Source organism: Xanthomonas arboricola pv. populi (assembly GCF_002939945.1).
Classification (GTDB): domain Bacteria; phylum Pseudomonadota; class Gammaproteobacteria; order Xanthomonadales; family Xanthomonadaceae; genus Xanthomonas; species Xanthomonas arboricola_A.
Genome location: NZ_MDEB01000011.1, coordinates 1 through 57671 on the forward strand (window position 1 = coordinate 1; position 57671 = coordinate 57671).

Annotated in this window: 45 protein-coding genes and 1 pseudogene (1 of these 46 running past the window's edge); 10 read left to right on the forward strand and 36 right to left on the reverse strand. The window is 65.9% G+C overall.

The window, feature by feature from the left end; genetic code table 11:
* The 4 genes from XaplCFBP3123_RS19895 to XaplCFBP3123_RS19910 form a co-directional block, all read right to left on the reverse strand.
* On the reverse strand, positions 1-10991 hold a 10991-nt coding region (locus XaplCFBP3123_RS19895), incomplete at its 3' end, for a LysM domain protein (RefSeq protein WP_104535597.1).
* 72 nt (positions 10992-11063) lie between these two features.
* Entirely contained in the window at positions 11064-11900 is an 837-nt protein-coding gene (locus XaplCFBP3123_RS19900; protein WP_253254260.1) for a glycosyltransferase family 9 protein, read from the reverse strand.
* Between the two features lie 6 nt (positions 11901-11906).
* Complete coding sequence (locus XaplCFBP3123_RS19905; protein ID WP_104535598.1) at positions 11907-12296, reverse strand: hypothetical protein; 390 nt, start codon at positions 12294-12296, stop codon at positions 11907-11909.
* A 3-nt stretch (positions 12297-12299) separates the two neighbouring features.
* Positions 12300-12857 carry a hypothetical protein gene (locus XaplCFBP3123_RS19910; protein WP_104535599.1) on the reverse strand — a complete coding sequence of 186 codons (558 nt, stop codon included), beginning with the start codon at positions 12855-12857 and terminating at the stop codon, positions 12300-12302.
* 291 nt (positions 12858-13148) lie between these two features.
* On the opposite strand from XaplCFBP3123_RS19910, the gene XaplCFBP3123_RS19915 reads away from it, so the two are divergent.
* Complete coding sequence (locus tag XaplCFBP3123_RS19915) at positions 13149-13745, forward strand: Ax21 family protein (protein ID WP_104535600.1); 597 nt, start codon at positions 13149-13151, stop codon at positions 13743-13745.
* A 279-nt stretch (positions 13746-14024) separates the two neighbouring features.
* Here XaplCFBP3123_RS19915 and XaplCFBP3123_RS19920 read toward each other — a convergent pair whose 3' ends face one another.
* From XaplCFBP3123_RS19920 to XaplCFBP3123_RS19945, 6 genes are all read right to left on the reverse strand, one after another.
* Positions 14025-15050, reverse strand: coding sequence for an NAD(P)H-dependent glycerol-3-phosphate dehydrogenase (locus tag XaplCFBP3123_RS19920; RefSeq protein ID WP_104535657.1), 1026 nt, complete (start codon positions 15048-15050; stop codon positions 14025-14027).
* Positions 15051-15065: 15 nt separating this feature from the next.
* Positions 15066-15581 carry a protein-export chaperone SecB gene (secB, locus tag XaplCFBP3123_RS19925; protein ID WP_006451124.1) on the reverse strand — a complete coding sequence of 172 codons (516 nt, stop codon included), beginning with the start codon at positions 15579-15581 and terminating at the stop codon, positions 15066-15068.
* 111 nt (positions 15582-15692) lie between these two features.
* Complete coding sequence (locus XaplCFBP3123_RS19930; protein WP_104535601.1) at positions 15693-16130, reverse strand: rhodanese-like domain-containing protein; 438 nt, start codon at positions 16128-16130, stop codon at positions 15693-15695.
* A gap of 76 nt (positions 16131-16206) precedes the next feature.
* Entirely contained in the window at positions 16207-16629 is a 423-nt protein-coding gene (locus XaplCFBP3123_RS19935; protein ID WP_104535602.1) for a hypothetical protein, read from the reverse strand.
* Positions 16630-16657: 28 nt separating this feature from the next.
* A complete protein-coding gene (locus XaplCFBP3123_RS19940; RefSeq protein WP_104535658.1) occupies positions 16658-17128 on the reverse strand; it encodes a YiiD C-terminal domain-containing protein in 471 nt (156 codons plus the stop codon).
* A 139-nt stretch (positions 17129-17267) separates the two neighbouring features.
* The gene (locus XaplCFBP3123_RS19945; protein ID WP_104535603.1) at positions 17268-18077 is read right to left on the reverse strand and encodes a glycosyltransferase family 25 protein; all 810 of its coding nucleotides are present in this window, start codon (positions 18075-18077) and stop codon (positions 17268-17270) included.
* 156 nt (positions 18078-18233) lie between these two features.
* Between XaplCFBP3123_RS19945 and XaplCFBP3123_RS19950 the strand changes: the two genes are divergently transcribed.
* From XaplCFBP3123_RS19950 to XaplCFBP3123_RS19960, 3 genes are all read left to right on the forward strand, one after another.
* Positions 18234-19064 carry a uroporphyrinogen-III synthase gene (locus XaplCFBP3123_RS19950; protein WP_301182413.1) on the forward strand — a complete coding sequence of 277 codons (831 nt, stop codon included), beginning with the start codon at positions 18234-18236 and terminating at the stop codon, positions 19062-19064.
* 103 nt (positions 19065-19167) lie between these two features.
* Entirely contained in the window at positions 19168-20148 is a 981-nt protein-coding gene (locus XaplCFBP3123_RS19955) for a uroporphyrinogen-III C-methyltransferase (protein WP_104535604.1), read from the forward strand.
* Entirely contained in the window at positions 20145-21410 is a 1266-nt protein-coding gene (locus XaplCFBP3123_RS19960; protein ID WP_104535605.1) for a heme biosynthesis protein HemY, read from the forward strand. The genes XaplCFBP3123_RS19955 and XaplCFBP3123_RS19960 overlap by 4 nt, the downstream gene beginning before the upstream one ends.
* A 79-nt stretch (positions 21411-21489) precedes the next feature.
* Here the strand turns inward: XaplCFBP3123_RS19960 and XaplCFBP3123_RS21765 are convergent.
* Positions 21490-21750, reverse strand: a pseudogene (locus tag XaplCFBP3123_RS21765) (hypothetical protein); the annotation flags it as partial.
* Between the two features lie 108 nt (positions 21751-21858).
* Complete coding sequence (locus XaplCFBP3123_RS19970) at positions 21859-23154, reverse strand: acetyl-CoA C-acetyltransferase (protein WP_104535606.1); 1296 nt, start codon at positions 23152-23154, stop codon at positions 21859-21861.
* A gap of 88 nt (positions 23155-23242) precedes the next feature.
* Here XaplCFBP3123_RS19970 and XaplCFBP3123_RS19975 point away from each other — a divergent pair, with 88 nt between their 5' ends.
* A complete protein-coding gene (locus XaplCFBP3123_RS19975) occupies positions 23243-24127 on the forward strand; it encodes a hypothetical protein (protein WP_172453401.1) in 885 nt (294 codons plus the stop codon).
* Complete coding sequence (locus XaplCFBP3123_RS19980; protein WP_104535608.1) at positions 24124-24561, forward strand: VOC family protein; 438 nt, start codon at positions 24124-24126, stop codon at positions 24559-24561. Before XaplCFBP3123_RS19975 ends, XaplCFBP3123_RS19980 begins: the two co-directional genes overlap by 4 nt.
* A gap of 246 nt (positions 24562-24807) precedes the next feature.
* Here the strand turns inward: XaplCFBP3123_RS19980 and XaplCFBP3123_RS19985 are convergent, their stop codons facing one another.
* The 7 genes from XaplCFBP3123_RS19985 to glnA all read right to left on the reverse strand — a co-directional run bounded on the left by XaplCFBP3123_RS19985 (position 24808) and on the right by glnA (position 32859).
* Positions 24808-25455 carry a superoxide dismutase family protein gene (locus tag XaplCFBP3123_RS19985; RefSeq protein WP_104535609.1) on the reverse strand — a complete coding sequence of 216 codons (648 nt, stop codon included), beginning with the start codon at positions 25453-25455 and terminating at the stop codon, positions 24808-24810.
* A gap of 49 nt (positions 25456-25504) precedes the next feature.
* Entirely contained in the window at positions 25505-26104 is a 600-nt protein-coding gene (locus tag XaplCFBP3123_RS19990; RefSeq protein ID WP_172453402.1) for a superoxide dismutase family protein, read from the reverse strand.
* A 522-nt stretch (positions 26105-26626) separates the two neighbouring features.
* Positions 26627-28057 carry a nitrogen regulation protein NR(I) gene (gene ntrC, locus XaplCFBP3123_RS19995; protein ID WP_104535610.1) on the reverse strand — a complete coding sequence of 477 codons (1431 nt, stop codon included), beginning with the start codon at positions 28055-28057 and terminating at the stop codon, positions 26627-26629.
* Positions 28050-29105, reverse strand: coding sequence for a two-component system sensor histidine kinase NtrB (locus XaplCFBP3123_RS20000; protein ID WP_172453403.1), 1056 nt, complete (start codon positions 29103-29105; stop codon positions 28050-28052). Before XaplCFBP3123_RS20000 ends, ntrC begins: the two co-directional genes overlap by 8 nt.
* A 265-nt stretch (positions 29106-29370) precedes the next feature.
* The gene (locus XaplCFBP3123_RS20005) at positions 29371-30813 is read right to left on the reverse strand and encodes an ammonium transporter (RefSeq protein ID WP_172453404.1); all 1443 of its coding nucleotides are present in this window, start codon (positions 30811-30813) and stop codon (positions 29371-29373) included.
* A gap of 22 nt (positions 30814-30835) precedes the next feature.
* Complete coding sequence (locus XaplCFBP3123_RS20010; protein WP_002808480.1) at positions 30836-31174, reverse strand: P-II family nitrogen regulator; 339 nt, start codon at positions 31172-31174, stop codon at positions 30836-30838.
* Between the two features lie 275 nt (positions 31175-31449).
* On the reverse strand, positions 31450-32859 hold the full coding sequence (glnA, locus tag XaplCFBP3123_RS20015) for a type I glutamate--ammonia ligase (RefSeq protein WP_104535612.1): 1410 nt from the start codon (positions 32857-32859) through the stop codon (positions 31450-31452).
* A gap of 221 nt (positions 32860-33080) precedes the next feature.
* Here glnA and XaplCFBP3123_RS20020 point away from each other — a divergent pair, with 221 nt between their 5' ends.
* Both XaplCFBP3123_RS20020 and XaplCFBP3123_RS20025 read left to right on the forward strand, forming a co-directional pair.
* On the forward strand, positions 33081-33875 hold the full coding sequence (locus XaplCFBP3123_RS20020; protein WP_104535613.1) for an undecaprenyl-diphosphate phosphatase: 795 nt from the start codon (positions 33081-33083) through the stop codon (positions 33873-33875).
* Between the two features lie 136 nt (positions 33876-34011).
* Positions 34012-34830 carry an META domain-containing protein gene (locus tag XaplCFBP3123_RS20025; RefSeq protein ID WP_104535614.1) on the forward strand — a complete coding sequence of 273 codons (819 nt, stop codon included), beginning with the start codon at positions 34012-34014 and terminating at the stop codon, positions 34828-34830.
* Positions 34831-35077: 247 nt separating this feature from the next.
* On the opposite strand, the gene XaplCFBP3123_RS20030 is transcribed toward XaplCFBP3123_RS20025, so the two are convergent.
* The 13 genes from XaplCFBP3123_RS20030 to XaplCFBP3123_RS20085 all read right to left on the reverse strand — a co-directional run bounded on the left by XaplCFBP3123_RS20030 (position 35078) and on the right by XaplCFBP3123_RS20085 (position 48184).
* Positions 35078-35689, reverse strand: coding sequence for a YbhB/YbcL family Raf kinase inhibitor-like protein (locus tag XaplCFBP3123_RS20030; protein WP_104535615.1), 612 nt, complete (start codon positions 35687-35689; stop codon positions 35078-35080).
* Between the two features lie 628 nt (positions 35690-36317).
* Positions 36318-38390, reverse strand: coding sequence for a tetratricopeptide repeat protein (locus XaplCFBP3123_RS20035; RefSeq protein WP_104535616.1), 2073 nt, complete (start codon positions 38388-38390; stop codon positions 36318-36320).
* A gap of 58 nt (positions 38391-38448) precedes the next feature.
* Positions 38449-39435 carry a YheT family hydrolase gene (locus XaplCFBP3123_RS20040; RefSeq protein ID WP_104535617.1) on the reverse strand — a complete coding sequence of 329 codons (987 nt, stop codon included), beginning with the start codon at positions 39433-39435 and terminating at the stop codon, positions 38449-38451.
* Between the two features lie 63 nt (positions 39436-39498).
* Positions 39499-40398: a lysophospholipid acyltransferase family protein gene (locus tag XaplCFBP3123_RS20045; RefSeq protein WP_172453405.1), complete on the reverse strand. Its 900-nt coding sequence runs from the start codon at positions 40396-40398 to the stop codon at positions 39499-39501.
* A gap of 21 nt (positions 40399-40419) precedes the next feature.
* Complete coding sequence (locus XaplCFBP3123_RS20050) at positions 40420-40848, reverse strand: hotdog fold thioesterase (protein WP_104535619.1); 429 nt, start codon at positions 40846-40848, stop codon at positions 40420-40422.
* Positions 40849-41120: 272 nt separating this feature from the next.
* A complete protein-coding gene (locus XaplCFBP3123_RS20055; RefSeq protein ID WP_104535620.1) occupies positions 41121-43136 on the reverse strand; it encodes a phospholipase D family protein in 2016 nt (671 codons plus the stop codon).
* On the reverse strand, positions 43133-43708 hold the full coding sequence (locus tag XaplCFBP3123_RS20060; protein ID WP_104535621.1) for a YceI family protein: 576 nt from the start codon (positions 43706-43708) through the stop codon (positions 43133-43135). The genes XaplCFBP3123_RS20055 and XaplCFBP3123_RS20060 overlap by 4 nt, the downstream gene beginning before the upstream one ends.
* Positions 43709-43711: 3 nt before the next feature.
* Entirely contained in the window at positions 43712-44188 is a 477-nt protein-coding gene (locus XaplCFBP3123_RS20065; RefSeq protein ID WP_104535622.1) for a SixA phosphatase family protein, read from the reverse strand.
* 14 nt (positions 44189-44202) lie between these two features.
* The gene (locus XaplCFBP3123_RS20070) at positions 44203-44835 is read right to left on the reverse strand and encodes a ParA family protein (RefSeq protein ID WP_104535623.1); all 633 of its coding nucleotides are present in this window, start codon (positions 44833-44835) and stop codon (positions 44203-44205) included.
* Between the two features lie 152 nt (positions 44836-44987).
* On the reverse strand, positions 44988-45299 hold the full coding sequence (locus XaplCFBP3123_RS21770) for a hypothetical protein (protein WP_253254262.1): 312 nt from the start codon (positions 45297-45299) through the stop codon (positions 44988-44990).
* Positions 45300-45349: 50 nt separating this feature from the next.
* Complete coding sequence (locus tag XaplCFBP3123_RS20075; protein ID WP_253254263.1) at positions 45350-46060, reverse strand: hypothetical protein; 711 nt, start codon at positions 46058-46060, stop codon at positions 45350-45352.
* 67 nt (positions 46061-46127) lie between these two features.
* Complete coding sequence (locus XaplCFBP3123_RS20080; RefSeq protein WP_104535624.1) at positions 46128-47045, reverse strand: AEC family transporter; 918 nt, start codon at positions 47043-47045, stop codon at positions 46128-46130.
* A 500-nt stretch (positions 47046-47545) separates the two neighbouring features.
* A complete protein-coding gene (locus XaplCFBP3123_RS20085; protein ID WP_104535625.1) occupies positions 47546-48184 on the reverse strand; it encodes a tetratricopeptide repeat protein in 639 nt (212 codons plus the stop codon).
* 194 nt (positions 48185-48378) lie between these two features.
* Between XaplCFBP3123_RS20085 and XaplCFBP3123_RS20090 the strand changes: the two genes are divergently transcribed.
* Positions 48379-52086: an indolepyruvate ferredoxin oxidoreductase family protein gene (locus XaplCFBP3123_RS20090; protein WP_104535626.1), complete on the forward strand. Its 3708-nt coding sequence runs from the start codon at positions 48379-48381 to the stop codon at positions 52084-52086.
* Between the two features lie 256 nt (positions 52087-52342).
* On the opposite strand, the gene XaplCFBP3123_RS20095 is transcribed toward XaplCFBP3123_RS20090, so the two are convergent.
* The 3 genes from XaplCFBP3123_RS20095 to egtB are packed head-to-tail and all read right to left on the reverse strand — an operon-like array spanning position 52343 to position 54900.
* Positions 52343-52612, reverse strand: coding sequence for a DUF3253 domain-containing protein (locus tag XaplCFBP3123_RS20095; protein ID WP_104535627.1), 270 nt, complete (start codon positions 52610-52612; stop codon positions 52343-52345).
* 15 nt (positions 52613-52627) lie between these two features.
* Positions 52628-53614: an L-histidine N(alpha)-methyltransferase gene (egtD, locus tag XaplCFBP3123_RS20100; protein ID WP_104535628.1), complete on the reverse strand. Its 987-nt coding sequence runs from the start codon at positions 53612-53614 to the stop codon at positions 52628-52630.
* Positions 53611-54900: an ergothioneine biosynthesis protein EgtB gene (egtB, locus tag XaplCFBP3123_RS20105; protein ID WP_172453406.1), complete on the reverse strand. Its 1290-nt coding sequence runs from the start codon at positions 54898-54900 to the stop codon at positions 53611-53613. The genes egtD and egtB overlap by 4 nt, the downstream gene beginning before the upstream one ends.
* A gap of 65 nt (positions 54901-54965) precedes the next feature.
* Here egtB and XaplCFBP3123_RS20110 point away from each other — a divergent pair, with 65 nt between their 5' ends.
* Entirely contained in the window at positions 54966-56147 is a 1182-nt protein-coding gene (locus XaplCFBP3123_RS20110; protein WP_104535629.1) for an aminotransferase class V-fold PLP-dependent enzyme, read from the forward strand.
* Positions 56148-56267: 120 nt separating this feature from the next.
* On the opposite strand, the gene XaplCFBP3123_RS20115 is transcribed toward XaplCFBP3123_RS20110, so the two are convergent.
* On the reverse strand, positions 56268-57671 hold the 3' portion of the coding sequence (locus XaplCFBP3123_RS20115; RefSeq protein WP_104535630.1) for a glycine betaine ABC transporter substrate-binding protein. The gene runs 69 nt beyond the window's last position; 1404 of the gene's 1473 nt are visible here — the last part of the coding sequence; the start codon falls outside the window, past its right edge; its stop codon occupies positions 56268-56270.

Sequence of the window (57671 nt, forward strand, 5' to 3'; positions counted from 1 at the left end):
ATGTTGCCCTCCGCATCCATCGTGAAATACCGCAGCCGGTCATCGACCTTGCCACCCGGCGTGTTCTCGCGCACCGACAGCAGCTTGCCCCAGGCATCGTAGGTGCTGGTGCTGTTGCTGGTCTTGAAGTCCTTGTGTGTGCTGGTACCGATGACCTGCTGGGTGAGGTAGGTCTCCGCGCCCTGGTAGGTGTAGCGGTAGGTGTGGGTATAACCTTCTGGCGTGGTCATGCCACTGCCTTGCTCGTTGCGCACCAGCGAGTAGCGGTAGCCGCGCAGGCGGCCGGCGGCGTCGTAGCCGGTGGCGGCGGTGCCGTCCTGGTAGTTGACCACGCTGAGCAGCTGCAGCCCTTCCAGGCCGTCGTCGGGCAGCGGCAGCGGGTTGCCGTCCTCGTCCACCGGCTGATACACCCCGCCCATCGGGATGCCGTAGGCGGTCTGGCTGATCAGCCGGCCATCGGCATCGTAGCTGCTGACATCGATACGCTTGGCCGAGCCGTCATCGGCGTACTGGCGACGCTCCAGCAGGCGCCCGGAGGCGTCGTAGCGGCTGGTTTCCAGCAGGCGGGTGACGTTGTCGGGCAAGGTCTGCACGATGCGCACCACCCGGCCCTGGTCGTCATAGAACAACTGCTGGCGCTTGAGCACCCCGTTGTCGTAGGACTGGCGCAAGGTGACCTTGCCATCCTTGTCGTAGCTCTGCAGCGAGCTGGTGTCGTCGTTGGCAATGACGATCCTGCCGGCCTGCAGTACGCCGTTGCTGACCGTGACGCGGTTTTCCTTGTCGTAGTCGAACCAGTACGCCTTGTCGACCGGCAGCTCCTTGATGCCGGGTTCGACCGGGGTATAGGTCCACTGGAAGTCGTCCACCCACAACGGGTTGCCGCCGGCGCCCTTGTTGGCGCTCGCACCGATGGTCATGAAGGCCGCACCCGGCGGCACCGTGGCGGTGACCGAGGACTTGTGCCAGGCACCACCGGAGCCGCTGTCCACCACATTGCCCGAGGACCACGACGAGCCCAAGCCACCGGGCAACATGTTGCCGTCGGCGTCGTACCAGACGATCAATACCTGCGCAGAGGCATCGCCTGCGCTGGAGGCGCCCTGCTGCACCATCACGCTGGCGGTGACGCTCTTGCCCGGCACCACGGGCACGCGCTCCTGGTTGGTGATGGTCTTGGGGCCGCTATTAGAGCCATTGAATTGCGCGCTGAAGGTGCCGGTATAGGCATCGCCGCTAGGGCCTTCCTGGCCAATCGTCCATCCTTCGCCCAGGTCCCAGTTGGTGCTGCCCTGCTCCATCCCGGCATTGATCGGGGCCGGGTTGGGGATGGGGCCGATAATCCATTGGAAATCGTCCATCCACAACGAGCTGGTATTGACGCGCTTGTTGGCGCTGCCGCCAATGGACATGGAGACTGCGCCCGGCGGGACGACGGCAGTTACCTCAGACTTGCCCCAATTGCCACCTGAGCCGCTTGTGATCAGGTTGCCCGCACTCCACGACTTGCCCTCGCCGCCTGGCAGCATGTTGCCAGCAGCGTCGTACCAGATCACCAGTACGCGCGCCGTGGCAGCGCCCGCGGCCGAAGCGCCCTGCTGGACCATGGCGCTGGCCGTAATCGTCTGACCCGCCGTTACTTCAACCCGCTTGTTATTGGTGATACTTTGCGGCCCCTTGTTGGAACCCTTGAACTCAGCACCCCACGTGCCGGTGGTTGAGGCACCGCCTGCGCCCCGCTGGCTGATGACCCAACCTTCGCCTGACGTCCAGCCGCGATTGCCGTCCTCGAAGCTCGCATTGGACGGCTGTTCACCCGCCGGGTTGAACGCGCTACCCATTTCGACCAGGCGGCGATTGCCCACGGCGTCATAGGAATAACGCACATCCAATAGACGGCGCTGCGCCAACAGGTCGTCCTGGATCACACGCTCGATGCGGTTGTGCGCGTCGTAACTGGTGCGTGTGGAGACGTGCAACAACTGGTTGTTGGCATCGTAGCTGGTGGTTTCTTCCAGCGTGCGGTTGCCGTTGGCGTCGTATTCGTAACGTGTTGTATTTATCCGGCGCTCCCCGGTGGCGGGATCGTACGAGGTGCTTGGTTCTTCGACGCGTGCAACAAGGCCGTCTGCGTTGTAGAAATAATTGCGCTGGCTTTCCACGTAATTGGGCGCCGGTGGTTCCGGCTCACCCGGCTCACCGGGGAACTCGGGTTCCTGTTCCATCTGCGCAGAGCTACTTGCTGCCTTAAAGAACTCTCTTGGCCTATCGCTGATCGACACCGACAGTAGCTGACCGGATTCCCGGTCGTAGGTGTAATCGTAGTCCAGACCACTCAGGTCATTGTGGTCAATGACGCGATTAAATGCGTCGTACTCCCAGGTCTTCTCATCGAAGTAGACCTGCTGGCCATCACGATCAATCTTCCAGTCCGAGCCCTCTTCCCCGGTGTCACGATTGGCCCGTGCCAGCGCGTTGCGCTCTAGGATCTTATTACCACGCAAGTCGTAGGCGTACTCCATCACCACGCCGGTAGCGCTCTCCGAACGGATCATTCGGCCCTGGCTGTCGTAGGAGGCCTTGGTCACCTTGCCGTTGCCGTCGATGCTGACCAGGCGATTGCCGTCCTGGTCCAGCACGTAGCGCTCCATCTCCTGCCAACTGCGTTGCCCATCGGCCTTGTTGCCGTTATCGGCCCACACCGAGACCACCCGACCTGCCGCATCCACCTGCTTGAGGGTCAGGGTGCCATCCGCGTCGGACGATAGCGTCTGGCGACCCAGCGCGTCGTAGCGATAACGCGTGATGCCACCGCCGGCATCTTCTTCGCTCGTCATCCGGCCACGGATGTCGTATGTATAACGACGGCCATTGCCGTTGGCGTCGCGTGTACCGACCAGTTGGCCCACTGCGTCGTAGAACCAGCGCATCACCGGACGCTCGTAAGTCGTCACGCCGGCAGCCGACACCACCTTGACCTCCGGCGCCGTCTGCGAGATCAGCTGGTTGGCATCATTGTAGGCAAACAAGGTTTCATTGCCCTTGGCATCGATTACCCACGTCTGGTTGCCCCAGCGGTCATAGGCGTGCTGCGTGACTACATTTGGAGATATCTCTCCGTTGCCCTCACCTAGCCGCGTGCGGGTGCGGACACGGCCAAGGCGGTCCAGCTCGAGCGAGGTTTCTACATAGCGGCCGCCCTGCGACTGCCAGCTGGAATCGCCAACATAATGTGACTCGGATATCTGACGATTGCCGGCATCGTAGCTAAAGCGTCGTTGCACACCATCTGCGTTCGAGTACGTAATATTGCCCCGATCGTCGTAACCGTATTCGATCGTGTAATCGAGTTCGGATGCAGCGAGGAAATCCTTGGCCACGATTTCGCCGAACGCGTTGTAGGCCGCCCGTTCGCTGGCCTCCACCACCGCGCCCATGCTTTCGCCACCAGCGAAGCTCTCGCGGAAAGACTGCTTGCTTAACTGGTGCCCGGTGTTGTCGTAGCTATAGCGCGTACTGAGCCAGGCCCAATCGCCAAGCTCGGCCGCCGCCTGCCAGGTGTAGTTAAACTTGCCGGTCTGGGACTGCGAGAAAGCCGCATAGCTGATCTTGCGCCGCTCTTCCAATACGCGATCCGCGGCATCGAAGGTGCGGCTCAGCTCGTTGCCCAGTACATCGCGCTGCCAGACATTGCGCCCCTGCCAGTCATAGCGGAACGTCTGGGTGACCCAGCCCGCACCGTCGGCACCGCTGGACTGTTCGACCAGATTGCCGAATGCGTCGTAGCGCATGTTCGTCGTGGGAGTGACGGTTTGGTAAAGCTTGGCGTCGTCTATCCCGGAAAAGTCACCGCTCTCCAGCAAGCCCGTCGCGGCCGCGCTTACCACGGTACGGTCGCCTTCACGCGTGGCTACCATGCGACCGAGCGCATCGTAAGCCATGTTGACGGTCTGGCTGTTGATGCGCGACTGGGTCAGCCGACCCTCCGCATCGTAACTGTAGTTATTGCTAAGCTGGCCTACACTTGCGGTGCCGAGTCTGTCTTGCGCACGACGGGTCACCGTCTCAGAGGTTTTGCGTCCCAAGGCATCGTATACATACGTGGTGCTGCGATCGCGTTCGGACGGATCAACGCCAGGCAAATCTTCAGGGTCGCCCTCGACGATCGGGTTGGCATATTCGATCTGCTTGGCAAGTTGACCAGTCGCCGTGTACTCGTAGGTCGTGACATAGCCCTCCGGATCCGTCCGCCTCACTTCACGGCCATTTTCGTCGTAGACGTGGTACGTCATCGCATACGTGCCGTACCCGAGGTCGCTGTAGTTGCCCCAGGTATTACGTTCGAGCAGAACGGCTTCTTTTCTTAGATTTCCAAAAGCATCGTAATAAAATGTTGTGCGTGAAGTCGCGTTCCAGTTCAGATCTTCCTCAACTGGCTCCTGGGCCCAGGACGTGGCCTGCATCTCATCGGACGCTCTTGCCAGTGCTGGGGGACTCAGAGGCGGCATCGTGCCGACACTCGATTTACGGCCCGCACGATCGTAGAACGTATATACGGTCCGATCTTCGCTGGAATCCACCCACTGCAAATACCTGCTGATGGTTTCCGGATTTTCGATAGGACGATCGGTCGATATGCCCGCAGCGTAGGCATGACGCGTCAGACGCGACTGCTCACCAAAAGCGTTGTAGGCGTAGCTGGTGACGTAACCTTCCGAATCCACTTCATAGGCCAGCTTCCCCTGGATGTCGTACGCCTTGTAGCTGTACCTGCCACGCACGTCCTTCTGCATGACCGCATTGCCGAACGCGTCGTACGTGACCTCGACGGTAGCGTTCTCGCCGGATGCCACCAACTGACCAGCTGCATCCAAGCGGCCGGCGTCGGGGAAAATGATACGGATTTGGTGACCGCGGTTGTCGTACTCGTAGCGCGTGACGCGCGGACGGCCGCCATCGGCATCCTCGATCATCGAAGTGACATTGCCCTGCCCGTCGTAGGTATAACGGGTGACGAGGCTGCGCTGCACGCTGGTCACGGTTCCGGATGTGTCAGCGGTTGCGACCGCGACGGATGGGCTGATTTGGGCCGTCTTATTGCCGGCAGCGTCGTAGGTGTAGTTCCAGACCGCACCATTGCGATCCTGGTGCCGAACCACGCGCCCTGCGCCGTCGTAACCGAAGAACTCGACCTTGCCCAAGCGATCTGCCTGAGAGATCACACGCCCGGCAGCATCGTAACGGAACGTTCCGCCTTGGTAATTGGTGGCATCGGCGACACTTGCCTCAACCTCGGCCAATGTTGCGGGGGCGGTAGCCAGCAACGTTGCGTAGCTACGCTTGTCAATCACGCGCCCCATCGCATCGTATTTCTGCTCGGTGACCGCGCCACCTGCATCGATCGCAAAACGCTGCCTGCCTGCAGCGTCGTAGTAATAGTCTCGACGGCGGATCAGGTTTTCCCTGGTTTCAGACGGACCAAGCTCTGCCAGCTCTCTTTCCAATCGCTGCCCGACATCGATCCAGGAATTTCCCAAGATCGGCTTACCGCCATCGCCCGGAGCCTGGATGCCCAGGCCATAAACAATTTCAGACGACAGCTCACCTGTCGCGGTATACGCATATGACTTTACCGAAAGCTTTCCATTGTCTCGATAACCAAAGCGATACTCGCTGATTGTCTGAAGCTCGTAAATGACCCGACCAGCCCCGTCGCGGATGTAGCCCACCTCGCGATAGCCATAATCTTGGTTGTTCGCTAGGTCGAGCTTCGACTCCGTGTAGTCTCCGCTTGTATCATCCGCCTCATATTCACCGAGATCGAGCCGCTCGCGCACGCTTTTACTTATGCCTTGGCTCGTGTATTGATCAAGGTCTATTCTCTGGGAATAGTCTCTACGTCCGGAGAGCAGCCCGGATTGATTATAGAAAAATTCCGTAACCGCGCCAGAACCGTCCACGGTCGCCGCGATGGCTCCGCTGGCGTAGTACGCTTTCCACTCGACGGCATCGCGCCCGTCCAGCTCCACCTCAAGGCTGTCTATGTTCGATTCACCGCTTTCGAGCGCCAGTCTCTTGGTGCTATCGATAGCGATTGGCCAAATATGCCGAGTCGTTTTGACCTGGCGCCCCTTGGCATCGTAGGTGTACGAAGTGGTCGCACCTGCGCCATCGACGTTGAACGCAACTTGGCCGTCTGCGTTGAACACCATGTATTGCTGCTGGTCCAGCGCATCGTTACGTACAACCAGCGCCTGTATCTGTGCGCTTGTCGCCTGCAGTGTCGTGCTGCTCAACGCGATCGGCGCAACATGCGTCCGGGTGGCTACAATGCGGCCCGCCACATCGTAGCGGCTCTCGGTGACAGCGCCGACGCCATCAATCTGGAATCGCAACCGATTGGCTTCGTCGTAGGTGTAGCGCGTCAGGCTGCTGCTGGCGTCCTGACGCGCAACGAGATTGCTGTTGGCATCGTAGGTATAGGTTGTCGTCAATGCGAGCTTGGTCGGGTCAACTACTTCCCTGACGCGCCTGCCGGCGGCGTCGTAGGTGTAGAGAGTAGTCCGCGCCGCGGTCGTGCCTGCGGCCTCGACGACGGAGATCTGCCGGCCGAGTTCGTCCCACGCGTAGGTGGTCTTGATCGCAAGCCCGCCCGGATCGACTATCGACTCCAGCAATTGACCTGAGAGGTCGTAGCGGAAATCGGTAACCGTTCCCCTGGCATCCACCACGCGCAGCTGGCGCCCGAGCGCATCGTATGTATAACGGGTGGAAGGACTGCTTGCCAACACCTCGAAAGAGCCGGTTTCCGGATTGAAACCCCAATTCGGCCGGATGCTTGCGATCTGCCTACCGGCATCGTCGTAGACATAGTTGAAAACTTGCCCGGTTTCATCGCTGGAGATGAGTCGCCCGGCATCGTCATACTGGCGGTTCTTGTTGACCACGCCGTCTCTCCACGACACCAGCCTGCCGTTTGCGTCGTATCCGTAATTGGCAGGCTTGGCTCCTTCCACTTGCAGCAGCTCACCGAACTTGGTGTAACGCGATCGAGTCACCACACCCAATGCAGAGGTGGTCTGCACTTCCAGCTCCGTATCGTCGTAGCTGAAACGTGTGGTGTTTCCGGTTGCGTCGGTGATTTCCAGCGCGCGCGCGAATGCGTCATAACGGGTGGTCGTGGTCTCGTCGCGCCCTTCCACACGGCGCGAAGTTTGAATGAGCCGTCCATTGTTGTCGTAGGCAAACGTGCTGACGCCCCCGCGTGCATCGGTCTGGCTGACCGCGCGCCCGAAAGCATCGTAGCGAACGCTTTGCGTCAGATTGAGCCGTCGCGTCCCTGCGTCCTGCACGGTCTGCAACTGCAGGCCACGACGATCGTAGCTATAGGTCGTGACCATGCCACGCGACGTGCCGGCGGCACGCTCCACTCGTTCGAGCTGGCCAAATATGTTATAGGCCTGCAGCGTACGAACGCCGAGCGTGTCGGTGGCAGTAATGACCTGACCGTTTGCGTTGTAGGTAAATTGCTGGCGTGCGTCGTTTGCGGCAGTGAAAGACAAGGTACCGAGCGCGTCTTGCAGGCTCTGGCGGCTGTTGGGCACTGCCAGCTGCAGCCGGCCGACGTAACGAATCTGCTCGGTCTGGTCACCAAACGCGTTGTAACGCCATTCGGTGACTTCGGCCTGCGCATTCTTGACGCCTTCTGCGCTGGACATACCCTGCGCGCTGTAGCGCAAGCGCCCTTCGGCATCATGGATGAACCAGGTCGCCACCCCATTGGGGTTGGTGCTGCGAATCATGCGCCCCAACGCGTCGTACTCGTAATGCGTTGCGTAACGGGCAATCAATTCCTGGCGTTCCTGATCGGACTGCGCCTGAAGTAATTTTTCCGAGCCGACGCCGTCGAGTTCGGCGGTCAGCTCTCCGAATGCATTGTAGAAACGGTTGTTTTCCCGCGTATTGACTGTTTCCCAGCCCCATTCGTCTGTACGCCGGTCTTCACTGACAGTGTGTGCCAGACGACCCGCCGCGTCGTACGTGTAACGCGTCACCAGGCCACTCGTGGAGATCTCTGTTTCCAGCTGACCCAGTCCATTGAACTGCCGGCGCTGCTGCCGGTAGGCGGATTCGTCTGCCACCGCAGCAACCTGCTGGCGAATGCTCGCCCAGTCGCCTTCGCGCGCCGATGCAGCAACTTGCTTGTAGTACGACAAGGTGGCACGGCTGTTGCCGGCCTCATCGAACACGTATTCGGTGACGTAGCCTTCCGGATCAAGCTGGCCGATCAGATTGCCGCGCCGGTCGTAGAACAGACGGGTGGTCTGGTCCGTGTCTGCCGCAGCTGGACGCAACTGCTGCAGCGTACCGGCCGTCCGCAGGGTTGACGTGGTCGCGGTTGCGTAGGCGGTGGTGCGGATCAGTCGCCCGGCCTTGTCGTAGCCTCGCTCGACCAGAAAGCCTTCTGCATCCAACGTCGCCGTCAGCAGGCCCGAAGCATCGTAGAAATTGCGCGTGACCCGCGCGGTGGCCCCCGTCCCGATACTGGCGGTAACCAGGCGTCCCGCGCCATCGTAGGTGTAGCGGGTTACCAAACCCACTGCACTGGTTTCGGTGAGCACGCGGCCAGCGTCGTCGTAGCTGCGACGGGTAACGCGGTCGTTGGCGCTGTCGAGCTGCAGCCCGATCTGCGACACCAGCGTCGGGACCACCTGGCCGTCGACCAGCCAACTGGAGGTTGTGACGCGATTGGCATACGCCGTGGTGGCGACCACCCGGTCCGCGCCATCGTAGCTGTAGCCGATGACGGTGCCGGTGGCATCGACCTGCGCCGCCAGCCGGCCCTTTTCGTCGTAGAACTGATAGACGCGTCCACCTAGTGCATCCTCGGATGCGCGCAGCAGGCCGGCGGCGTCATAGATGTAGCGTTGCGTGCGCGCGGCGCCGATGGCATACGGATCTTCCAACGCTGTCGTCGTCGTTCGCCCTGCGCTGTCGCGCACCTGGATCTGCGTCGCCCCGGCAGTCTGTGCGATTGCGATGCGTCCCACGCTGTCCAGGTACTGATACGTGGTCGTGCGCGTTGGCGGCGGAGTAACCGGCTCGACGGGCGGATCTGTCGGATCTGCTGGATCCGTTGGATCAACAAGCACTACCGGGGCAGTAGATCCAATGCCAGTCCCGGGACTCTGCACGGTACCCAGCAGGCGGCCCATGCCGTCGTAGGAGTAATCCGCGATCTCGCTCAACACCGGTGCTTCGACGGTGCCGCGTACCGTTGCCTTACGTAACAGCAGTCCCTGGCCGTCGTAGGTCGACAATGTCGTGAGCGTGGCTTGATCGCGGACACCTGCACCGTTGGCGTCCACTTGCGCGAAGGCAACCGTCAGTGCCAGACGCCCATTCGGGTCGTAGCTGTATTCGACCAGCGAGGTGTCTGCCAACAATGGTGCAGCCCATGCCTGCAACGCCGCCTCGGTGTAGGTCGTGCCGGCGTAGCTTGCATTGGCAAAGCTGCGCGTGCTTGCCAGCTGGCCGATCCCTGTGCCGCTGCTCGCATACTCCAATGCGCTCACGCGGCCTTCGGCATCGACGACATAGCGAAGTCGATCCTGGCTGTCGTAGACGTAACGCGTGCGTAGCGCACCCTCTACGGGAGGCTCAGCGGTGCTGAAATTAGTGGTCCCGTCGAGATAGCGGGTTTCGGAAAGCAGCTGGTTCTGCGCCGAATAGGCGCGAATGGTGACTTCGCCGGCCTTGTTGGTCTCGCGCAGCAAGTTGCCGCTGGCGTCGTAGATGTAAGTGACCTGGGTGAGCACGGCACTGCCGCGTGCCTGCCTGGTCGAGAGCAGGTTGCCTGCCGCGTCATAGGTGTAGCTGGTGACGTCGCGCTGGCCGCTCACGGGCGGGGCGAGGACCTCCAGGAGCTGTCCTGATGCATCGAAGCGATAGCTCCAGGTACGCCCCGCAGCATCGGTGATATCGGTCTGACGCTGATCGCTGGCATACGCCAGGGTGTACGCCTGCGCTTGCGCGCCTTCGCCATGCGCAACACTGGCCAGACGTCCATCGCTTTGATAGCTGTAACGGGTGACCACGCCATCGCTCTGGCGCACCGAGGCGATCCTCAGGCTGGTCGCATCGACATAGCTGTACTCGGTACGGAACAGGAGGCCATCGTTGGCCGCACGGTCCGCCGTGTTCCAAATGTTATCTGTGTCGTCCCAGGGGGTGAGGTCGGTGACCACAGCGGTCAACCGCCCCTGGGCATCGTACTCGTAGGCGATCTGGTGCTCGATCACGCCTGCCTGGCGCGTGCCCACCGATGCAAGGCGGCCCTGTGCATCGTAGGAGAAGACGAGTGCATCGCTGCCGCTGGTGCCGTCGGCTTGCACAACCGCACTGATGCGGCCATCCACGTCGTACACCACATCGAAGGCTGCGGAGGTGCCTCCATCGGTGGTTCCGGCAATGATGCGCAGCAGCCGCCCCTGCGCGAGCGCATCGGCATGATCGGCGAAGATTTCCTGGCGGCGTGTACTGCCCTCGGTCAGGGTCCAGGTCTTGGAGTCGGCATCCCAGGAAAGCGTGTCGTGCGCACCGGCGCCTGCGGTGGACACGTACTTGCGTGTGGTCGTGTCGTACTGGAACTCGGTGCTGCTGCCGTCGCCTTGTTGCAGGCGTGTGCGCGAACCGGAGGTATTGAGCGTGCCGATCAGGCTGACCTTGCGCTCGAATCCGGTCAGCCAGCCATCGGCACCAACGTCGGAGAGCTGCCCTAGACTGTTATAGGTGCGGTTCAACCCGACCGACAGACCACGGAAGTTCAGATGCTCGTCGGCAGCCTGGAGAACCAGATTGCCCTGAGCCACGTTGACGTATTGTCGGTCGCGTCCTTGACCCAGCGCGGCGGTACCACCGGTTGTCGCCCCGAGGGCAGCCAGAGAACTGTCGAACAGCCCCAGTCCATTGCCCGTAAACACTGCCACCATGCTCCTGCTCCTAATGGATTGTCGGTCGGCGCTCTTTCGCCGTTACCTCCATACAATCCCGGGTCGCAGAAATTAGTTTAGGGCTGGCGTTACGGGCTCCCGATGACGCGTGAGGTTGCGCCAAACCCTTAGCCCAGCGCTCGAAAGACGCCACGACCGCGTCCAACGAAACCGCCGCCACCCCCCGTTGGCTTCCACGCACAAGCTGTTGTCCCAATAGGGGCCAGCCTCGCTGAGTCGGGTCCGTCCATGCAGCCCGATGACGGGGATGTTCATTGCATCGCAGAAGTACAACGGGCCGCTGTCCACCCTCACCACCAGACTGGCGCGTCGCAATAACGCCGGCCAATTTTCCGGCGTATCCATGCCGACCAGATTGACGTGCGTATCGCCGGCGACGTACTCGGCCAGCGCCTGCGACTGTGGCGGGCCGAATACCGCAACCGGAAATCCTCGATCAGCCGCATGCTGTGCAAACGCACGCCAGCGACCGGTCTCCCACCGCTTTGGAGCAAAATCGACCCAGGGGCTCGATACGATCCATGGCCCTCCCGGCAACAGGTGCGATACCCATGGTCCGTCGTCGGTCGGGATGTCCATTCTGACCGCCCGTACATCTTGCGACAGGCTTTGCAGCCAGACATCGGTGGAATGCATGTTCGTGCGCCAGTGCGGCCTAAGCACACGCCCACCATCGATGTGGAAGCGGAAATGGATTGGCAATCGTCGTAGCGGGCGGTAATGGTTCGGCCGCAGGCCTACCACCGCCACCGGGCCGTGCTGGAGCGCGGCGCCAATCGCTGGAAGCGCCATCACGAGATCGCCGGTATGCGCGCCCTCCATCGGGAACACGATGCCATCACGCGACCATGCGCCAGGAGTCGAGTTCGAAGCTGCGTTGTTGCTCACGTTCCGCTACGCCTCGCGCTGCAATGAGCGCACCAAACCGGCGAAGGCGTGCCCCTCAGGATCGTTTGCATCGAGCTGCGCTTCGATCCGCCGCATGATCGAGGCCCACTCGGAATGCTCACGGAATGTCTGGCCGAACTCCCAAAGCAGCACTTGTCGAATCAATAGCGGCCGCGCCCGGCGCACTGCAGGCAGATCGTCACTGGACAGGTCGCGAACGATCTCCACTAACTGACGCTCCAGCTGCACAGTCGACTTTGCCTGTTTAACCGCAGACGCGGCTTCGGCCCGACGTGTGGTTGATGGCGCTTGAGCGATACCACCGCGCCCTCGCACCGTCTCACCACGGATCGCTGCAATCAAGACAGCAGTCGGAGAAAGCCGGCCCAGTTCCATCGGTCAGTTATAGCGGCTGTAGTTCGACAGCAGCATCGATGCGCCAGGCAACGCGTCGGCGGTGTCGGCCTGCATCGTCTCTGCTGTCTGTTGACCTTCGGACAGCATGCGTACGAGTCGCTGCATATCTACCTGCAGCGCTGCGAGAGGCTGCGGCTGAGCCAACCCCATCTGCAGCTGCGAAATGGCGAGTTCGATATGATCGTTCGCGATGGAGATCAGGGCGCTGGCGTAAGCGCCGATCGCGCCGTCCATCGACTCGGACAACGGCATCAACATCTGGACCGCTTCACTGTTGTGTGCGGTGACCAGTAAAAGTTGGCCCAGCTGGAAGCGCGCCATGACCAACCCCGGCTCCAACTGCAACGCCTTCGTGAATTCCTGCTCAGCCACACCCAGCTCTCCAAGCTGCGCTTGCTGCGCCCCCAGCAAGTAGTGAGCCTGTGCACACGCCGGGTCTTGCTCAAGGACCGCGCCAAGCAGCGCAAGCGACTCTGCATCCTGCGCATCCAGCATGGCCTGCGTTGCCCGTGCAAGAAGTTGGTCTGTGCTCTGTGTCATGTGTTCTTGGACTCGCAATGAGGGCATTTCATTTGTCTATCCCCTTCCAGCGTAGATAGTTTAGGAGCCAAAGGTGCGCTCGCAATGGATAAGAACGGTCACACTTCAAGTTTGACCCAACTCGCATCCGGTGCGTCATACGAAAAGCGGAGCTGAACCGGGCGCGATGATTCATGGACCAGTCAGTTCGAAATTCATGTCGCGTTACATCGAATAACGGAGAATTTACATCTCGGCAGCGAACGGCATCCGCCTCAGCGCCGGCCCAAACCATAAGTACAGGTATCTATCATGAAGAATTCACTGCTGGCCCTCGGCCTTCTCGCAGCCCTGCCGTTTGCGGCCTCCGCTGCTGAAAACCTCTCCTACAACTTCGTCGAAGGCGATTACGTGCGCACTCCGACCGAAGGTCGCGACGCCGATGGTTGGGGCGTGAAGGGCTCCTACGCCATCACCCCGAACTTCCACGTGTTCGGTGACTACAGCAAGCAGAACGCTGACGACAACAACAACGTGTTCGAAAGCTCCAACACCGACTTCCAGCAATGGGGCGTGGGCGTGGGCTACAACTACGAAGTGGCCACCAGCACCGACCTGCTGGCGCGCGTGTCGTACCGCAAGCTGGACCTGGATACCCCGAACATCAATTTCGATGGTTTCAGCGTCGAAGCTGGCCTGCGTAATTCGTTCGGCGAGCATTTCGAAGTCTATGCCCTGGCTGGCTACGAAGATTTTTCGAAGAAGCGTGGTGTCGATCTGGATGACACCTTCTACGGCCGCCTCGGCGCCCAGGTCAAGTTGAACCAGAACTGGGGCATCAACGGCGACATCCGCATGGATGGCGACGGCAACAAGGAATGGTCGGTCGGCCCGCGCTTCAGCTGGTAAGCCGCACGTTTGACTGCAACGCGACTCTCTCTCCCGCGTTGCATTGGAAGCCCGGTCCCCCGACCGGGCTTCTTTCTTTTGGGCGATCGGTTGGCGCTGCGTACATCGCGCCATGACAGCATGTACGCAATGCGGGTTCTGTAGAAGCACGTGGGCATCGCGCTCAAGCTGCTACGTCTTGAAGCCAACCGTTGCGATCCGATCCGCACCAGCAAAAAGCCCGGCATTGCCGGGCTTTTTGCTGGTTCCTACGCAGCGCGCCAACGCGCTACGCCGCGGTCAGGTGAACAAGGTCTGCGGATACTCGGGCTTGCGCTCGCGTGCCAGCAATTCCTTCAAGCCTGCTTCCGGGGTGATCTCGCCATGCAACACCGCACGCACGGCGTTGGAGATCGGCAGCTCGATGCCGTGATGCTCGGCCTGGCGCATGACTTCGTCGGCGGTCTGTACCGATTCGACCACCTGGCCGATCTCGCGGATCGCATCGTTCAGGCTCTGTCCGCGTCCCAGGGCCAGTCCCAGCCGTCGGTTACGCGACAGATCGCCGGTACAGGTCAGCACCAGATCGCCCAGGCCAGCCAGACCCATCAAGGTCTCCGGCCGCGCACCGATCACCGCCGCCAGGCGCAGCATCTCGTTCAAGCCGCGGGTGATCAGGCCGGCTCGTGCGTTGAGACCGAGCTGCATGCCATCGGCCACGCCGGTGGCCACCGCCAGCACGTTCTTCATCGCGCCACCGAGCTCGGCGCCCACCATGTCATCGCCGGTGTAGGCGCGGAAGGTCGGGCCATGCATGGCATCGGCCACGACCTGCGCAAACGCCGCATCGTCACCGTGCACGGTGATGGCGGTCGGCAGGCCGAGCGTGACTTCCTTGGCGAAGGACGGCCCGGTCACCACGGCCAGCGGAACGCTGGAGCCGAGAATGGCGCGCGCCACTTCGTGCAGGAACCGCCCGGAGCCGGGCTCGAAGCCCTTGGTCGCCCACGCAACGCCGGCATCGGCCGGACGCACTGGTGCGATCAACCGGATCGTCTCGGTGAATGCATGCGAGGGCACCACGACCAGGATCCAGCCGGCATCGGCAATGGCCAGTTGCAGGTCGGTGGTCGCGCGCAGGCTCTGGGGCAAGGGAATCCCGGGCAGATAGCGCGCGTTTTCGTGGGTGCGGTCGATGGCGTCCACCATCGCCGCATCGCGCCCCCAGAGCACGGTCGGGTGACCGTGCCTGGCAAGCAGCGCGGCCAGGGCCGTGCCCCAGGAGCCGGCGCCGAGGACGGCGATTTTCTGCGTCGAATCGCTCATCGGCGCAGTCAACGCTTAGGCGTTGCCAGCCGGCTCGGAATCGGCCAGCGAGGTGCCTTCGCCCTGCGAGCGCTGGCGCAGGGTTTCTGCATACAGGGCTTCGAAGTTGATCGGCTGCAGGTAGAACGGCGGGAAGCCGCCGGCCTGGATCAGATCGCTGACCAGGGTGCGCACATACGGGAACAGGATGTTCGGGCACTGGGTGCCGAGCAGCACGTCGATCGCCTGCGGCTCCAGGCCGACCAGGCCGAACACGCCGGCCTGCTGCACTTCGGCCACATAGGCGGTCTTGCCACCGGCGGTGCAGGTCAGGGTCACGGCCAGCACGACTTCGAAGGCGTTGTCGTTGAGGCGCTGCACCTTCTGATTGAGGTTCAGCTGCAGCTCGGGCTGGTTGGCGTCGTTGAAGACGGCAGGCGCATTCGGCGATTCGAAGGAAACGTCCTTGACGTAGATCTTCTCGATGGTGAAAGCGGGGCCAGCAGCGGCGTCGGCCGGCGCAACCGCGCCGTTGATGATTTCGTCGGACATTCCTAACTCCAAAAAACGGTTCGGTGGATGCAGCGTTGAATGATGCAGACGTGAAAGTGCGAGTTTCTCACGCCAGCAATGGGGACTTGCCCGGCACCTCACAAGGTGCGATCAGGCGCGGCCCTTGACCAGCGGCAGCTCGGCCATCTGCCAGGCGGCGACGCCGCCATCGAGCCAGTAGACCTGCTCGAAACCGGATTTCTTCAGCGTCTTGGCAGCGCCTGCGGAGGCATTGCCGTTGCGGCACACCACCACCACGGGCGATGCCTTGGCGTTGGCGAGCAGCTTGCCGGCCGGGTCGAACTTGGCCAGCGCCACGTTGCGGCTGCCGGCGATGTGGCCTTTTTCGAAATCGGCGGTCGGCGACAGGTCGATCACCAGCGCGTTCTCGCTGTTGATCAGACGGGTCAGCTCGGCCGGCTTGAGTGCGCGGTAGCCACGGAACAGGCGCGCGACCTCGGTGACGATCAGGGCGATGGTCAGGCCCACCAGGGCCAGCGACAACATGGGGTTGCGGCCGACAAAGGCCTGCAGCTCTTCGAAATTCACGGGGTCAGGGTCAGTCAAGCGGGCGGGAATTGTCGCACAGCTGGCGCGCGCGACGGCCAGGCACCCTTGGCACGGGCTACTGGCCCTGCCAAAGATCGGGCAGGCCGCTGGCCAGCCACCAGCGTTTGCGCTCGACGTCCCAGCGCCACAGCTCGATGCTGCGCACCAGCCGCTCGGCCTGGGTATTGCGGTTGATCACCCGCAGCTCGACCTCGCGGCGCAGGTCGCCGTTGACGTCTTCGCCCACACGCAGCTCGCGGTAGCCGGAGATCTGAACCTGTTCGTAGCGCGAGCGTTCCAGATCGCTGAGCGGATGCGCCTGGGCGTAGGTCGGTTCGACAAAGCCCTGCGCAGCATCGAAATCGCTCCAGCGCACGGCGGCCGTGTAGGCGGCCTGGGTGGTTTCCAGCGCGCGCGCCTGGGCACGGCTGCCGGCAGACGCCACCCCGCTGACCATCGTCAGCCCGAGCAACAGCATTGCCCCCATCACTGCACGCATGCGCCTTCCCCCAAGTCCAGCACGCATCCTACCGTTTTGGAAACGCCACGAAGCGCCCGCTCAAGGTGGCCGCCGCTGCGCCGGAGCCCAGCGCAATCTGCGCACGCATGCCGATGCGCGCCTTGCCGCGCTGCCGGAAGGTCGCCAGGAACGCGTCCCAGCTACCGAGTTCGGACGGCTCGGCATTGGCCACCAGGTCTTCGTAGACCGGGGCGACGTAGCGCAGCTGGCTGTCGGCCACGTAGACATCGGCGCTGTGCCCGGCCAGTTGCAGCTGTAGCGTCAGCCAGCCCCAGCTGGCCAGCGTCATCAACGAGGCAAGGCTGCCGCCGAACGCATTGGCCTTGTCGTTGACATTGGCCTGCAGCGGCGCACGCAAACGCAACGCGCCGTCATGCAAGCCATCGACGGCAATGCCCATCGACAGAACCGGCGGCATGGCGATGAACTGTTGCTGCAGCGACTGCAGGGCGGATGCGAGCGTGCACGAAGGAGTCATCGGCGAAAGCTGGAAGACGGCGAAGGGCGGCATCATGCCGCAATGTTCCGCGAGCGTCTTGTGCACTGAAATACATGCGGTACCGCATGGTAAAACACGTTCAGCGCCGTCTCGTTGTACGCCTTCGCTATCGCGCCGCTCAGGGCGCGAACACGACCTTGCGATAGCCCTGCGCCACCCGCAGCAACGCGGTGGCCTTGGCCTTCCAATGCGCGCTGCGCTGCCTCTGCGCGTGCGTCAACGGCGCATCGATGGTGCTGGCGAACACGATCTGCTCCGGAGCGGCGTGGAAGAACTTGTCCTGAATGCAGGCGGCCGGCGACAGCTGATAGGTGGACAGTTGCTGTGCGACCGGCGATTCGTTCCAGCCGAACAGAAAAATGTCGGCCATGGTGTGCCAGCGCGCGTCGGCCGCCAGCAGCAGGCGCGCCGCATCGCGGCTGAGGATCAACGCCCCGGCGCACACCGGCCAGCAGTGTTGATAGGTCGAGGGACGCACCAGGCGCAGCTGCCGCCCACCGACCTCGGCGACCTTGGCATCGAGCTTGATGCGGTTGTAGGACGGCTCCAGCCGCACGATGCTGTTGCCGCCCGGCAGCCAATCGCTGCTGCGCAGCAGCGCCGGCAGCGCGTCGGACAGATGCATGTCGTCTTCGAAGATCGCGGTGTAGGCATCGTCGGATTCCGCTGCAATGCGCCACGCAGCCTGATGACTCAGAAAGCAACCGATGTTGGAGGCGGTCCACTTGCGCGGGCCGGTGCTGAACGCGTCACCGGAGCCCTCCAGTGGCCGCTCGCGTGCGAAGTCGGCAATCTGCGCAGGCGTCAGGGTGGCGCCATCGACCGCGGGAATTCGCTCGAACGGCAGGCCCAGCGCCTGGAACCGCGTCGACATCGCCTGCAGGCGGTCGCCGCTGCGCTGCATGTTGATGAGGTAGGACTTGATCACGGCGCCACTCCAGCTCGATTGTCGTGGCGGAGCGTGGGCGGAAGCGATCAGTGGCACAGACCCGGGCACGAGGTTCTGGCCGCAGAAACGCAGGCATCGCGTCGAGCAGGCACGCAAGGCCAGACAGCACGCGGGGATCAATGCGTCGTCAGCGCCATTGCGGCGCGCGACACCCGCCCCGATACGCCACGGCTCTCGCATAATCACTGGATGACATCTCCCGCCCCAGCTACCGACGCCTGGACCCTGATCTCGCTGCGGCCCAGCGGTGAGCACGCGCCATTGCGGCGTGCGACCGCGCGGCAGGGCGGACGGCTGCTGGCGCTGTCGCCGTGGCGGCTGCAGACCAACGACACCCCGCAGGCACTGGCCGCATTGCGGCAGGCCTTGCAAGCGCCGATCGCGGTGTTCACCAGCCCGGCCGCGGTGCACGCGGCGCATCGCCTGGCGCCGCTGCAGCGGCCGGCGCAGGCGCAGTGGGTGAGCGTGGGAGACGGCACCGCACGCGCATTGCAGGCGTGCGGCATCGATACGGTGCTACGCCCGGCGCGCATGGACAGCGAGGGCCTGCTCGCGTTGCCGCTGTTCCGGCAACCGTTGCAGGCCGTCGGGCTGATCACCGCCCCGGGTGGACGCGGCATGCTGGCGCCGGCGCTGGAGCAGCGTGGCGCGCGCATCCTGCGCGCCGATGTCTATCAGCGCGTGGGCCTGCGCCTACGCGCATCGGCAGTGCGCACCCTGGCGGACGTGCTGCCGGCTAGCGTGTTGGCACTGAGCAGCGCCGAAGCGCTGACGCTGGTGCTGCAGCAATTGCCCGCATCGCTGATCGACGCATTACGGCAACGCCCGGTGGTGGCTTCCAGCGAGCGCATGCTGGAATCGGCCCGCCTCGCCTGCTTCAATCATAGGGTGCGCGCCGCAGGTCCCTTGCCCGAGCAATTGGCCGCTGCTGCCGCCGCGATCGTGACACCATCGCGACCTTGCTGAACTTCGAACTCAAGCACGGCTTGCGGGTGTCTGCCGCTGCACGCCATGCTGTGCCAGATGACTGCGGCACCCGCACCCGTCATGACCGCGCGAGGATGGACGAATGACCGAAATGCCCGCTTCCACGCGACGCTTTCCCCTGGCATGGCTGCTGCTCGTCGTCGCGCTGGCCGCCGTGGGCGTGGCGCTGTTCTTCGGTTGGCGCGCATGGCAGGGCTATCAAAGCGCGCAGTTGCAGGCCGCCGAGGCGCAGCAGCAGCGCTGGGATGGCACGCAGCAGATGCTGGAGACGCTGCGCCGCGACCAACGCCTGGCCAACGAACGCCTGGCGGATGCAGCGGCCACCAATCGCGTGCTGCGCGACGAAATGCTTGGTCTGAGCCAGCGCAGCGCCTTGCTCGAAGAAACCGTACAAAAGCTTGCCGATCCCAACCGCCATAGTGCGCAGGCGCTGCGGCTGGATGAAGTGGAACTGCTGCTGCGGCTTGGCCAGCAGCGGCTGAGCATCGCTGGCGACGCCGACGGTGCCCGCCGCGCCTACGCGCTGGCCAATGCCGCGCTCAATGGCATCGACGATCCCGGCTATCTCAATCTGCGACAGGCGCTGGTGCAGGAACGCGACGCACTGGATCGCCTCGGCGCCGGTCCGCAGGCGCAGGCCGGTCAAACCCTGGATCGGTTGGCGGGCGACCTGCTGCGCCTGCCCGAACAGACCGCCAAGGACAGCGAAGCAGCGCAGCCCTGGTGGCAGAAAGCCCTCGCACCGCTGGTGGACATCCGTCCCAGCCGTGGCGATGCGCTGCTGACCACCGGCGCCGACCGCCACGCCGCACGCGACGCCTTGCAGATCGAAGTCAGCCTGGCCCGCGCTGCGGCCGAGCGCGGCGATGCCGCCGGCTTTGCGCAATCGCTGCGGCGCGTGGACACCTGGACCACCCGGCTGTGGCCGGATTCGCCACAACGTCGCCAGGCCCGTACGCGCCTGCGCGCGCTGCAACAAGCGCCACTGCGTCCGCGCCTGCCGGAACTGGGCACCACCCTGCTGCAACTGCAGGCCATGCGTGAAGGGAGATCCACCCAATGAAAGTGTTGCGTACCGTCTTGATCCTGTTGGTTGCCGTGGCGCTGGGCGTGCTCGGTGCGCAATGGCTCTCGCATCAGACCAGTTACGACCTGGGCAATGTGGTGGTCAGCGTCGGCGGCAACGACTATCGCGCCGCCATGCCGCAGGCGCTGCTGATTCTGGTCATCGCGCTGCTGGTGCTGTGGCTGGTGTGGACGCTGGTCAGCCTGCCGTTCCGGGTCTGGGGCAAGTATCGCCGCAAGAAGGGCCGCGCCCGCCTGATCGAGGGCCTGCGCGCAGCCGATCATGGCCAGTGGCAGCGTGCCGAGCGCCTGTTGGTCAACGCCAGCGAGGATGCCGACGTCAGCGGCATCGCCCTGGCCAGTGCAGTGCGGGTCGCCGATGCACGCGGCGACGAGGTGGCGGCTAACGGGCTGGCCCAGCAATTGGCCGAGCGCGATCCCACCGCGCATGCGTTGCTGCAAGGCGAGCGGCATCTGGCGCGGCAACGCCCGGTCGAAGCGATCAATGCGCTCGATCATGCCAACGCGCAACCGCTGCCGGCGCGCGGCCTGCTGCTGCGCACGCATGCCCTGGCGCAGATCGGTCGCGCCGACGAGGCCTACGGTCAGCTGGGCGCATTGCGTCAGCAGGCGGTGCTGGCACCGGAGGCCTACAGCGCACTGGAAGCCACGCTGGCCGAGCAGACGCTATTGCAGGCCGGCGATGCCAATGCCCTGGCCGAACGCTGGGAAGCGCTGCCCAAACCGCTGCGTACCTATCCCGCGGTGGTGGCTGCCTACGCACAGCGCGCGGCAGTGCTGCACTGGGACGATGCGGCGGTGCATAGCCTGGAGCAGGCGCTGGACACGCAATGGGACGAATCGCTGGCGCGTCTGTACGGCGTGCTGCCATTGGAAAAATACGATTCGCGCCGCGCCAGTGCGCAGCGTTGGCTGACCCAGTACCCGGACAGCCCCGGCCTGTTGCTGACCCTGGCGCGCCTGGCACGCCACCAGCAGCAGTGGTCGCAGGCCGAAGAGTTTCTGCATCGCGCCGTGGCCAATGGCGCGGGCAGCGAGGCCTGGGAAGAACTCGGCCACGGCTTTGCTGCAGCGGGCGATCTGCTGTCCGCGCAGCATTGCTACGCCAACGCCCTGCGCGCCGCACGGGGCGAGCCGGTGCACGAGGGCTTGCCGCAGCAGTCGCTGCGCGGGCCGATCGTGTCGGCGTATGCGACGCCGCCAGTCGATCCGCTCGCACCGGACGATCGCGTGCTTTGACCTGACGTCTGATCGCCGCTGCGGCGATGCGCGGATTCACCAAGAGCCCCGGCAAGTCCGGGGCTCTTGGTTTTCCAGAATGCGAGCTGCGCTTGCGCAGCACGATGGCCAGGATCAGATACGGCAATACGCCCATCAGCAGCGCCAGATAGATCGCCGGGTGATGCCAGTGGAAGATGTAGCGGCGCGGCGAAGTGTCGGCCGGCGCATTGCACCTGACGCAACGCGGCGGCAGATCGGCGCCTGGCGTGCACACCAGCACATCGCCCTCGCGCCACACGGCGCCGTGCGCCGGAGGCAGATAGAGCGTAGGGGGTTGGCGTGAATCAACGTTCGACATCCATGCGTCCTTGCAGGTTGGGGATTGGGGATTGGGGATTCGTAAAATCAGGAGTCCGCTTCTGCGTTTGCGAATCCCCAATGCCCAATCCCACGCTGCGTAGCAGCGTCAGCGCTCGACGATGGCCACCACGCCCATGCCGCCGGCGGTGCAGATCGAAATCAACGCACGCCCGCCGCCGCGTTCTTCCAGCTGCTTGGCAGCCGTGGCCACCACGCGCGCACCGGTGGCTGCGAAAGGATGACCGGTGGCCAGCGACGAACCCAGCGGGTTGATCTTGTCCGGGTCGATCCGGCCGAGCGGCCCCTCCAGCCCCAGGCGATTGCGGCAGTAATCCTCGCTTTCCCAGGCGCGCAGCGTGCACAGCACCTGGGCGGCGAAGGCCTCGTGGATTTCATAGATGTCGAAGTCCTGCAGGGTCAGGCCCTGGCGCGCCAGCATCTGCGGCACCGCAATGGTCGGCGCCATCAACAGGCCTTCGCCATGCACGAAATCCACCGCAGACACCTGCGCATCGCGTAGATAGGCCATCGGGGTGTGGCCATGCGCCAGCGCCCAGGCTTCGCTGGACAGCAGCACCGCGGCCGCGCCATCGGTGAGCGGGGTGGAATTGGCCGCGGTCAGCGTGCCGCGGCCGGAGGTCTTGTCGAAGGCCGGGCGCAGCGTGGCCAGCTTTTCCAGTGAGGTGTCGGCGCGCAGGATGTTGTCGCGCGCCACGCCGCGGAACGGCGCGATCAGCGTGTCGAAGAAGCCGCGCTCATAGGCTGCGGCCAGCTTGTGATGCGAGGACACCGCCCATTCGTCCTGCGAGTCGCGCGAGATGCTCCATTCCTTGGCCATGTCCTCGCAATGGTCGCCCATGCTCTTGCCGGTGCGCGGCTCGGCCACGCCGGGGAATTCGGGCTTGAGCTCGCCGAACTTGAAACCGCGCAGCAAGGCCTTGAGCTTGGCGCCGGTGGCCTTGGCGCGGTTGGCGGCCATCAGCCGCGCGCGCAGCTTCTTGCCGTAGACGATCGGCACTTCCGAGGTGGTATCCGAGCCGCCGCCGATGCCCGAGTCGATCTGGCCCAGCGCGATCTTGTTGGCGATGGTGATCACCGAATCCAGGCTGGTGCCGCAGGCGCGCTGCAGGGTGATGCCCGGCGTCAGCGGCGACAGCCCGGACGACAGCGCCGCCTCGCGGGCCAGGTTCCAGTCCGAGGAGTGCTTGATCACCGCCCCCATCGCCACTTCGCCCAGTTGCTGCCCGTGCAGCCCGAAGCGCTCGACCAGCGCGCCAAGCGTGCGCACCGACATGCCCAGGTTGCCCACGTCCGCGTAAGCGGTGTTCTGACGACAGAACGGGATACGAACGCCGCCCAGAATGGCGACGGGACGGGCTGCGGGCATCGGTTGACCTGGCATGGAGGACTCGGGGACATGGCCTGCACAGGGCCGGCAGGCATAATGGCCGCAGTGTAGCTTCGACCCCGTGATGGGCCAACCGCGAATCATGAGCAAGACCGAACACGGCGTGACCGCCATGGGTGTGATGGCGCTGGAATTGACGGGCGGCACCGCCCCCGAGCGCGGCGCCCTGGCGCCGGAACAGGCCGGCATGCTGGCCGAACGCATCGGCCGCGACCTGGCGCAATGGATCCCCGAAGTCCGCGAGCTCGAGCTCAGTGTGGCGATGGCGCACTTCGACCCGGCCGAAGTGCTGCGGCCGGGCTGGCCGCTGCATCGCCGGCTGGAGGAACTACATGCGCGTGCGCCCGGGCGCAACCAGGGCCCGCGCGTGCTGGCGTTCGGCGCCGATGCGCAGGGCGAGATTCCCCTGCCCTTCCAGGCCGACGCACAGCTGACCGGCGGCGGCCTGCGCGTGCTGCCGTTCCTGCTGTCCGGCGATCCGCAGATCGTGGCGACGGTGGCCGATGCGATGGAGGAAGTGCTGCTGGCCCAGGGCATGGCCCAGGCCGATACCGCGCTGCTGGCGCAGGAAAGCTTCGGCGCACGCATCGAGCATGCGCGGTATCTCACCGCGCACGATCTGGCGGCGATGATGTCGATGCAGTACGACAACCAGGGCCTGGCGCCGTTGTGGCCGCTGATCGAAGCCGCCCTGCTGGCGCCGCATACCGAAGAGTGGCTGGAACAGCCGCCCGAGCCGGTGCTGCGCTATGTCGATGGCGAAGTGCGCATCGCGCTGTTCGACCCGGCCGGCTGGTGCGATTTCTACGCGCACGACCGCGAGAATTGCGAGCGCCTGCGCGGGGTGTACGAGCAGTATCTCTCGCGTCAGCGGCAGATGGCCGCAGTGCTGGAAGCCCACGGGCTGCCGGTACTGTACGTGCATGTGGAACCGGGCCAGGATCCGCATCAGGCACTGGCCGCGTGAGCCAGCCGCCGGCTTCCACGGCGCCTGCGTTGCAGGGCGTACTGGAAACCGGCGTCTATGTGGCGGATCTGCAGCGCGCCTGCGCGTTCTACGCACGCGTGCTGGGATTGGAAGCCATGTACCGCGACGCGCGCATGGCCGCGTACGCAATCGCCCCCGGGCAGGTGCTGTTGCTGTTCCTGCAAGGCAGCACCGCTACGACAGTCACGCTGCCGGGCGGCACGATTCCGCCGCACGATGGCAGCGGGCGCACGCATTACGCATTGGCCATCGCTACCGATGCACTCGCCGCATGGGAAGCACATCTGCAGGCCTGCGCCGTGCCCATCGAAGGCCGCACACAGTGGCCGGGGGGCGGGCAGAGCCTCTACTTCCGCGACCCGGATGGGCATCTGCTGGAACTGGCAACGCCGGGGCTGTGGCCGAATTACTGAGCCAGCGATGCCGCAGATCTCGTGCCGGCGATCGACGTCGGCCGCCTGCTCAGTGCGCCCGGATTGATGCTTGGGGCAGTTCGATGCGTACCGACAAGCGACATGCAGCGCTAGATGCGCGGAATGCCGGATGCGCCACACGCCCACACCACGCATGAACGGATCGCTCCCCACTGCGGCACAAAAACAGCAACGCCGCAGTGATCGATCACCGCGGCGTTTTGCCGGGCTGCTGGCGTGTCCTGCTTACTTGGTTGCCGCTGGCGCGTTGTTGGTGGTGATCACACCGCAGGCCAGACGGCCGCCGGCGTTGCCGGTGGGCTGGGTCTTGTAGTCGTCCGCGTCGGCATGCACGATCACCGCGTGGCCGGCGATATCGAACTGGTCGGCCTTGCCGAGATTGACGTTGCTCGACACCGGGCCGTCGATGCTGGCATTGCCCTGCGCATCGGCCTTGATGTTGGGCATGTCGCCGCCGTGGTGCGGGTCGGCACTGACGGCGCCGTGATTGGATTGGGCCGGGTTGAAGTGACCACCGGCACTGCTGCCGTCCGGTGCGCTGCAGTCGCCCTTCTCGTGGATATGGAAGCCGTGTTCGCTGTCGGGCTTGAGGCCACTGAGCTGGCCGGTGACACGCAGCGCGCCGTCGACGATCTTGAAGCTCACCGTGCCTTTGACCTCGCTGCCCTTGGTCGGCTTGAGCTCGGCGGTTGCGGTGGTGGTGGCCGCCGCTTCGGTGACCATGGACGCGGCATGCTCGCCACCATGCGCCGCTTCGGCCGGTGCGCCGGCCTGCGGTGCGGGTGCAGGATCGGCCGGTACGGGTTCGTCGCGCTTGCACGCGGTCAGCACCAGCGCGGTGGCCAGGAACAACGTCGTTGGAAGGATGCGCATGAGACAACTCCTGTAGAAAGGCCGCAGTTGCGGCCATTGGTGCCCCGACTCAGGGCTGCGAAGGGGGTGTGCGCCACTGGGTGACGCGGATGACGCCGCAGGCCAGCCGTGCGCCGGCATTGCCGCTGGGTTGACTGCGATAGTCGTCGGCATCGGCATGCACGACCAGCGACTTGCCGACCACATCGGTGGGCGCGGCGTCGCCCAGGGTGATGCCGGCAACGATCATGTCCAGATGCGCGACACCTTCGGCATCGGCACGCAGGTTGTCCATGTCGCCCGCGTGGTGAGGACTGCTGCCGGCACGTCCGTGCGCTGCACCGGTCGGATTGAAATGCGCACCGGCGCTGCTGGCGTCTGCGGCGCTGCAATCGCCGCGTTCGTGCACGTGGAAACCGGCCACGCCGCCGGGGCGCAAGCCACCGACCGTACCGGTGATGCGAATACCCTGCAACGCGGGGACCAGCACCACGCGACCGCTGACCAGACTGCCCGATGCCGATGTCAGCGCCGCCTCGGCCTGCTGGACCGGACGCACCGGCACCACGCGCGCCGCCGGGGGTGGAGGCGGCGGCGGCGGGGGCGTGCTGCTGCAGGCGGCAAGCGCCAGCGCGGTGAGGGCAACGATCGTGGGCGACCGGTAACGCATCGAGCTGTTCTCCTGATCAGGCTGGAAACCTATGCGGGCGCATGTTCACGTGTCATGAAAAGCGCCTGGGGCAGCCCAGGAGTTTACGGGGTTGGTGTCGCGAGCCGGGATATGTGCAAAAAGCGCCCTCACCCCAACCCCTCTCCCGCAGGCGGGAGAGGGGCTCGATTGCGAGGATTCATGCCTGCCTTGCCTGCCTCGTCTTTTCCTGCCTGCCTTGCCTTTTGTCACCTGCCTTGCTTTTCCCGCGTGTCTTACCTTGCCCACGTGTGGCTTGCCTTCTCCCGCCTGCGGGGGAAGGTGCCCGAAGGGCGGATGGGGGCTCGTGCGCCGCCAGATAATCGGAACCGTGGCGCGTGCGAGCAAAAAAACGGCGAGCTTCTACACGCTTGCCGCAGTGATGCGCGTCAATCCCGCCTGGTTCGCTGCTTGGCTCGACCACCTGCGCGCGCAGTACGGCTTTTCGCAGGCGCCCCCCTTTCCCGCCTGCGGGAGAGGGGCTCGACTCCGGGTGTGGGCTAATCAGCGCCGCTTGCGCCCCGGGCCGAGCTTGCGGGTGACGGTGTTGCGGCCCAGCCCCAGTCGCGCGGCCGCTTCGGCGCGGCGGCCTTGGGTGAGTTGCAGGGCGGCTTCGAGCAGGGTCTTGTCCAGGCGTTCGCGGGCTTCGGCATGCAGGCCCTGGGCGCCTTCGCTCAGGCGTTGCGCGGCCCAGCTGGAGAGCATCTCGTCCCATTGCCCGTCGCTGCGGCCGGCGCGTTGGCGACGGCCGCCACGCGCCAACGCGGCTTCCACGTCGACCACGTCGACGATATCGGCGGTGGACAACGCGGCCAGGCGCCAGCAGACGTTTTCCAGTTCGCGCACGTTGCCGGGCCAATCGTAGTGGCGGAGTTGTTCCAGCGCGGCCGAGGACAGCCGCTTGGGCAGCATGTCGAGCTTGCGCCCGGCCATGGCCAGGAAATTCTCGGCCAGTTGCGCGATGTCGCCGCGGCGCTCGCGCAGCGGCGGCAATTGCAGGCGCACCACGTCCAGGCGATGCAACAGGTCGGCACGGAAGCGGCCTTGTTCGACCAGCGCCTCCAGGTCCTGGTGGGTAGCGGCAATCACGCGCACATCGACGCGGATCAACTCGCGCCCGCCGACACGGAAGAATTCGTTCTCGGCCAGCACGCGCAGCAGGCGCGTTTGCAGCGGCAGCGGCATGTCGCCGATTTCGTCCAGAAACAGCGTGCCGCCGTCGGCCTGTTCGAAGCGGCCGATGTGGCGTTTGGTGGCGCCGGTGAAGGCGCCGGTTTCGTGGCCGAACAACTCGCTTTCCAGCAGTTCCGCCGGAATGGCGGCGGTGTTGAGCGCGACGAAGGGTTTGCGCGCGCGCGGCGATTCGTTATGCAGCGCGCGTGCGACCAGTTCCTTGCCGGTGCCGGTTTCGCCGTTGATCAACACCGACAGCGGCGCCTGGGCCAGCCGGCCGATCGCGCGGAACAGCGCCTGCATCGCCGGGGTGTCGCCGATCAGCGCCGCCGAGCCTTCCGCCAACGGTGTCCCGATGATCTCCTCGACACCGGCATCGGCATCGGGCAGCGCCCGTGCGGCCAAGGCCACCGCATCGTCCAGATCGAAGGGCTTGGACAGGAACTCGTGCGCCCCGCCACGGAAGGCGCCGGCGGTACTGGCGACATCGGTGTAGGCCGACATCACGATGACCGGCAGTTGCGGGTGCCTGGACTTGAGCTTGTCAAGCAGGCTCAGCCCGTCTTCGCCCGGCATGCGCACGTCGGTGAACAACAGATCCGGGGTGGGCCGCATGGCCAGTGCCTGCAGTGCGGCGGCGGCACTCTCGAAGCCATCCACGGCATAGCCGGCATCGCGCAAGGCGGTGGACAGCACGAAGCGGACCGAACGGTCGTCGTCGACCACCCAGATGTGGTGGGATGCGGCGGCGGCCTCAGCCATGCAGATGCTCCTTGTCGTGATCGCCGGCCAGCTCGGGCAACAGCAGGGTGAAAACGGTATGCCCCGGCCGCGAGCGGTAGGTCAGCGTGCCGTGGTGTTCGCGCGAGACCTGCTGGGCCAGCGCCAGGCCCAGGCCGCTGCCTTCGGCGCGGCCGCTGACCAGCGGCAGGAACAGGTGCTCGGCCAGTTCCTCCGGCACGCCGCCGCCGTCGTCGATGATCTCCAGCCGCAGCGACATCGCATGCACGCGGTCGCGGATGCGCTGGCCGTGCTCGACGCGGGTGCGCAGGGTCACGCGGGTGGCGCCGGCCTGGAACGCGTTGCGCACCAGATTCCACACCGCCTGGGTCAGGCGGTCGCCGTCGCCGAGGATGTCGGGAATGCTGGGGTCGTAATCGCGCTGCACCTGCACCGACCAGCCGCCCTCGGCCTCGGCCAGGCGCAGCACGCGTTCGAGCACGACGTGGATGTTGAGGCGGTCGTGCGGGCGCGCCGGTGTGGGCGAGAGCAGGCGTTCGAGCAAGGTGTTGAGGCGTTCGATCTCGGTGCCGATCAACTCGATCAGCTCGCGCTCGTCCTCGTCGCGCCCGGCCGAGCGCCGCGCCAGCAACTGCGCCGCGCCCTTGAGCCCGGCCAGCGGATTGCGCAGTTCGTGCGCCAGGCCCTTGAGCGCGGCGCTCAAGGCATTGGGCAGCGCATAGGTGGGATCCAGCGCAGGGAATTCGTCGACCGGATGGGTTTCCAATAGCCAGCCGCCATCGTCCAGCCGCGACAGCCAGCCTTCGGCAAAGCGCGGTGCGTCATTGGGCAGGCCCAATGCCAGCCGATGCAGGCGCAGCACGTCGCGCTCGTCGTTGAGCAGGAAGCGGGCGAGCGCATCGCCCTGCACCTCCAGCGCGGCCAGCGGTTGATCGACCAGGCGCCGGGCACTGACTCCAAGCCAGCGCGCGAAGGCGGGATTGACGCCCAGTACGCGGCCCTCGCGATCGGCCCAGGCCACCGGTGTGCCCAGGCTGTCCAGCGACGGGAGTAAGGACGACATCAGCATTGCACCAATTTAGTGCAATCACTGTCGGCCTGCGCATGTGTCGCGCAAAACGAAGCATGCATGGAAGGACTCGGGGCCGGACGGCAGCAGGTCGCACCGATCCAGCGGGCATCCGCGCCGACAGTCACGGGCGTGGGGCTGGTCATGCAGGCACCTCGGCAGTTGGTCCGCGCCACAGCGGGGCAGCGGGAAAAACGGACCCGGCAAGGCTCTCCCGGCCGGGTCGTTGCGCCACCCGCGGCAGCGTGGCCGCGGGCGTGCATGCTCAGGACTCGTATGCCGCTTCGCCGTGCGAGGTGATATCCAGGCCCTCGCGTTCGGCTTCTTCGGTGACGCGCAGGCCGAACACCAGCTTGGCGACCAGGAAACCCACCACCGACACCACGCCAATCCACACCAGGGTGATGCCCACGCCCAGTGCCTGGATGCCGACCTGATGCACGATGTCGTAATCGCCGCCCTTCTGGCCGCCCAGCGAGGCCGCCGAGAACACGCCGGTCAGGATGGCGCCGATGATGCCGCCCAGGCCATGCACGCCGAACACGTCCAGACTGTCGTCGGCGCCCAGCAGGCGCTTGAGACCGGTGACGCCCCACACGCACAGCACGCCGGCAGCCAGGCCGATGACGATCGCACCGAACGGCCCCACCGTACCGCAGGCCGGGGTGATGCCGACCAGGCCGGCGACCATGCCCGAAGCCACGCCCAGCGCGGACGACTTGCCCTTGATGATCTTCTCGGTCAGCGACCAGCCCAGGATGGCAGCGGCCGTGGCCAGCAAGGTGTTGAGGAAGGCCAGTGCCGCACCGGCATTGGCTTCCAGGTTGGAGCCGGCGTTGAAGCCGAACCAGCCCACCCACAGCAGCGAGGCACCGACGAAGGTCAGGGTCACGTTGTGCGGCTTGATCGCCTCGCGGCCCAGGCCGGCACGCTTGCCGACGAAGTAGGCGCCGACCAGGCCGGCGATACCGGCGTTGATGTGCACCACGGTGCCGCCGGCAAAATCCAGCGCGCCCAAGCCGAACAGGTACCCGCCGGTGGCCCAGACCATGTGCGCCAGCGGCAGGTAGCCGAAGGTGAACCAGATCACCGAGAACAGCAGCACCGCAGCGAACTTGGCGCGTTCGGCAAAGGCGCCGACGATCAGCGCGCCGGTGATGCCGGCGAAGGTCGCCTGGAACGCCACGAACACGTATTCCGGCAGGCTGACGCCCTTGGTGAAGGTGGCCGCCAGCGTTTCGATGGTCACGCCCTTGAGCAGCGCCTTGTCCAGATTGCCGATCCACGGGCCTTCGCCGGAGAACGCCAGGCTGTAGCCGTACACCACCCACAGGATGGTCAGCAGCGAGAACACCACGGCGACCTGGATCAGCACCGACAGCACGTTCTTGGCGCGCACCATGCCGCCGTAGAACAGCGCCAGGCCCGGCACCACCATCAGCAGCACCAGCAGCGTGGAGGTCAGCATCCAGGCGACGTCGCCCTTCTCCACCACCGGCGCGGCCTCGGCGGCGGCCACCGGTGCGGCGGGCGGCTGCGCCGAGGGCAGCGGTTCGGTGGTGACCGGCTCGGTCGGTAGCGGGGTGACCTGCGGGGTGGACTGCGCGTGCGCGCTGCCCATGCCGCCCACCACCAGCACGCTGAACAGCATCAGCATGCAGACACTGTAGAACCGGGCCTTCCACCCGGCAAAAAAAGCTGTCTTCATAAGAACTCCGGGGGTGGGGGACTCAGAGCGCATCGGCGCCGATCTCGCCGGTGCGGATGCGCACGACTTGCTCGATCGCGGTCACGAAGATCTTGCCGTCGCCGATCTTGCCGGTGCCGGCGGCGTTCTGGATCGCCTCGACCACTGCGTCCAGCCGGTCGTCGGTCACCACCGTCTCGATCTTGATCTTAGGCAGAAAATCGACGACGTACTCGGCGCCGCGGTACAGCTCGGTGTGGCCCTTCTGGCGCCCGAAACCCTTGACCTCGGTCACGGTGATGCCCGACACGCCTGCTGCGGACAGGGCCTCGCGGACCTCGTCGAGCTTGAACGGCCGGATGATGGCGGTGATCAATTTCATGCGCATACCCCGAATGGTGGAAAAGACCGGCCGGCATTGCGCCGCCCGGCGGTGTCATTCACCTGGATGCCAACCCCGGCATCCGCTCGTTCGCGATTACGCAGACCTCGGCCGATGCCGATGCATCCGCCTCGTGGGAGAGGTCAGGCCCGCGCGTCGCGAACTGTGTGCTCTCTCAATACCCCTTCGATCCACGGCCGATGCCGTGGACCGATCGAACGTGTGCGGCGATGGCGGAGGTGGGAGGGGGGCCTCCGCCATCACCGCGGTGGAACTCAGTTGCCGTAGTACAGCTGGTACTCCAACGGGTGGGTCGCAGCACGGAACTTGGTGACTTCCTGCATCTTCAGCGCGATGTAGCCGTCGATGAAGTCGTCGCTCATCACCCCGCCGGCCTTGAGGAACTCGCGGTCCTTGTCCAGCGCTTCCAGCGCCTGGTCCAGGCTGGAGCAGACCTGCGGGATCAGCTTCTCTTCTTCCGGCGGCAGGTCGTACAGGTCCTTGTCGCTCGGCGCGCCCGGGTCGATCTGGTTCTTGATGCCGTCCAGGCCGGCCATCATCAGCGCGGTGAAGGTCAGGTAGCCGGACTGTAACGGATCGGGGAAGCGCATTTCGATGCGGCGCGCCTTCGGGTTGGTGACCCACGGAATGCGGCACGAGGCCGAGCGGTTGCGGGCCGAATAGGCCAGCATCACCGGCGCCTCGAAGCCCGGGACCAGACGCTTGTAGCTGTTGGTGCCGGAGTTGGAGAAGGCGTTGATCGCACGCGCATGCTTGAAGATGCCGCCGATGTACCACAGCGCCATCTGCGACAGGCCGCCATAGCCGTCGCCGGAGAACAGGTTGACGCCGCCCTTGGCCAGCGACTGGTGCACATGCATGCCCGAGCCGTTGTCGCCCACGATGGGCTTGGGCATGAAGGTCGCGGTCTTGCCGTTGCGGTAGGCGACGTTCTTGATGATGTACTTCATCGTCAGCAGTTCGTCGGCCTTCTGCACCAGCGAGCTGAACTTGGTGCCGATCTCGCACTGGCCGGCGGTGGCCACTTCGTGGTGGTGCACCTCGGTCTCGATGCCGACCTGTTCCAGCGTCTTGATCATTTCCGCGCGCAGGTCGTGCAGCGTGTCGGTCGGCGGGACCGGGAAGTAGCCGCCCTTCACGCCCGGACGGTAGCCGCTGTTGCCGCCGTCGTATTTGGCGCCGGTGTTCCAGGCAGCCTCTTCCGAGCCGACCTGGAAGAAGGTGTGGCCCATGTCGTTGGCAAAGCGCACCGAATCGAAGATGAAGAATTCCGGCTCCGGGCCGAAGAACGCCTGGTCGGCGGTGCCGGAGGACTTCAGGTAGGCCTCGGCGCGCTTGGCGATGCCGCGCGGGTCGCGCTCGTAGCTCTGCATGGTGGCCGGATCGAGGATGTCGCAGGTCAGCACGATGGTCGGATCGGCGAAGAACGGATCCAGATACGCAGTGCCGGCGTCCGGGAGCAGGACCATGTCCGACTCGTTGATGCCCTTCCAACCCGCGATTGAGCTGCCGTCGAACATCTTGCCTTCTTCGAACAGCGCCGGCTCGATGATGTTGGCCGGAAAGGTGATGTGCTGCTGTACACCACGCATATCGACGAAGCGCAGGTCGACAAACTCGACCTTGTTGTCCTTGATCAGCTTTTCAACATTTTCCACGGACATCGGAAGAAACCTCTGCAGGAGTTAAGTGGCTCGTGGGCAGGACTACAGCAGGGATCATGCCAAGCGACCGACCTTCACAAGTCGTTGATTTTACTTGCATCGCTTGAGACCGCTCACGCCAGATAGCACCCTAAAGGTGCTAACCGTTCGCATTCTGCACCGATATGGTGCATTCCGCAATGCACTATCCTGACCCCTCCCCCATCCCCCTCTCCAGTCCGATGTCCGATCTGATTTCCGCCCTGCTGTTGGGCATTCTCGAAGGCCTCACCGAATTCCTGCCGATCTCCAGCACCGGCCACCTGCTGATCGCCGAACAATGGCTCGGACGCCGTTCTGACTTCTTCAACATCGTCATCCAGGCCGGCGCGATCCTGGCGATCTGCCTGGCGCTGCGGCAGAAGCTGTGGACCCTGGCCACCGGCCTGGGCCAACGCGACAATCGCGACTATGTGCTCAAGATCGGCGTGGCCTTCCTGGTCACGGCGGTGGTCGGGCTGATCGTGCGCAAGGCCGGCTGGCAGCTGCCGGAAACCGTGCATCCGGTGGCCTGGGCGCTGTTGATCGGCGGGCTGTGGATGCTGGTGGCCGAGCACTTTGCCGGCAAACTGCCCGAGCGCGATGTGGTGACCTGGAAGGTCGCCATCGCGGTGGGTCTGGCGCAGGTGGTGGCCGGCGTGTTCCCCGGCACCTCGCGCTCGGCCTCGGCGATCTTTCTGGCCATGCTGCTGGGCCTGAGCAAGCGCTCGGCGGCGGCGGATTTCGTGTTCATGGTGGGCATCCCGACCATGTTCGCGGCGAGCGCTTACGCCCTGCTGGAGATGTACAAGGAAGGCGGCTTCGGCAGCGAGAACTGGGCCGATGTGGCGGTGGCCTTCGTGGCGGCGACCATCACCGGCTTTGTGGTGGTGAAGTGGCTGCTGGGCTACATCAAGAAGCACCGCTTCACGGTGTTTGCGGTCTACCGCATCGTGCTGGGCGCCGCCCTGCTGTTGTGGCTGCCGGCGGTGGCCTGAGACCGCCGGCAGCCGCGTGTCGTGCCGGTTGAGCCGGACGCGACGTGCAAGCCAGATGGCAGGGCAGTGACTTCCGTCATTGCCCTGGCCGCGCGGTGGCGGTATCACTGACGCATCGATCACCGGGAGCCGCCGCATGCGTGCCGTGTTGTTTGCCCCCGCCCTGCTGGCAGCGGGCGTGACGGCCTGCGGGTCGGGCGCGGCGCCGGAGGTGCCCGGATCCAGCGCCGATGCCGCTGCCGCCGAGCCGGCCGCGATCAGTTCAATAGCCGCCGACAATGCGCCCCTGCAGGCCGCGTTGCAGGCGCAACACTGGCAGCTGCAGCAGGCCAGCGATGCGCACGGCACCGCCTTGCGTAGCCTGTTTGTCGCCGGCACACCCCCGTTGCAGCTGGATTTCAGCGATCAACGCATCCAGGTCAGCCAGACCTGCAACGCGTTGGGCGCCGATTACCGCTTGGCGCAGGAGCACCTGCAGATCGGCCGGGTGGTGTCGAGCAAACGCCTGTGCGCGCAACCGCGGCGGATGGCCCAGGAACGCGCCGCCAGCGAGTTGCTGTCCGGTCGCTTCGCGGTGGCGCTGAACGCCGCGCAGACCACGCCGCAGCTGACCCTGACCCTGACCCGCAGCGACGGTACCCGGCTGGTGTTCGGCGGTGTCGCCACGGCCGACACCCGCTACGGGGGTCCCGGCCAGACGCTGCTGATCGAAGTGGCGGCCGACACCGCGCCATGTGGGTCCGACCCGGCGCGCCAATGCCTGCAACTGCGCGAACAAACCGCCGATGGACAGCCCGCGACCGGCAACTGGCAGACCTTCGACGGCAGGATCGAGGGCTTCGAGCACGAGACGGGCATCCGCACCCTGCTGCGCGTCACCCGCTACCCGGCCGCCGCAGGCACGGACGGCGCGCCGGTGTACGTGCTCGAGCAGATGATCGAGGCGAGTGGGTAGTTTGGGAATTGGGAATTGGGAATTGGGAATTGGGAGCGGGAAGCGGGAAGCGGGAAGCGGGAAGCGGCGAAGTGTTGCGTGACCGTTATGCAATTGGCGCTTCGGAAGCGACAGCCTGCTCTGCTTGAGGCGGCCCGAGTGACGCACGTGCTGATCGCCCTGACAGATATCACGGTTGCGGCGCTTGCAGCTTCCCTATCACCACCACCGCACAGCCTGGCAGCCGTGCGGTGGTGGTGATCTGCGCTTAGCGCAGCGCCGGATTCAGCGTATAGGTGCCGTGCAAGGCTGCCTCGGCCAGCACGTGGCCCTGGATCGCCGACAGCACATCGGCCGCGGTGAAGGTCTCGGGCAGGCTGAGCTGCGCCACGTCCAGCGCGAACACGCGGAAGAAATAGCGGTGCACCCGCAGGTCGTTGAACGGCGGGTACGGGCCGTCGTAGCCCAGGTAATTGCCGGCCATGTCGGCATTGCCGGCAAACCACTCGGTATACGAATTCAGGCCCTGGCGCGCACCGGCCGGGCCGGCCGGTTGCCGCTTGCCCTTGGGCACGAAGCCGTCGCTGCAGCTGCCTGCAGCGATCGCATGCACGTCGGCGGGGATATCGGCCATCGCCCAATGCACAAAATCGGTGCGTGGCTGGTCGACCGGAATCTGCACATCGTCGCGGCCCACGGTTTCCGGCACGGTCGGCACATCCGGGTCCAGGCACAGCAGCGCAAACGAGCGCGTGCCGGCCGGCACCTCGCTCCAGGCCAGATGCGGGTTGCGGTTGGGCGCAAAGCCATCGGGCGTTCCGGCGGCAAATTCCACCGCGATGGGCTTGCCGTTTTCGATGCTGTTGCTGGTCAGGCGCATGCAGAAGTCTCCGCGGGAATGAGGCCGACCAGGGTGCCTGGGTCCGCGCCGCAGAGGAAGCCATCGCCATGGAACCCTCTGGTGCGCGCGGTCGGGTTTCCCGCTGCCGGTTCATCACACCGGCGAGCACTGCGGCCGCGTGATCGTGCGCCGGCGACGTGGACGCTGCGACGTACGCGTGCCGCGTCGCGCGCCTGGCAGGGAGCGCGATATCCAGCCGGTGGCCAATCTGCACCGATCCGTAGGAGCGGACCTGGCCGCGATGGGGTTTTATCGATAACGCCTAATCATCGGTGGCGCCGCATCATCGGTAACGCCTCGTCGCGGCCGGGTCCGCTCCTACAGGGCTGTGTGAGCTGCGCCGCCGATGGCATGCCGCACCGGGCGCCGGCCGCGCCTAACGGGCAGTGAGCGTCGCATTCGGTCGGTGACCAATCTGCACCGATCCGTAGGAGCGGACCTGGCCGCGATGGGGTTTTATCGATAACGCCTAATCATCGGTGGCGCTGCATCATCGGTAACACCTCGTCGCGGCCGGGTCCGCTCCTACGCGGCGGTGCGAGCTGCGCCGCCGATGGCATGCCGCACCGGGCAGCTGCCGCGCCCGCCCGGCCGTGCTGAGCGCCGCTCAGTCCTGCGGGTAGCCGAAGCGCACTGCGATCAGCGTCAGCAGTTCGAATTGCGCGCCCAGTACGTTGCGGTAGTTGCGCCAGCGACCCGCGGCCAGGCGGGCCGGGCCGCGCGGTTCGACCAGCGGGAAGCGCAGGCCGAACGCCTGTTCCAGCGCGGTGGAGATGCCTTGCGGGTCGCTCTCGATGCCGTCAAGGCGGATGATCCGATGCGGATACAGATCGCGCTCGTGCAGCACGGCGAGCTGTTCCAGCGCAGCCAGCAACCAGTCGGCGGCCTGCTGGGGCGATTGCACGGCCAGCGGTGCCGGCGCGCCGGCCGACAGCCAGTCCAGCAGCATGTCGCGCGGGTCGCGCAGTGCGATCGCCAGCCGGCCTTCGGGCAGATGCGGGCGCAGCGCGGTCAGCAAGGTGTTGTCCCACCACAACAACCAGTCGATGACGTTGCCATCGTCGATGCCGCGCCGCGGCAGCTGCGCCTTCCAGCCTTCCACCAGCGCCATCGGCGCCAGCTCGCCGGACGCCAGCTGCTCGACAGTGCGGTAGCTCTGCAGCGCATCGGACGGCGGCGTGGTGCCATAACGGTCGTCGCGCACCAGCGGGGTGGCTGCGCCCATCACCGCGACCAGGCGTTCGACATGCGAGCCGGGCGTGCCCCAGACGAACAGCGGTCGCGCCGTCACGGTCTCGGGAGTGGTCCCCAGGTCCGGCCACTGCATCGGCTGCTTGGCGGCCTGCGGCGGCAATGGCAGGCGGTGCTGGGCCTGCTCGCGCTGGAACTGCATCCAGGTCGCCACGGCGGCGTCGGGCTGACCGGCGCGATCCTGCACATTGCCCAGCCACGGCCGCAGCACGGTCTGCTGGGGCGCGGGCAGCGAGTCGATCAGCGATTGCACGCAGGCGATCGCCGCCGGCGGATCGCGCTCCAGCAAGGCTTCGACGATGCGCTGCTCGCCGCTGATGCGGCCGGGCTCCACCGCCACGATCTGGCGCGCCACCATTTCCGCCTGGTCGGCATGGCCCTGCATGTCGTGCACGCGCATCAGCGCTTCCAGCGCCGGCAGATGCTCGGGCATGCCCAGCAGCCAGCGCTCGATCACCGCCTGCGCCTGCGGCCCGCCGACCGGCTCCACCGCCAGCCGCGCCAGCCACAGGTCGTGCGCATTGGCCGAGGTGGCCAGCGCCGCGTCCAGGGTGTCGCGTGCATCGTCCACCGCGCCCAGCCGCTCCCAGGCGGTCAGCAAGGCGTGCAAGGTGCGGCGGTCGGCCGGCCAGTGGGCCAGCGCCAGACGCAAGTGCGCGGCGGCCTGGTCGGGGCGGCCGGCCTGCAATTCCATTTCGCCGGCGAGCCGGCGCATGGCCGGGAGATCGCCGCCAGGCTGGGCGAACACGCCCTGCATCGCGGCCAGCGCATCGTCCAGGCGGCCCTGGCGCTGGGCCAGCTGGGCGATGAAGGCGCGCAGCGCGGTACCCGGCGGATTGAGCTCGACCACGCGCTCGAAGGCGCGCTCGGCAAACGCGAAGTGTTCTTTTTGCAGATACGCAAAGCCCAGCGCGAACATCACCCGCGGGTCGTCCGGCAGTTGTTCGGCGGCACGGGTCAGCAGCGACAGCGCGCGGTCGCCCTGGCCGCGACGCAACTCCACCACGCCATCGACGGCCAGCAGCTGCGGGTGCTCGGGCGCCAGTCGCGCGGCGGTGCGGCTCAGCCGCTGCGCCTCATCCAGATCGCCGCGCGCCACCGCCAGATGCGCCTGCATCACGTAGGCATTGAACTGGTTCGGGTCGAGCGCGGTGGTGCGCGACAGCGCGTCGTCCGCTGCCGACAGCTCGCGCATCGCCAGCAGCAAGCCGGCGCGCAGCAGATGCAGGTCGGCATCTTCCGGCGTCAGCGTCAGCGCGGTTTCGATACTGGCCAGCGCCAGCGCCGGTTGGCCCTGCTGCTGCAGGGCCAGGCCCAGCCAGCGATGCGTGGCGGCGGTCTCGGGCGCGCTGAGCACCCACTCGCGGGCCAGCGCCACCGCGTCGTCGGCCGCATTGCGGCGCAGGGCTTGGAGAATGGCGTCTTGCATGGCGGAGGACGTGTCCAGGACAAACGCCTATTGTAACGATGCGCGGGATGGCGCCGACCTACGCCTGCGCCGCCAGCCGCTCGGCCACCCAGCGTTCGGCGAATCCATCGCCACGGGCGTTCTCCAGAAAACCGCAGTGGCCGCCCCAGCGCGCGATTTCCAGCTGTGCGTGCGCCGGTAACTGCCAGGCGGCGAAATCCTCGAACGGAATGACCGGGTCGTCCTCGGCCATCAGGATGTCCACCGGCACCTGCAGACCGGCCAGGCGCTCGCCGGCGATCGAATAACTGTCGAAATAGGCTTCCAGCGAGCCATGCCCGGTGTGCTGTTCGGCCAGCCAGGCCATCAGCCCGCGCATGTCCAGCGCCAGGGTGGCGTCGTCGTAGCCATGCTGGTCGGGGAAGAGCTTGCGCTTGCGCAGCAGCGACTCGCGCCACTTGCGGCGGAAATACCAGTCGTAGAACTGCGGGCCTTTTTCCAGCTGCAGCATCGTCGCCGCCGGGTCCAGCAGCGGGCATACCGCCGCCACGCGCGCCAGCGGCAGACCGGCCGCCGGTGCACGCAACGCCAGCCGCAAGGCGAAATTGCCACCCAGCGAATAGCCCGCCGCCAGCAACTGCGGCGCGGGAAACCGCCGCCACAGATCGCCGGCGGCGTTGACCACTTCCTCGATGCGATCGGAGTGGAACAGGTCCACGTTGAGGTGGTGCGTGCCGCCGTGGTCGCGGAAATTCAGCCGGAACACCTGATAGCCGAGGCCGAGCAGACGCGCGGCGGTCAGCCGCATGTAATTGGACTCGGCGCTGCCTTCCCAGCCGTGCAGTAGCAGCACCGTGCCGCGCACCGGGGCATCGCCGGGCGGGATGCTCATCCAGCCCTGCAGGCGCACGCCATCGCCGCCGTCGAGAATGTGTTCGCTGGTCACCGCCCCGCTGGCGGCCAATAACTGGCGGCTGCGGATCCGGCGCAATGCACTGCTGCCCAGCACCGATTGCACGTGCGGATTGCGCAGCCAGCGCGGCGGCAGATAGTCGGAGGCGTTCATGCGCTCATCGGGCCAGACAAGGGGGTGCTGGCCGCAGGAAGGATGAGCGGTTGCATCGTCGGCTCAGGACTCCATCGCCGCGATGATGCGTTGCCGCGAGGTATCGGCCAGGCGGCGACGTCCTTCGATATCCAGCGCGCGGATCGGCTCGAGAAAATGCACCTCGGCCAGCCGCGACGGCTCGCCGAGCAGACGCACGATATTGGCGAAGAAACTCTCGCGCTCGCCGAACGCCACCACCGCCTGCGCATTGCCGCGCTGGCCGTAGCGCAGCGCCACCGGCTGCACCGGCACGCCGGCCTCGACCGCCGCCTGGAAGATGCGCGCATGGAACGGGCCGACTTCGCTGCCGCCACGGGTGCGGCCTTCGGGGAACACGCCCACCGGCTTGCCGCTGCGCAGACGCAGCAGCATTTCCTGCAGCACGCCGCCCAGCGATTCGGTATTGCCGCGCTGATGGAAGATGGTCTGGCCCTTGGTCGCCAGCCAACCGACCAGCGGCCAGCCGGCGATCTCGCGCTTGGCCACGAAGCCCATCACGCGCTGGCTGTGCAGCATCGAGATATCGACCCAGCTGACGTGATTGGCCACGAACAGGGTCGCGCCCGGCAGCGGGGTGCCGAAGCGACGCAAGCGAAAGCCGAAGATGCGCATCAGGTTGCCCTGCCACCAACGGATCATCCGCTCGTCCAGGGTGTCGTCGCGCCCGGTACGGATGCGCGCCAGTGGCGGCGCCACCACGCACAGCATGGTGATCGGCAGGCAGATGCTCAGATGCATCAGCAACAACGGCACCCGATACAGGTACCGGAACCAACGCAGCACGCTGCCAGCGTCGCGCGTGGCGTCCAGGGATGACTCGCTCATTGACGGAACGGGACCGGTACCAGGGGAAGGAAGCGCAACTATTGTGACAGCAGCGTGGCCTGCGCGCAGTGCCCGCAGCGGGTGGCGCTGTTCCACCCATGCGCTTGCACGGCGTGCTCAGCCATTGCTGCGCGCCACCACGGCCAGGGTCAGCCGCGAAACGCAGACACGCTTGCCGGCCGGATTGTCGATGGTGATGTCCCAGACCTGGGTGCTGCGCCCCACATGCACCGCGCGCGCGGTGCCGGTGACCAGGCCATCGGTGGCGGCGCGCAGGTGATTGGCATTGATCTCCAGCCCGACGCACATCTGGGTGGTCATATCCACGCACAGGTTGCCGGCGCTGCTGCCCAGGGTCTCGGCCAGCACCACCGACGCACCGCCGTGCAGCAGGCCGTACGGCTGCCTGGTCCGCGCATCCACCGGCATGGTGGCGCGCAACCAATCGTCACCTGCGTCGGTGAACACGATGCCCAGATGGTCGATCAAGGTATCGCGGCTGGAGGCATTGAGGGCGGCCAGGTCGACGGGGTCGCGGAAGGTCATAGGCTGGGGATTGGGGATTGGGGATTGGGGGAATCGGGAATCGGGAATCGGGAATCGGGAATCGGGAAAGCATCCGCGGCGCTGGGGTTTGATGCAACTGCCTTTGGCTAGCGCTACGAGCCGAGTTGCGACGGCGACTTTCAGCTGATGGCGGTGTGCGGCGCGCTGCCCATCTACTTCAGGGCACCGCGCCACTGCAGCGGTGCGGCACTCCACGATGCACCGGTTGCCACGCGCCGTCTCAATGCCGACCTGGGTCGGCGCCGCTACGATCAGAGAATCGGCACCAATCCCGCGCCGAAAGCGGTCAGCATCCGCACCAGCAGCCACTTCGGGCCGACGTTGACCTCGGGGAAATCGCCCACCGCCACATAGCACTGCCGGAACTGCGGGTCCTGGCGCTTGAGCGGGAACGGGCAACCCGGCCCCGGCTGGAACTCGTAGTTGGTGGCGTAGCGCCAGGGCCAGAAATCCAGCACCGGCAAGGCTTCGGACACCTTGCCCACGCTGTAGTTCAGCCCGCTCAGCACCGGCGGCTTTTCGCGCGGGGCCACGGTCCAGGCGTTTTCCGGCGCCATGTCGCGCTCGATGCTGGCCGCCAGCGCCTGCGCAAAGCGCGCATCGTCGATCACCACCGCCGCTTCGGTGTTGTAGTTCTCGCTGCGCGGATCGAAATTGTGCGTGCCGATCACGCCGATGCGGCGGTCCACCACCAACGACTTGGCATGCAGGCCCATACGCGCACCGGCACGTGTCACCGGCAGCGGCTTGTTGACCGCGCGCGTGCCCAGGAACGAGGGCCGCGTCTCGGTGCGCAGCACGCGCCGATCGACCTCGCTGCCGCCGGGCGCGCGGCCCGCGCCACCCCCGCTGCCGCGGATCGCATTGCCGGCCGTGCCACCACCGCCACTGCCACGCATCGCATTGCCGGCCGCACTGCCGCCGATCACCCGATTGACCCGACTATCGTCTTCGGCCGGCTCGGCAGCCTCGGGGTTGAGCGGATCGGGCACCAGGTTGGCGTACTCCACCGGCGCATTCAGCGGAAACGGCTTGAACTCGTACAGGTTGAAGCCCAGCTCGCGCATGTTGCGGCGTTTGAACTTGTACGACAGCGCATACACGATCGGATTGTCGGTGGCGGCCAGGCTATTGGTCGACACCACGATGCGCGGCGGCTGCGGGCGCTGGCGCAGTGCGCGGAAGATCGCCTGCGCCTCGTCGGACAGCACCAGATACGGCGTCTGCAGCAGCACTTCCTGCTGCGCGCCGGCGATCAGGCCGTCCAGCTCGGGCGCGGTGGATACCGCCTTGGCGGCATGTTCCTTACGATGCTTCTGCGGCAGGTCGGCCACATACAGCACGCGCTGCACCGACATGGCCGGAGTCACGAACGCATCGCGCACGAATTGCGGATCGCGCGCCTCGTGATCCACCCGCTCCACCCGCTCGGGGCGGCGGAACGTGGCCGGCGGCATCTTCGGTGCGCCCTGTTCCAGCAGCAGACGACCGACATCGTTCAGACGCTCGGCCGGCACGCTGCGGCGCGCGCGCCAGAACGCATCGAAGTTGGCCGCCATCGCACGCACTTCCGGCCCGGCCAGGATCACGTCGCGGTCGCGGAAGTTGTACTCGCTGTCCCAATCGTAATAGTCGTCCTGGTAATTGCGTCCGCCGACCACGCCGAGCACGTCGTCCACCACCAGCAGCTTGTTGTGCATGCGCTGGTTGAAGCGACGGAAGCAGCACACGACGCTGCCGGCATAGTCGAAGTAATTGAGCTTGACCTTGCCGAAGGTCGGGTTGTAGATGCGCAGCTGCAGGTTGTCGTGGGTGCTGGCCAGCGCACCGAGAATCTGCAGATCGGCGATCGCCGAGAGCTGATCGATCAGGATGCGCACCTTGACCCCGCGCTGCGCCGCATCGGTCAGCGCATCCAGCACCATGCGCGCGCTGTCGTCCTTGTCGAAGATGTAGGTCTGCAGATCGATGCTGCGGGTGGCGCTGCGGATCAGGTTGAGCCGCGCCACCAGCGATTCTTCGCCACGATCGACGATGGTGGCGTAATGCCGCGGCGCGGCCGGCGTGGAGGCGGTGATGGCCTCGCCGCCCAGCGCGCGCAGCGGCGAGAGCTGGGCGCAACGATTGGCCTGCGTGCAGCTGACAACCGTGCTGCGGGCAGCGGCTGCCACCCCGGCGGCACGGTTGCGTTCGATTTGCGACAGGCCGGCGCATCCGGTGCCGAGCAACAGCGTTGCCAGCACAAGCACCCTCAATAGGAACCTCACGGGCGCCGCGCCTCCTGCAGCCGCCCGCGCAGAATGAACGTCACCCTGTCGCCCAGGGCCATCTGCCACGCATTCATTCCGTAACGTCCACGCAGGACCGTACCTCGACTGATCACATCGCAATCATAGCCCGGCCGCGCGCATTCAGCCGGCACCACATGCAGGGTCTCGACGTGGGTGATTCCGCGAATGGTCAGGTTGCCGGTGATCTCGCCCCCTTTGTTCACCACCTCTGCGGTGTAGGGAAACGACTCGAATTCCACCCCCGGATACTGCGCGACGTCGAAAAAATCCTCGCCGCGCATCCATGAGGTGTAGCGGTCCTTGCCGGGAATTTCCACCTGCGTGGCATCCAGACGGAAGCGCACCTGCTGGCGTCCGTCGGGCAATTCCGACAGTTCACCCCGAAAGCGCGGAAAAAACCCCTCGATCTTCATGCCGAAGCGCGTCCTGATCTCGAACCCGAAACGCGATTGCACCGGATCGATGGTATGCAGCTTCTGCTGCGCCATGCAGGGAAGGGCGACCCAGAGCGCGAGCCAGGCGGCAAACCAGCGCAGCGACGATGGCACGGATCAAGGCCACCAGAAGGCGGTCAGGCGGGCGACGCCCGGTTCGATGGCCGCATCCAGCGGCAGTGCCAGCAGGGCGATCGCGGCGGTCGGCATGCCGCGGTAGTCGCCGGTCTGGCCGCTGTGCATCAGGGCCGCCAGCCGTTCCAGGCCCGGGTTGTGGCCGACCAGCAGCAGACGCTCGGCATCACGGTGTTCGTCCACCAGGCTGGCCAGGGTGCCGGGGGTGGCGTCGTAGATCCGTTCGTCCAGGCGTTGTTCGATATAACCGGTGAGCTCCAGCACCGCTTCCAGCGTCTCGCGCGCACGCCGCGCCGGCGAGCACAGCACGCGGTCGGGCACCAGGCGCTGCTCGCGCAGCCAGCGGCCGGCCGATTCGGCCTCGGCGATGCCGTGCGGGGACAGCGGGCGATCCAGATCGGCCTGGCCGGTATCGGCCGGCTCGGCGTGGGCGTGTCGCAGCAGTATCAGTTCGCGCATGAAAACACTCCGGTCTAGGATTTCTTGAGCCACTTGAACAGCGGCTCCCAGTCCTGTTGATGGTCGCGCACCTGCGCCGAGCGGTAATCGAACAGGCTGCGCCCCAGCCCGGCCATGACCACATAGGCCTGGGTGTCGCGCAGCTGGGTCACCAGGGGATAAGGCCAGGCGCCGATCATCTCGGCAGCTTGCTGCGAGGTCTGGGTCCAGGGACGGGCGCGGTTGAGCACCAGGCCCACCGGCAATTTGCGTTGATGCACGCGCGGCACCTTGGCCAGCGTGTTGAGGAAGCCGACCACCGCTTCGATATCCAGCGCCGAGGACAGCACCGGCACCACGATGGCATCGACGTGGTCGAGGAAGCCGCTCAGGTCATCGGCCATCGCACCGGCCGGAGCATCGATGATCAGCTGGTCGGTGCCGTCGGGCACCGCGGCCTGCCAGTTGCGACGGCGGGTGGCATCGATCGGCAACACCGCACTTTCCAGGCTGGCACGGCGCTGCGCCCAGCGCGTGGACGAGCCTTGCGGATCGGCGTCTGCCAGCACGGTGCGCTGGCCCTGCAAGGCCGCATGTGCGGCCAGATTCGTGGCGATCGTGGTCTTGCCGACGCCGCCTTTGGAGCCGGCCACCAGGACTGTCTTCATGCACGCCTCGCTTCCGGGAGCAAGCCGGCAGCGTACACCGCGACGCAGTGAGGAAGTAGTCGAAAGGTGTTAAACGTCCCAGAGCAGGCGCTATCGCGCTGCAACATCGGCCTTAGTACATGGCCGCTGCCCCCATGCAACGACCAAGCGGATCAGCGGGTCTGGTGGCTCGGTGCGCCCGGCTGCCAGTCCGCCGGCGGTTGCGCGGCAATGCCTTGACGCTGCAGGCGCGCGCGCAACGCCGGCACTTCGCCCTGCGTCAGAATCGCATCCAGTGCGGCGACCTGCGCATCGACCGAGGGTGCGCTGCGCTGCAGTTGCTGCTGCAGCCACTGCAGCTCCCGCATCCGCGCCTGCCAGCGGGTGGCGTCGGCGCCGCTGCTCAGTGCGGCCATGCCCTTGGTGCCGATCACGGCCGTGGTCAGGGTGGACTCGTCGTTGGCCACGTTGTTTAGCACGACCATGCACTCGTCGCGTAACGCAGGCGTGGTGGCATCGGGGCTGCAGCGCCGCATCAGATCGCCCAGCGCGGGAGTGCATGTGCAGACCAGGTACCCATCACGAACATCGCCGCCATGCCGGCGCCCGTGGACGGAAACCCTTGGGCGTCGAGTCGCTCGCGCAAGCTGACCGAGGCCAGCGATGGCCATTGCACGCCGTCGTAGACGGCATAAAGGGCCTGGCCCAGCTCCAGCGCACCGCTGTCGAAATGATCGGACTGCACGGCCGCCTGCCAGGCGCGTTCGGCGGCCGCCTGGTCGCCGCGGCGCTGTGCAGCCGCATAGGCGCGCAGATGCACGGCGGCATTGCCGGCATCGGTCTGCTCCAGGAACGCCCGCGCGGCGCCTGGGTCGCAGCGCAATCCGGGGGCACAACCGACGGCTTCCATCTGCGCCACCAACCGGTCGCGCGGCCGCGCGTCCAGGGCACGCTGCAGCCAGGCGCGCTGGATGGGGGCATAGCCTCCGTCTGCGGCCGACACTGCCTCGTCCTCGGCATCGATCCACAGCAGACCGACCAGATACAGCTGCCTGGGCTCGCCGCTGGCCGCCATGCTGCGCAGGCGTGCCTGCATGGTCTGGCCGACCTGGCTTACCCAGTGAGTCATCAGCGGATCATCCGCCGGAACCGGTGGGATGGCGGGCGATGCCGCCAGTGCGGACTGCGCCGCGAACACGCTGCCAAGCCATAGCAGCGCAGTGGTGATCAAGCGGTATCCGTGCATGTGTTGCTCCTGTCCGTGTGGGGCGCGCAGTGGTGCGCGCCAGCATTTCATACGGGGGTAAGCCGCATCAAGCGGCCAGGCGCGCCAACAGCCAGGCCCATGCCGGCAGGGTCAGCAGCGACAGCAGGATGCTGTAGCCGACCATCGCCGCGGCCAGGCGCGGCGCCAGCCGGTGCGAGATGGCCAGCGCGGCGGCGGTGATCATGGTGGGCATGGCCGATTCGAGCACATTGGTCTGCAGCATCGCGCCATGCAGGCCAAGCGCCCAGGACAGCGGCAATGCCAGCACCGGCATCACGGCCAACTTGAAGACCAGGCCGACGGCCAACGGCTTGAGCTCGTCCGCAGGCAGCCGCAACTGCAGGGAGAAGCCCACCGCCAGCATCACCAGCGGCAGCATCGCGTCGGACAGGCTCTTCAAGCCGGCGCCGATCCAGGTCGGCGGGTGTTCCCGCATCACCGTCAGCGCGAACAGCAGCGCCCATAGCGGCGGGAAGCGCAGCACGCGCAACAGGATCAGCTTCGCGGTCGGTGGGGTGTCGCCGCTGTAGCGGGCCAGCACGTACAGCCCGAAGGTGGACAGCAGCACGAAGGTGCCGAACTGGTCGTAGACCACCGCATATGGCAGGGCGTGATCGCCGATCAAGGCGCGCACCATCGGAAAGCCGATGAAGCTGGAATTGGTGAACACCACGCACATCAGCAGTGCGGCGTATTCCTCGCGCTTGAACCGCAACAGCCGGCTGCAACCCCACAGCAGCGGCACGATGAGTGCGGTCAGCAGCCACGGCGTGGCGATCACGCCACCCAGCGAGGCATCCAGATGCAGACGCGGCACATAGGTCAGCACCGAGGCCGGCAGGCAGATGTACAACACGATGCGATTGAGTACATCGGCGCTGTTGTCCGGCAACGCCCGCAAGCGCGCGAACAGCAGGCCGAGCCCCAACATCGCCAGAATCAACGCAAATGCATCCACCGCCATGGCGTGGTCAGGTCCGTGGGAAAGCGACGCTCAGGATCGCATAGTGGGCGTGTCGTGCCTGGATCGGTGCCGCCACACGGTCCCGCAATCGGCAAGGACACCGCACCAGGAAGTTGGTCGGTAGCTGCGTGAAACGCCGCTTGTCGCACGTGTGTCGAACGTTGAGCCTGCGCACCAATATCAAACAACGCACATCACGCGCTGCTCTTTAGAGTGCGCACCGACCATCCCGACTGGTCCTTGCCCGCCCACCGTCGCGGGACCTTACGCGGCACGGATGCCGCGTAAGAGCTTACAAGCACATACTTGCAGCGTGTCCCGCGATTGTGGGCGGGCAAGGGCCCCTGCAGCCAGGCCGCAGATCATCCGCTGTACAACTGACCTCTCCGCACAGGCCAACCACAAGTCGCGTCGGCTTGCTGTTGCCGGCCGCAAAACGACTTGAGAGGTGATGCACAGCGGCGCGCTACAAGGGCTTTCCCGCAGCGCACCCCGCCGAGTTAAGGAAACGCCGGCGGGTTCGCCTGCCATGCCGCAAAGACCTCGGCCAGGCTGGCGCGTTCGGCCTCGCGCCAGTCCGGCAGCAGGGTGGCGTAGCTGGCGGTGCTGCTCCAGCGATCCGGCCAGGTGCGCACGGCGGCGGCGTACCACTCGACCGCCTCCTGCTTACGACCGGTGCGCCATAGCGCCAGGGCCGCCGTGGTCGGCAGCCAGGCCGGCGCGGCCGGGCGGCCGTTGGCCAGGGTTGCCCACTGCTGCAAGGCCTTGTCGGCTTGGTCGGCGCGCAACAGATCCCAGCCGTAGTTCCAGGTGATGGCACGGTATTGCTGGCTGCCGTTGGAGACCAGCCCCAAGGCGCCCTGGTAGAGCTCGTCGCCCAATTGCGTGCGTCCACCGGCATAGGCCAGCGACGCCAGCTGCGCGCGCGGTTCGGCAGCGCGGGCGTCACGCTGCACCATCGCCGCCAAACGGTCGATCACCGCATCGCCCCGCCCCTGCACGGCCACCACCGCCTTGGTGGTGCCGCGATCTTCGTCGAAATAGAACTCCTTGGGCCTGGGCAGGTTCTGCGCCTGCGCCATCGACCACACGCCCCCGAGCAAGGCCAACATCGCGGCCCATGCGTACTTCCTTTTCACTGGCTTTATCCCCTGACAGCAAACGACCCTTCCCGTCGCCATCGTAACCGCAGCGCGACGGCTGCGCATCCGCATGCAACGGGCGCGTGAAGGGCGACTGTTACACTTCGTGCCGCCGTTTTGGAATCCGTCGGGCGTGTCATATGCTTTCAGATGACACGCACCGGGTCCCAGCCACCCTTTCCGGGCACGCCATGACCAGTACTGCTGCACTCTCTTCTCCCGACTCTGCCAACACGCCGGAGCTCGGCCAGGTGGATGCGGATTACACGCTGGAACACAAGTACACGCGTGCCGATGGGCGTATCTACTTGTCCGGCGTGCAGGCGCTGGTGCGGCTGCCATTGATGCAACGCCTGCGCGATGACGCCGCCGGCCTTGCGACTGCCGGCTTCATCAGCGGCTATCGCGGCAGCCCGCTGGGCGGTTTCGATCTGGAGCTGTGGCGTGCGCGCAAGCATCTGGACGCGGCCAGGGTGACCTTCACCCCCGGCCTCAACGAAGACCTGGCCGCCACCATGGTCTGGGGCACCCAGCAGACCAACCTGTTCCCCGGCTCCAAGGTGCAAGGCGTCTACGGCATGTGGTACGGCAAGGGCCCGGGCGTGGACCGCAGCGGCGATGTGTTCAAACACGGCAATGCCGCCGGCACCTCGCCGTATGGCGGCGTGCTGGCACTGGCCGCCGACGACCATGCCTGCCGCAGCTCGACGCTGCCGCACGGTTCGGAAGAAGAATTCGTCAGCGCGATGATGCCGATCCTCAATCCGGCCGGGGTGCAGGACATCCTGGACATGGGCCTGCTCGGCTGGGCGATGAGCCGCTATACCGGGCGCTGGATCGGCTTCAAGACCATTGCCGAGACGGTGGAGTCTTCCGCGTCGGTGGATGTGGATCCGTTCGCACGCACGATCGTGCTGCCAGAGGACTTTGCGTTGCCGCCAGGGGGTTTGAGCATCCGCTGGCCGGACCCGCCGGTGGATCAGGAAATGCGTCTGCATCGCTACGCGATCGCCGCCGCGCAGGCATTCGCGCGCGCCAATCACATCGACCGCGTCGTGCTGGATTCGCCGCACGCACGCTTGGGCATCGTGACCACCGGCAAGAGCTATCTGGACGTGCTGCAGGCGCTGGAATACCTGGGCCTGGATGCGCAGGCCTGCGCGCAGATCGGCATCCGCGTCTACAAGGTCGGCATGACCTGGCCGCTGGAGCCGGTGGGCATCAGCGCGTTTGCGCAGGGGCTCGAAGACATTCTGGTGGTGGAGGAGAAGAAAGCCTTCATCGAGCGCCAGATGAAGGAACTGTTCTACAACTGGCCGGCCAGCGCCGGTGCGCGGCCGAGCATCGTCGGCAAGTACGACGAGCAGGGCGAATGGATCCTGCCGTCCACCGGCGAGTTGACCCCGGCTACGATCGCCGCGGTGATCGGCAAGCGCATCCAGCGCTTTGCGCTGCCATCCAGCGCGATGACCGACTCGATCGAACAGCGGCTGCGCTGGATGGACAGCAAGGAAGCCGAAATGGCCTTGCCACGCGCGTTGTTCCCACGCGTGCCGCATTACTGCTCCGGCTGCCCGCACAACACCTCCACGGCGGTGCCGGAAGGCTCGCGTGCGCTGGGCGGCATCGGTTGCCATTACATGGTGACCTGGATGAACCGCTCCACCGACACCTTCACCCATATGGGCGGCGAAGGCGTGACCTGGTCGGGGCAGGCGCCGTTCACCGAGACGCCGCACGTGTTCCAGAACCTGGGCGACGGCACCTATTTCCACAGCGGCTCGTTGGCGATCCGGCAGTCGGTCGCCACCGGCGTCAACATCACCTACAAGATCCTCTACAACGATGCGGTGGCGATGACCGGCGGCCAGCCGGTAGACGGCACGCTCACCGTACCGGACATCGCGCACCAGCTGCGCGCCGAAGGCATCCACACCATTGCGGTGGTCAGCGACGACATCGGCAAATGGACGCACCGGCGCGAGCGCTTCCCCAGCGACGTGGCGTTTCACGATCGCAGCGAACTGGATGCGGTGCAGCAGCATCTGCGCACGATCAAGGGCGTGTCGATCCTGATCTACGATCAGACCTGCGCCACCGAAAAACGCCGCCGCCGCAAGCGCGGCAAGCTGATCGACCCGCCCAAGCGCGTCATGATCAATTCGCTGGTGTGCGAGGGTTGCGGCGATTGCGGCGAAAAGAGTTTCTGCGTGTCGATCTTGCCCAAGGACACCGAATTCGGCCGCAAGCGGCAGATCGACCAATCCAACTGCAACAAGGATTATTCCTGCGTATCGGGCTTTTGCCCGAGCTTTGTCACCGTGCATGGCGGTACGCCGCGCAAGGGCAAACAGCGCGATGTCAGCGCATTGCTGGACAACCTGCCCGCGCCGCCGCAACGCACCACGCTGGAACAGCCGTGGAACATCCTGATCACCGGCGTCGGTGGCACCGGCGTGGTGACCATCGGTGCGTTGCTCGGCATGGCCGGGCACCTGGAAGGCAAGGGCGCCACGGTGCTGGACCAGACCGGGCTGGCGCAGAAGGGTGGCGCGGTGACCACGCATATCCGCATCGCACGCCGACCAACCGACATCCACGCGGTGCGCATCGCTGCCGGCGAAGCGGATCTGGTGCTGGGCTGCGACATGGTGGTGGTCAACGATTACTGGGCCTTGTCCAAGGTGCGCGATGGCCGCACCCAGGTGGTGCTCAACACCTACGAAGCGATGCCGGGCAACTTCACCACCCAGCCGGATCTGCAGTTCCCCGCCGCCGAGATCATTGCCGGCGTGCGCACCGCATTGGGCGGCCAGGAGCCGTTGTTGCTGGATGCCACGCAATTGGCGACCGCGCTGCTGGGCGATGCGATCGCCAGCAACCTGTTCGTGCTCGGCTATGCCTGGCAACACGGGCTAGTGCCGTTGTCGCACGCGGCGCTGATGCGCGCGATCGAGCTCAATGGCGCGGCGGTGGCGATGAACCAGCAGGCGTTTGCGTGGGGGCGGCTGGCCGCCATCGATCTGCCGGCAGTGAGGCATGCGGCAGGCTTGCGCAATGTCGGCGAGCTTGCGCATGCGCAAGGCGATACGCCGCCAGCGCGCGCGCCCGGCAGCTGGGAAGAACACGATCTCGGCGGGCAAACTGCGCCGCGCGCGCTGGCGCAAAGCGACGGCAACACGCTGCATGGCGATGGCGATGCGCCGACGCATCCGCTCGACGACGAGCAGCTGGCGCAGTCGCTGGACGAAGCCATCGCGCGACGCGTGGCGTTTCTGACCGACTATCAGGATGCCGCGTACGCACAGCGCTATCGCAGCCTGGTCGAACGCGTACGCACGCACGAAGCGCAACATGCGCCCGGCAGCAGCGCGTTGAGCGAAGCGGTGGCGCGTTACTACTTCAAGCTGATGGCCTACAAGGACGAATACGAAGTGGCCCGCCTGTATACGCGCGGCGACTTCCAGCGCAGGCTGCAGCAGCAGTTCGAAGGCGACTACACGCTGCGCTTCCATCTGGCACCGCCGCTGCTGGTCAGGAAGGATGCCCACGGCCACGCGATCAAGCGCGAATACGGGCCATGGATGTTCACTGCGTTCAAGCTGTTGGCGCGGCTGAAATTCCTGCGCGGCGGCAAGCTCGATGTGTTCGGCTACAGCGCCGAACGGCGTGGCGAACGTCAGCTGATTGCCGATTACGTGGCGACAGTGGACACGCTGCTGGAACGGTTAGATGCCGACAACGTCGGCCTGGCCGCGCAGATCGCCAGCATTCCCGAGCAAATCCGCGGCTATGGCCATATCAAGCACGCGCACCTGCAAGAAGCCAAGGCACGCCAAGCCGCGTTGCTGATGCAATGGCGCAATCCCAGGGCCTTGCATGTGGTGCAGGCAGCGTAGGACTGGCGGATCGGCGTTGCAGCGTGAAAGGAAAGCGTTGCGCGCTTGCTGATCGGCCGATGTGTTGCCCATCGCGCTGCGGTGACAGGCTGGCGTGTTGTGGCTCGGATGTCGGGCAGCGGCCGCTGCTGCGGCACGTGATCGCGTTCGCGCATGACATCGGTCAACGCATGCTGGTCAATGTGCTGTCGGCGCCATGATCAGCAGCGTCTCCCTGCCTCGCACGAACGGTGATGCGCACGCAAGGCACCGCCCGTCATTCGAAATGCCGACCACGCGTCAGACGGATCGGGCCACGTACGGTGCCCAGGTCGACCACTTCACCGCGCTGGTTGATCTGCACCACTTCCTTACTGGCCAGATCGGCGGCAACGCTGCGTACCTGCGGCATAAGCGCGCGCCAGCGCGCTTCGTCATCGCTGAGCGCGCGGGCGACCTCGGACGGGCAGATCGATTGCTGTGGCAGCCGGCGCGCCAGCAGCGCGCATATGATCGCGGCGATCTGCGCGTCGTCGATCCGTTGCACGCCAGGCGCGCGAGGTCAGAGCGGACGCAACACGCGTAGCCCGAACCAGTCCTTCGTATCGTTCCAGCCATGGGTGACCTTCAGCCCGGCGGCGGCGGCGAGTTCGGCAAAGCGCGCGTCGGTGTACTTGTAGCTGTATTCGACCTGCATCGCTTCGCCTTCGGCAAACTCGAATTGCTTGCCTCCCACCTGAACGCGCTGTGCGCGCTGACTGATCAGGAAGGTCTCGATGCGGCCACGTTCGCGCGCATACACCGCGTGGTGGCGGAAGCCGTCCAGATCGAAGTCGCTGCCGATCTCGCGATTGAGCCGCGCCAGCAGGTTCAAGGTGAACTCGGCAGTGACGCCGGCCGCATCGTTGTAGGCGGCCTCGATCAGGCCGGCATCCTTGTCCAGATCGATGCCGATCAGGGCGCACCCGTCGCTGCCCATGGTCTGGCGCATCGCATCGAGCAACTCGACGGCGGCATCATCGGTGAAATTGCCCAGCGTCGAGCCGGGGAAGAACACCAGATGCCGGCGCGCCGGGCGCTGCGCCTGCGGCAGCTGCAGCGGCTTGGTGAAGTCGGTGCACACCGGCAGCATCTGGATCTGCGGGAATTGCTGCGCCAGCCGCGCAGTGCTCTCAAGCAAGGCAGTGCGCGAGATTTCCAGCGGCGTGTAGGCCACCACATCGCGCAGTCCCTGCAGCAGCAACTCGGTTTTGCGACCGCTGCCGCTGCCGTATTCGACCACGTGCACGCCAGCGCCGATCGCCTGCGCGATCGAGGCCATGCTGGCCTCCAGCAACGCCAGTTCGGTGCCGGTGAGGTAGTACTCCGGCTGCCGGGTGATCGCCTCGAACAGCTGCGAGCCGTGCGCATCGTAGAAATACTTCGATGGCAGCGTCTTGGGCGTTTGCGACAGGCCGGCCAGCGCGTCGGCGGTGATGTCGTCCGGTTGCGGGCGCAGATCGGTCAGCGCGGCGTGCGCGCGTTGCATGGCATGGGCGGCGGCGTTCAAGGCAGATCCTTGGCAAGGCGCACGCCGGCAAACTGCCAACGCGCATCGGAGGGGAAAAAGTTGCGGTAACTGGCGCGGACATGGCTGGCCGGCGTGGCACAGCTGCCACCACGCAGCACCCACTGCGCATTCATGAATTTGCCGTTGTATTCGCCCAGCGATCCGGGCCACGGCGCGAAGCCGGGATATGGCAGATACGCGCTGCCGGTCCATTCCCAGACATCGCCGAACAACTGCTGCAGGCCGGTATCCACCGCGTCGGGGCCGCGCGGATGCAGCGCATCGGTATCGACGAAGTTGCCCTGCACCGCCACACCGGTGGCGGCCTGTTCCCACTCGGCCTCGGTGGGCAGGCGCGCACCGGCCCAGCGGGCGAAGGCGTCGGCCTCGAACAGGCTCAGATGGCACACAGGTGCGTGCGCATCGCGCAGGCGCCAACCGTCCAGGGTGAACTCGCGCCCGTCCGCATCCCAATACAGCGGATGCTGCCAGCCCTGCGCCTGCACCATCGCCCAGCCATCGCTGAGCCAGGCGCCGGCACTGCGGTAACCACCGGCGTCGACGAACTCCTGGAACTCGGCGTTGCTGACCACGCGATGCGCCAACGCATGCGCGCCGACCAGCACGCGGTGACGCGGCGACTCGTTGTCGTAGGCGAAGACATCGGCCTGCGGCCATGCGGCCGCACCGATCTCCACAATCTGTTCGTCGCGCGCATGCCAGCGCAGCGTGCTGGCATGCGCAGCAGGCGGAGCCGGCGCACCGCGATACGCCGGCTGCAGCGGGTTGCTCCACAGCGCATGCTTGATATCGGTCAACAGCAACTCCTGGTGCTGCTGTTCGTGCTGGATGCCGAGTTGCACGATGGTGCAGGCCTGCGCATCCAGCACCCCATCGCGCAGGCGCCGCTGCATGTGCGTATCGACCGCAGCGCGGTAGTCGCGCACCTGCTGCAACGACGGCCGCGACAACACCCCGCGGCGCGCGCGCGCTTGCATCGGGCCCACGCTCTGGTAGTAGCTGTTGAACAGGAAATCCCAGGCCGGGTCGAACACGCGGTAGGCCGGATCGGCCTGCAGCACGAAGCGTTCGAAAAACCAGGTGGTATGCGCCAGATGCCATTTGCTGGGGCTGGCGTCGGGCATGCTCTGCACCATTGCATCTTCGGCGCTCAAGGGTGCGGCGAGGCGATCGCTCAGCGCGCGGGTCTGCGCGTAGCGTTCCAGCAGCGTCAACTGCTGTTGCTGGTGGCGGCCCAGCAGAGGTGAGAGTGCAGACATCGCCATATGCTTGAGGAGCGCACGTGAACGCGCCGTGTCGGCAGCGTGGCAGCCAGCGGTAAGCTGTTGCCATGTCCTCTTTTTCTCTGTCCAGCCTGCTCCCCGCGCCTATCGCATGGGAACAACGCCAGCAGGCATTTGCGTTGCCTGGCGACGTCACCTATCTGGATGCCGCCTCGCGCGGCCCGCTGCTGCGCGCGGTGCAGACGGTTGCGCATCAGGCGGTGGATGCGCTGGCCACGCCGTGGCGGTTGCCGTTCGATGCCTGGCTACAGGACATCGAGCGTTTGCGCACGCTCGCCGCCGGCCTGTTCGACGACGATGCCGACGGCGTGGCGATGCTGCCCTCGGCCGCGCACGGTCTGGCGACCGCCGCACGCAACCTGCCGCTGCAACACGGCGAGGCGGTGCTGCTGCTGGAAGGCCAGTTCCCCTCCAACCTGCTGATCTGGCAACGCCGCTGTGCCGAGGTGGGTGCGCATATCGTGGCGGTGTCCACGGCCGGTGGCGACGGCTTGACCGAAGCGGTGCTGCAGGCCATCGCCGACGCCGCGGCACTGCGCATCGTGACGTTGCCGCATGCGTACTGGCTCGATGGGCGACAGCTCGATCTGGACCGCATCAGCGCCGCGGTGCACGCACGCGGTGCGGCGCTGGTGCTGGACCTGAGCCAGAGCCTGGGCGTGCTGCCGACCGACCTGCCGCGCTGGCGGCCGGACTTTGTGGTCAGCGTCGGCCACAAATGGCTGCTCGGGCCGATGGGAGTGGCCTGGCTGTGGGTAGCCCCGCCGTGGCGGGTGCAGGGCGTGCCGATCGAGGAACACTGGATCGGCCGCGATGCCGGCAGCAGCTGGGAGTTTCCGGTTGCCCAGGCGCCGTCCTATCGCAGCGGTGCGCGGAGGTTCGATGCGGGCGGCGTTGCCGATCCGTTGCGGATTGCGATGGCGACGGTGGCCTTGCAGCAGGTCGCGGCCTGGCAACCGGCGCGCATCGGGCAGGCGCTGGGCGCGCTCACCGCGCAGTGGGATGCGGCCTTGCAGGCACGCGGTCTGGGCAGTTGGTGCACGCCCGCTCACGCGCCGCATCTGACCGCCCTGCAGCCACCAGCGAACCAGTTGGAGGCTGTGGCGACAACATTTAGCGAACATGGGGCGATCTGCACACGGCGGCACGGACGTCTACGGATCGCACCGCACCTGAGTGTCACCGGTGATGCGCTGTCAGCCCTGATCGCAGCGCTGCCAGAGCCATGACGCCGCGCCCGTAGGAGCGGACCCGGCCGCGACGGGGCCTTACCGAGCGCTGTCAAGCGTTACCGGGATGACGCCATGTTTCGGTAACGCCCCGTCGCGGCCGGGTCCGCTCCTACGCGTTCAGGCGCGTTGGCTGAGGCGCAAGCCACGCGGCGTGACCCAGCGCTCCAGCCCTTCGAACACCGCCTGCACGATCAGCGCGAGCACCGCCGCAGGAATCGCGCCTTCCAGGATCAAGCCGATGTCGTCCAGGCGGATGCCGGTGAGGATCGGTTGGCCGTAGCCGCCTGCGCCGATCAACGCGCCCAGCGTGGCGGTGCCCACGTTGATCACCGCCGCGGTCTGGATGCCGGCCACGATGGTACGACGCGCCAGCGGCAGTTCCACCCGCCACAGGCGCGTCCATGCCGGCAGCCCGATCGCCTGGGCGGTCTGGCGCAACTCGCGCGGGATCGAGGTCAGTCCGGCATGCGTGTTGCGCACGATCGGCAGCAGGCTGTAGAGAAACAACGCGGCAATCGCCGGTTTGGCGCCGATGCCGAACAAGGGAATCATGAAGACGAACACCGCCAGCGACGGCAAGGTCTGCAGCACGCCGGTCAACGACAGCACCACCTGCCCGAGCCGTGGCCGCCGTGCCGCCAGCACGCCCAGCGGCAACGCGATCAGCAAGGCAAACCCCAACGAGATGCCGACCAGGGCCAGATGCTCGCGCGTATACCGCAGCAGACGCGCCAGACGCGAGTCGGCTGCGGACGCGGGCGCAACGCCCAGCCACTGCGCGGCCACGGCCGCCTCGGACTGACGCTCCAGCTTCACCTGTGCATTGAGCCGCTGCATGGTCGCCTCGTCGATGCGGCCCTGCAGCCCCTGCAATGCCGTGAGCATCGCCGGTGAGCGTTGCGCCAGGTCCTTGCGATACAGAAACACCGCCTGGTAATCGGGAAAGTAATGGCGGTCGTCGCGCAGCACCTGCAGCCGGTAATACGGAATTTCCGCGTCGGTGCTGTACAGATCGGTGACCTCGATAGCCCCGCTCTGCAGCGCGCGATAGGCCAGATCGTGATCCAGCCCGGTCGCGGTCTGCGGCAATGCATACGCGGCGCGGACGCCCGGCCAGCCATCGGCGCGCTGCATGAACTCGTTGCTCAGGCCGATCTTGAGCGCCGGATGCCGTGCCAGATCCGACATCGATGCGATGCCGAGCGCCTGCGCACGTTCGGCACGCATGCCGAAGGCATAGGTGTTCTGGAAGCCGAGCGAGTCGGTCATCGCCAGTCCGCGCGCGTCCAGTGCGGCGCGTAGTTCGGCCTGGCTGGCCGTGGGCAGCTGCAGCAGTTCCTGCGCCAGCGTGCCGGTGTATTCGGCATAGGCATCGATCTGCCCGGTCTCCAGCGCGCGCCACAGGATGCGCGTGCCACCGAGCTGCGCGCGGTGTTGCACGTCCACCCCATCGCGCTGCCCGGCGGCGGTGGCGATCTCGCCCAGCAGGACGGCCTCGGTGAAGTTCTTCGAACCGATCGT

What these genes read in the sequence shown, in the direction of transcription:
- XaplCFBP3123_RS19920 (WP_104535657.1), bottom strand. Translation starts at nt 15,050, where the DNA reads ATGAGCGATTCGACGCAGAAAATCGCCGTCCTCGGCGCCGGCTCCTGG.
- XaplCFBP3123_RS19935 (WP_104535602.1), bottom strand. Translation starts at nt 16,629, where the DNA reads ATGCGTGCAGTGATGGGGGCAATGCTGTTGCTCGGGCTGACGATGGTC.
- XaplCFBP3123_RS20075 (WP_253254263.1), bottom strand. Translation starts at nt 46,060, where the DNA reads ATGCACGGATACCGCTTGATCACCACTGCGCTGCTATGGCTTGGCAGC.
- XaplCFBP3123_RS20025 (WP_104535614.1), top strand. Translation starts at nt 34,012, where the DNA reads ATGCGTGCCGTGTTGTTTGCCCCCGCCCTGCTGGCAGCGGGCGTGACG.
- XaplCFBP3123_RS19975 (WP_172453401.1), top strand. Translation starts at nt 23,243, where the DNA reads ATGAGCAAGACCGAACACGGCGTGACCGCCATGGGTGTGATGGCGCTG.
- XaplCFBP3123_RS19910 (WP_104535599.1), bottom strand. Translation starts at nt 12,857, where the DNA reads ATGACACAGAGCACAGACCAACTTCTTGCACGGGCAACGCAGGCCATG.
- XaplCFBP3123_RS20065 (WP_104535622.1), bottom strand. Translation starts at nt 44,188, where the DNA reads ATGCGCGAACTGATACTGCTGCGACACGCCCACGCCGAGCCGGCCGAT.
- XaplCFBP3123_RS20070 (WP_104535623.1), bottom strand. Translation starts at nt 44,835, where the DNA reads ATGAAGACAGTCCTGGTGGCCGGCTCCAAAGGCGGCGTCGGCAAGACC.
- ntrC (WP_104535610.1), bottom strand. Translation starts at nt 28,057, where the DNA reads ATGGCTGAGGCCGCCGCCGCATCCCACCACATCTGGGTGGTCGACGAC.
- glnA (WP_104535612.1), bottom strand. Translation starts at nt 32,859, where the DNA reads ATGTCCGTGGAAAATGTTGAAAAGCTGATCAAGGACAACAAGGTCGAG.
- XaplCFBP3123_RS21770 (WP_253254262.1), bottom strand. Translation starts at nt 45,299, where the DNA reads ATGGTCGTGCTAAACAACGTGGCCAACGACGAGTCCACCCTGACCACG.
- XaplCFBP3123_RS20090 (WP_104535626.1), top strand. Translation starts at nt 48,379, where the DNA reads ATGACCAGTACTGCTGCACTCTCTTCTCCCGACTCTGCCAACACGCCG.
- XaplCFBP3123_RS20020 (WP_104535613.1), top strand. Translation starts at nt 33,081, where the DNA reads ATGTCCGATCTGATTTCCGCCCTGCTGTTGGGCATTCTCGAAGGCCTC.
- XaplCFBP3123_RS19960 (WP_104535605.1), top strand. Translation starts at nt 20,145, where the DNA reads ATGAAAGTGTTGCGTACCGTCTTGATCCTGTTGGTTGCCGTGGCGCTG.
- XaplCFBP3123_RS19990 (WP_172453402.1), bottom strand. Translation starts at nt 26,104, where the DNA reads ATGCGTTACCGGTCGCCCACGATCGTTGCCCTCACCGCGCTGGCGCTT.
- XaplCFBP3123_RS19985 (WP_104535609.1), bottom strand. Translation starts at nt 25,455, where the DNA reads ATGCGCATCCTTCCAACGACGTTGTTCCTGGCCACCGCGCTGGTGCTG.
- secB (WP_006451124.1), bottom strand. Translation starts at nt 15,581, where the DNA reads ATGTCCGACGAAATCATCAACGGCGCGGTTGCGCCGGCCGACGCCGCT.
- XaplCFBP3123_RS19970 (WP_104535606.1), bottom strand. Translation starts at nt 23,154, where the DNA reads ATGCCAGGTCAACCGATGCCCGCAGCCCGTCCCGTCGCCATTCTGGGC.
- XaplCFBP3123_RS20110 (WP_104535629.1), top strand. Translation starts at nt 54,966, where the DNA reads ATGTCCTCTTTTTCTCTGTCCAGCCTGCTCCCCGCGCCTATCGCATGG.
- XaplCFBP3123_RS19905 (WP_104535598.1), bottom strand. Translation starts at nt 12,296, where the DNA reads ATGGAACTGGGCCGGCTTTCTCCGACTGCTGTCTTGATTGCAGCGATC.
- XaplCFBP3123_RS19915 (WP_104535600.1), top strand. Translation starts at nt 13,149, where the DNA reads ATGAAGAATTCACTGCTGGCCCTCGGCCTTCTCGCAGCCCTGCCGTTT.
- XaplCFBP3123_RS20000 (WP_172453403.1), bottom strand. Translation starts at nt 29,105, where the DNA reads ATGCTGATGTCGTCCTTACTCCCGTCGCTGGACAGCCTGGGCACACCG.
- XaplCFBP3123_RS20030 (WP_104535615.1), bottom strand. Translation starts at nt 35,689, where the DNA reads ATGCGCCTGACCAGCAACAGCATCGAAAACGGCAAGCCCATCGCGGTG.
- egtB (WP_172453406.1), bottom strand. Translation starts at nt 54,900, where the DNA reads ATGGCGATGTCTGCACTCTCACCTCTGCTGGGCCGCCACCAGCAACAG.
- XaplCFBP3123_RS19955 (WP_104535604.1), top strand. Translation starts at nt 19,168, where the DNA reads ATGACCGAAATGCCCGCTTCCACGCGACGCTTTCCCCTGGCATGGCTG.
- XaplCFBP3123_RS20005 (WP_172453404.1), bottom strand. Translation starts at nt 30,813, where the DNA reads ATGAAGACAGCTTTTTTTGCCGGGTGGAAGGCCCGGTTCTACAGTGTC.
- XaplCFBP3123_RS20080 (WP_104535624.1), bottom strand. Translation starts at nt 47,045, where the DNA reads ATGGCGGTGGATGCATTTGCGTTGATTCTGGCGATGTTGGGGCTCGGC.
- XaplCFBP3123_RS20035 (WP_104535616.1), bottom strand. Translation starts at nt 38,390, where the DNA reads ATGCAAGACGCCATTCTCCAAGCCCTGCGCCGCAATGCGGCCGACGAC.
- XaplCFBP3123_RS20050 (WP_104535619.1), bottom strand. Translation starts at nt 40,848, where the DNA reads ATGACCTTCCGCGACCCCGTCGACCTGGCCGCCCTCAATGCCTCCAGC.
- XaplCFBP3123_RS20040 (WP_104535617.1), bottom strand. Translation starts at nt 39,435, where the DNA reads ATGAACGCCTCCGACTATCTGCCGCCGCGCTGGCTGCGCAATCCGCAC.
- XaplCFBP3123_RS20010 (WP_002808480.1), bottom strand. Translation starts at nt 31,174, where the DNA reads ATGAAATTGATCACCGCCATCATCCGGCCGTTCAAGCTCGACGAGGTC.
- XaplCFBP3123_RS19940 (WP_104535658.1), bottom strand. Translation starts at nt 17,128, where the DNA reads ATGACTCCTTCGTGCACGCTCGCATCCGCCCTGCAGTCGCTGCAGCAA.